We start from the raw sequence: 57,671 nt of genomic DNA, 5'->3' as shown, positions 1-57,671 counted from the left end.
CTCGCGGTGCGCGCGAAGATCGTGGCCAGTTCCGATTTCGCCAGCTCGGGCTGGCCGGCGCGTACGCGCGCGAGGTAGAGCCACAGGGCGCCGTGGCGTTCGGCCGGCAGCTTGTCGAGCGCGCTGCGCAGGCGGGTGGCGGCGGCGGCATAGTCGCGCTGCGCCAGCAGTTCGTGGCCGGTATACAGGTTGGCATGGCCACTGCCGCCCCTGGCCGCCTTTTCCAGCCATTCCTGCGCGCGCTCGCCGTCCTTGGCTACCAGCTTGCCGCTGCGGTAGGCGCGGGCCAGGGTGAACTGGGCGTCGGCGTTGCCGGCCTGCGCCTCGGCCAGCACCCACGGCTCCAGCGTGCGCCGCTGGCCGAAAGGCTCGCCGCCCACATAGGAAAAGTACAACTTGTTCTGGCTCAGCGCGAACAGCACGCGGTGGGCGCGCAGGAAATCGGCGCCCAGCACCACGTCGGCCATGTTCAGGCCGGAGTTTTCCACGCCCATCTCGGCGTTCTGGACCGTTTCCTCGCCAATCTGGAAGGTGGTCGTCACATGCCAGCGTTGGACCGCGTAGTTGCCGATGCCGCCGATGTCCGAGCCCTTCGTGACGCCGGGACCGTCCAGCGCGATCCCGGCGCGCTTGGCGGCGTCGGCGGTGATCATGGAGGCAAAGGCGCCGGTGTCGATCATCGCCTCCAGCTCCTTGCCGTTGATGCGGACGAAGAACTTCGGGTTCATGTGGTGTTCGTCGTGACGCCGCAGCGGGATCGCCTGCACGTCCTTGCCCCAGTAGCCGAGCCAGGTGCCGCCGCATTTCTCGGGGACGAAAAAGGTCAGCTGCTTGGTGGGGAGCGAAATCTCCACATCGGTCTGGAACAGGAAGGGTGCGCCCAGGATGCCATCGTAGGAGGGGGTGTCGCCGAAGCTGCCGATCACCGGCATGTTGCTGCGTCCGGCACGGACCGGCCCGACGATGAATTCGTTGACGATGGAAGCATAGATCGGCGAACTGCCGCCGAAACCCTGGGCATGCCTGCCGGTGGCGTACAGGCGGATGCCGCGCCGCTCGGTGCCGGTGCGCGTCAGCGCGGTGGCGTAAGCGCCGGTGTCGACCAGCAGTTCGGCCGGGGTGCCGTTGATGCTGCCCTCGGCCGTGATTTCCAGGCCCGTACCGCTATAGCGCAGCGGCAGCTTGCCGATCGGCGTGTAGGTGCAGGTCTGCGCGGCGGCATGGGCAAGGGGGAGGAGGGCGCAGGCCGCGCTCAGCAGGCGGAGGAAGGTTTTCATGCGTACATACTAGGAGGGGACTTATATTTCCGGCAATCCTGTATGCATAAACCCCGCATGCTGACGCTGAACTGTTGCGATTTGGAACATGATACAAAAAATGCGGCATGTGCCGCATTGTTGAATCATATTGCCGGGTTCCTCAGCGCGTGGCGCGCTGGCGTACGCACTCGATGTAGGCCTCGGTGTCGGGCGGCATGCCATTGCGTTGCGAGGTCCAGATCATCTCGCCCAGGCATTCCATGATTTCGTGATGCGCCTCGTGCTCGCCGATGCGGTTCACCAGCAGGTCGTGCGCCGCCTTGATGCCGCGCGGCTGGTCGATCGAGACCTGCTCGGCGATCGACAGGTGCATCGACAGGTGCAGGAAGGGATTCGGCTTGCCGCCTTCGACCGAGTAGTCGCGGGCGATCGCCGCTTCGACGTCGTCGAGTTCGGCATGGTATTCGGGATGCTGGACGATCCAGTCGGCCGCGATGGCGTCCATCGGGCTCAGGATCTCGCCGTTGCGCTGCTTGCGCAGGGCTTCGCAGAAAAAGCGGCGCACGTCGTGCGAGGACGGAGTAAACATGTGTCGGGGAGCTGGAAAAAGGCAGGAAGCCGGCATTCTAGCGCTTCTTGCCGATGCCTGCTCCGGTCAATGCGAAGGGATGAGACAGGGCGCCCGCCGCGAACGCGGCGGAAGAACGGCATGGGGAGCGCCGCTCCCCATGCCGCTTCGGCTTACTCGTCCGGCACCACCAGCGCCAGCGAATCCGGCGCCGCCGGCTTGGCCGTGGCGACAGGCGTTGGCGCATTGGCCGCGAGGACCTGCTGGCCCTTGCCGCCGCCCTGGGCGCGCCCGTGCGGCTGGCGCAGGTAGCGCGCGCTGTGGCGACGCTCGCCATGCTGGCCCTTGGACGGCCAGGTGATAAAGCGCGACAACTCCTGCAGCGCGCGCTGGTAGACATCGCGCTTGAACTCGATGACCACGTCCAGCGGCACCCAGTAGTCGTGCCAGCGCCAGGCGTCGAACTCGGGATGGTCGGTCAGGCGCAGGTTGACGTCGTTATCGCGCGCCATCATGCGCAGCAGGAACCAGATCTGCTTCTGGCCACGGTAGTGCCCGCGGATCTCGCGCTTGATGAAGTGGTCGGGCACTTCATAGCGCAGCCAGTCGCGGGTGCGGCCCACGATCTTGACGTGCTCCTGGCGCAAACCGATTTCTTCCTCGAGTTCGCGGTACATCGCCTGCTCCGGCGTCTCGCCGTATTTGATACCTCCTTGCGGAAATTGCCACGAGTGCTCGCGCACCCGCTTGCCCCACCACACCTCGTTATTGGCGTTCAGCAGGATGATGCCGACGTTGGGGCGGAACCCTTCACGATCGAGCATAAGTGCACCTCGAAACTTTCTGCCGGCCGTACGATCCTTATATTTTTATCCACAGTGCCTTGTTCGCCCACCCCTCCGGCGGATAGCCGATGGGACAGGTTCTGCTTGTTCCGGACCCTTTTGTAGAAAGATTGGACGCATCAGCCAGCTAATCCTTTAAAATTAGGTCGATTATAACCCTCTCTTTTTAAAAAGAATTCACGGATATGCGCGCCTCACGATTTTTTATTTCAACTCTTAAAGAAGCGCCTTCCGACGCGGAAATCGTCAGTCACCAGTTGATGATGCGCGCCGGGATGATCAAGCGCCTCGGCTCGGGCATCTACACCTACATGCCGACCGGCCTGCGCATCATCCGCAAGGTCGAGAACATCATCCGCGAAGAGATGAACAAGGCAGGCGCGATCGAACTCCTGATGCCGCTCGTGCAGCCGGCCGAACTGTGGCAGGAGACGGGCCGCTGGGACAAGATGGGCCCCGAGCTGATGCGCGTGAAAGACCGCCATGGCCGCGAGTTCGCCATCCAGCCGACCTCGGAAGAAGTCGTCACCGACGTCGTGCGCAGCGAGCTCAAGTCCTACCGCCAGCTGCCGATCAACTTCTATCACATCCAGACCAAGTTCCGCGACGAGCGCCGCCCGCGCTTCGGCCTGATGCGCGGGCGCGAGTTCACCATGAAGGATGCGTATTCCTTCGACCGCGACGTCGAAGGCATGCAGAAGTCCTACGAGAACATGTTCGAGGCGTACACGCGCATTTTCAATCGTTTTGGCCTGAAGTTCCGCGCGGTGGCCGCCGACAACGGCGCCATCGGCGGCACCGGCTCGCATGAATTCCACGTCATCGCCAGCACCGGCGAAGACGCGCTGGTGTACTGCCCGGATTCGGACTACGCCGCCAACATCGAAGCGGCCGAAGCGCTGGCCGGCGGCGAGCGCGGCGCGGCGACCCAGGAACTGGTCAAGACTTCGACCCCCGGTAAAACGAAGTGCGAAGCCGTGGCCGAACTCTTGAGCATCCCGCTGCAGCGCCACGTCAAGAGCATCGCCCTCACGGTCGAGAACGAAGGCAAGAAGAACTACTTCCTGCTGCTGCTGCGCGCCGACCACGAGCTCAACGAGATCAAGGTGAACAAGGTGCCGGGCCTGAAGGAATTCCGCTTCTCGACCGAAGCCGAGATCCAGGAAGTGTACGGCACCGTGCCGGGCTACCTCGGTCCGATCAACACGAAACTGCCGGTCACCGTCGTGGCCGACCGCAGCGTCGCCACCATGGCCGACTTCGTCTGCGGCGCCAACGAGGCCGACTACCACTACGTGGGCGCCAACTGGGGCCGCGACTGCGCCGAGCCGATCGTGGCCGACCTGCGCAACGTGGTCGAAGGCGACCCTTCGCCGGACGGTAAGGGCGTGCTGGCGATCGAGCGCGGCATCGAAGTGGGCCACGTGTTCCAGCTCGGCACCGCCTACTCGGAAGCGATGGAAGCCACCTTCCTCGACGAAGCCGGCAAGCCGGCCCCGCTGCAGATGGGCTGCTACGGCATCGGCGTGACCCGCATCCTGGGCGCGGCGATCGAGCAGAACTACGACGACAAGGGCATCATCTGGCCGGATGCGATCGCCCCCTTCGAGCTGGTGCTGTGCCCGATGGGCCTGGACCGCAGCGAGATGGTCAAGGAGCAGACCGAGAAGCTGTACGCCGAACTGCAGGCGGCTGGCATCGACGTGATCGTCGACGACCGCGGCCTGCGTCCGGGCGCGATGTTCGCCGACTGGGAACTGATCGGCGTGCCGCACCGCATCGTGATCGGCGAGCGCGGCCTCAAGGAAGGCAACCTGGAATACCAGGGCCGCCGCGACGCCGCCGCCACCGGCGTGCCGGTCGACGGCATGGTCGCCTTCATCAAGGGCAAGCTGGGCAAGTGAGCCTGGTAGCACTGTTTCCCTGGGCCGCGAGTGCGCTGCTCGCTGCCGGCTTGATGCTCGGCGGCGCGGCGCACGCCGGCAACCAGAAGGAAGAAGCGCTGGCCGACTCGGTTCGGCTGGCGCTCGCCAACGCCATCAAGGACAGCCGCCCGCCCAAGCCGGTGCTGCGCGACGCGCAAGCGCGGGCGCGTTACCAGGCCTGGTTCGACGAAATGTCGAAGCGCCTGGCCAAGCGCATCCCCGACCAGCTATCGCGCACCGAATTCCTGGAGACGGTCTGGTACGAGTCGACGCGCGCGGGACTCGACCCGGCCCTGGTGCTGGGCCTGATCCAGGTGGAGTCGGCCTACCGCAAGTACGCCATCTCGATCGCCGGCGCGCGCGGCTACATGCAGGTGATGCCCTTCTGGACCCGCGTGATCGGCGACAGCGACCGCCGCATGCTGTTCAACATGCAGACCAACCTGCGCTACGGCTGCTCGATCCTGCGCATGTACATCGACATGGAGAAGGGCAACCTCTATCTCGCGCTCGGCCGCTACAACGGCAGCCGCGGCAAGCCGCAGTATCCGAACGCGGTGCTGGCGGCATGGAAGAAGTGGGAATTCAAACCCGCAGCCTGATACCCTTGTAGGGTGGACGGCTTCGCCGTCCACGCGTTCAACCAGCAACGGGATGACCGCACAGGCAGCACACCCTACGGATCCCGTCACTCCAACAATTCCGCAACAATTCCAGCTGCCATAATGCATTAAACTCTGCGCTTTCCAGACGTAGAGGTCCTCATGCGATTGTCCACCCTTGCCGGCGCTGTCCTCATCGCCGCGCTGGCCGGCTGCGCGGCCGTGCCGCCAGCCTCCCAAGTCCCCGCCCGCGCCCAGGTCGAAGAGCGCGCCAGGAACGTGATCTTCTTCCTCGGCGACGGCATGGGCCTGAACACCCTCACCGCCGCGCGCATCTTCCACGCGGGCGAAGAGGGCGAGCTGACCATCGACCGCCTGCCCGAGTCGGCCTTCGTCAAGACCTTCTCGAACGACGCCATGGTCACCGACAGCGCCGCCGGCATGGCGGCCTACATGACCGGCGTGAAGCACAACAACGGCGTGGTCTCGATGTCCTTCGGCACCCGTTCGGTCGCGCCAGCCAAGGATGCCAACGGCAATGCCCTGGTCAGCAGGTGCGAGGGCGGATCGCCCGCCGTCACGCTGCTGGAACTGGCGCGCAAGCGCGGCATGGCGCTGGGCGTCGTCACCAACACCAGCGTCACCGACGCGACCCCCGCGTCCGCCTACGGCCACGCCTGCCACCGCAAGCTCGAAACCGATCTCGCGGCCATGCTGGTGCCGGGCGGCGCCGGCTACAATCCGGCGCTCGGAGCGCGCGGCCTGGACGTGATGTTCGGCGGCGGCGCCCAGTTCTTCACGCCCTTCGCGCGCGGCGGCAAGCGCGCCGACAACCGCGACCTGCTGGCCGAACTGGGGCAGCAGGGCTTCCGCGTCGCCACGGACACCGCAAGCTTCAAGGCGCTCGCGCTCGACGCGCAGCGGCCGGCGATCGGCCTGTTCGCGCCCAACCACATGGACTACGACGCCACCCGCGACCCGGCGAAGCAGCCGAGCCTGACCGAGATGACGCGCAAGGCCATCGACCTGCTGGCGCCGCACGCGACCCAGGGCGGCAAGGGCTTCTTCCTGGTGGTGGAGGGCGGCCTGATCGACCACGCGCTGCACGCCACGCTGGGCAAGCGCGCGCTGCAGGAAACCGTGTCCTACAACGAGGCCATGCAGGCCGCGCTGGACAAGATGGAGCTGCTCGACCCGGGCCTGAAGAACACCCTGATCGTCGCCACCGCCGACCACGACCACACGCTGCTCCTGAACGGTTACACGGTCCGCACCGGCAAGACCACGCCGACCAATCCGGGCGTGCTGGGCCTGGTGCGCAACCTGGACGGCAGCCCGAAGCTGGACAAGGAAGGCCGTCCCTTCACCATCATCGGCTTCGGCACCGGCGAGAACCGCACCAACGGTCCGCGCTCCAGCCAGCCCGTGCTCACCGACGAGATCGTGACGCGCGACGACTACCACCAGGAAGCGGTGGTGCGCACCCGCACCGGCGCCGAAACCCACGGCGGCACCGACGTCTACCTGGGCGCAGCCGGCGCTGGCGCGGAGCTGTTCCGCGGGACCATCGACAACACCCGCGTCTTCGGCCTGATCAAGACCGCCGCCGGCCTGTAAGCGGGACAAGGAACATATCATGAACAAACGACTCCATTTCCTGCTCGCCGCCAGCCTGGCAAGCAGCTGCGCGATTGCCGCGCCGCAGGCCAAGAACATCATCTTCTTCCTCGGCGACGGCATGGGCCCGACCACCATCAGCGCCGCCCGCATCTACAAGCACGGCGAGGACGGCCTGCTGAACTTCGAAAGGCTGGAGCGCACCGCGCGCATCAAGACCTATTCGAACGACTTCCAGACCACCGACAGCGCGCCCTCGATGGGCGCCTACATGACCGGCGTGAAGATCAACCAGGACGGCATCTCGATCAAGGACGCGCGCGCCATCGATCCGGAACGGGACGCCAACGGCAACCGCACGATCGACAAGTGCGCGCCGAACGACGGCGTGATCGTGCCGACCATCCTGGAACTGGCCAAGGCGCGTGGCAAGTCGGTGGGTGCGGTGACCACCACCGAGCTGACCCACGCCACGCCGGCGTCGACCTTCGCGCACGTGTGCCACCGCGACGCCGCCTACGCCATCGCGCGCCAGATCGTGCCGGGCGGCGAGGGCTACAACCGCGCGCTGGGCGACGGCGTGGACGTCCTGATGGGCGGCGGGCGCCATCACTTCACGCCCTTCGACAAGGCCGCCAACCCGAAGGGCCGCGCCGACGGACGCGACCTGATGGCGGAATTCGCGGCGCAGGGCTATGCCGTGGGCAAGACCCGCGCCGACATGATGTCGGCCCGCCCGGGCCGCAAGTTCGTCGGCATCTACAGCGCCGACGACCACCTGGATTATTCGCTGACGCGCCGCCCCGAGCAGCCCAGCTTGAGCGAGATGGCCCTGAAGGCGATCGAGCTGCTCTCGAAGGATCCGGACGGCTTCTTCCTGATGGTCGAAGGCGGCAAGATCGACCACGCGCTGCACGACACCAACGCCAAGAACGCGCTGGCCGACACGGTGGCCTTCGACGAGGCGATCCAGGCCGCGATCGAGCGCATGCGCCAAATCGATCCGGGGCTGGAGAACACGCTCATCGTGGTGACCGCCGACCATGACCACACGATGGTCCTGAACGGCTACCCGAAGCGCGGCAGCAAGGTGCTGGACATCGTGCACGACTACGCCAGCGGCGAGCCGAAGAAGGATGCCGACGGCAAGACCTTCACCGCGCTCGTGTTCGGCAACGGCAAGGTGCGCCCGGACGTGCGCGCGGACGTGGACAGCGCCACTGCCCTGGGCGACGGCTACCGGCAGGAGGCCGGCGTGCGCACCGTGTACGAGTCGCACGGAGGCGGGGACGTGAAGCTGTACGCCACCGGCGCCGGTTCGGCGCCGTTCAAGGGGACGATGGAGAACACGCAGGTGTTCCACCTGATGAAGGCGGCGGCAGGCCTTTAAGACACGGCGGCCTTAACGTAGGGTGGACGGCTTCGCCGTCCGCGCGTTCAACTGACCGGCGTTTATACGCGCCGCATCTATTCACATACTGTTTGAACGCGCGGCCGGCATGGCCGACCACCCTACGGTGAACATCCAAAACAAAAAGCCCCGGTCACCCGGGGCTTTTCATTTACAAGGCTACTGGACAGCCGGCCAGTGCTTACTTCAGGTGGTCCGAAATGAGCTTGGTCATTTCGAACATCGAGACCTGTGCCTTGCCGCCGAAGACAGCCTTCAGCTTGTCGTCGGCGTTGATCATGCGGCGGTTCGATTCGTCCTGCAGGTTCTGGGCCTTGATGTAGTCCCAGACCTTCTTGGTGACTTCGGTGCGTGGCAGCGGCTTGTTGCCGACCACTGCTGCCAGTTCGCCCGACGGCGTCATCTCTTTCATGAAAGCGGCGTTCGGCTTGCGTGCTGCGGCCGGCTTCGCTGCTGGTTTCGCTGCTGCTTTTGCTGGAGCTGCTTTTTTTGCTGCAGGCTTGGCCGCTGCTGCCGGCTTGGCGGCTTGCTTGGCTGGCGCTGCGGTGGATTTTTTGGCTGTTGCCATCTTCGAGCCTCCTAAAACGATCACAGGGAAAGTTGCGTTATTGACGCACCGGCTTATATTGGTGGCCTTTTACTGTTCATGCAAGTCTTTTTCGAAATTTTTTCATTCTTGTAAGCCCCATTATGCGAGCTATCTCACACTAGCGAGCACGCAAATGAAAAAATCGTGCGCCAGAATGTGAAAAACCGCGCAAAGCCCGTGCCTGCGCGGTTTTTCAGAAGACGCCGAGCGCTCAGCGCAGGCCCGGCATCATGCCTTTCATACCGCGCATCATCTTCATCAGACCGCCGCCTTTGAGCTTCTTCATCATGGTCTGCATCTGGTCGAACTGATTCAGCATGCGGTTCACTTCCTGCACCTGCACGCCGGCGCCGGCCGCGATGCGGCGCTTGCGGTTGGCCTTGATCAGCTCGGGCTTGGCGCGCTCGCCAGGCGTCATCGAATCGATGATGCCGACCATGCGGCGCACCTGCTTCTCGGCCTGGTCCATGTTGGCGCCGGCCGCGGCCTGCTGGAACTGGGCCGGGAGCTTGTCGAGCAGGCCGGACATGCCGCCCATCTTCTTCATCTGGGTCAGCTGGGCCTTGAAGTCGTTCATGTCGAACTTGCCGCCGCCCTTGATTTTGTTGGCCAGCTCGGTCGCGGCCTCGGCATCGACGCCCTTGCGCGCTTCTTCCACCAGCGCCAGGATGTCGCCCATGCCCAGCACGCGGTTGGCCATGCGGGTCGGATCGAAGGCTTCGAGGCCGTCCAGCTTTTCGGACACGCCGGCGAACTTGATCGGCTTGCCGGTCACGTGGCGCACCGACAGGGCCGCGCCGCCGCGCGAATCGCCATCGAGCTTGGTCAGCACCACGCCGGTGAGCGGCAGCGCATCGTTGAAGGCCTTGGCGGTGTTGATCGCGTCCTGGCCCAGCATGGCGTCGACCACGAACAGGGTCTCGACCGGATTGACGGCGGCGTGCACCGCGGCGATCTCCTGCATCATCGCTTCGTCGATGCCGAGGCGGCCGGCGGTGTCGATGATCAGGACGTCGTGGTAGTGCTTCTTGGCCCAATCCAGCGCGTTACGCGCGATGTCGACCGGCTTGTCGTTGGCGGTCGACGGGAAGAAGTCGGCGCCGACCTGCTTGGTGACCGACTCCAGCTGCGCGATCGCGGCAGGGCGGTAGACGTCGGCGGAAACCGTCAGGACCTTCTTTTTCTTTTGCTCTTTCAGGTACTTGGCGAGCTTGCCGGTGGTGGTGGTTTTACCCACGCCCTGCAGGCCGGCCATCAGGATGATCGCCGGCGGCTGCTGGGCGAAGGACAGCTGGGTGGCGTCGGGACCGAGGTCGGCGCCCATCAGGGCCGCCAGCTCGCGCTGCACCACGCCGACCAGGGCCTGGCCGGGGCTGAGCGAGCCGATGACTTCTTCGCCCAGCGCTTTCTCTTTGACCTTGGCGATGAATTCGCGCACCGCCGGCAGCGCCACGTCGGCTTCCAGCAGGGCCATGCGCACTTCGCGCAGCATCTCGGCGGTGTTCGCCTCGGTAAGGCGCGCCTCGCCGCGCATCGTCTTGACGACCTTGGCTAGGCGTTGGGTAAGGTTATCTAGCATGTTCTACCTGAATGTATATATGTGACGATGCTTTGGTAGGGGTGATCTTCGCCGTCCGCGCGTCCGGCAAGTGCCGGCGTAGTCGCAGCGCTGCCGTCGGTTGAACGCGCGGTCGGCAGAGCCGACCACCCTACGAATAAACCAGCATTCTACCTTGCACAAGCCGCCGAGTTCGACCGCCGCAGCGATATAACGCAGTTTTTCCTCAAGTGTGATGCGTTCGATCATATGGAAACCTTGTCATTCCTGATATAGCTCACGTACTCATAGGCCATTTCCCTGCAGCATCGATCTCTGTGCCTGCGCATGTTTCATCGCGCCGGGACACAGGCGACACCATTTGTCTTGCGCATTTGTATATACGGGAGAACAGGCATGATCAAGCTATTCAGCAGCATCCTCGCCGCAGCCGCCCTGCTGGCAGCAGGCGGCGCCGGCGCCCAGGAGGTGGTCCGGCTGGGGAACCTCAAGCTCGCCCATTTCGGCGCGGTCTCGTACATCAAGGAGATCGCGCCGAAGTGCGGCATCCGGGTCGAGGAAAAGGTGTTCGCCAAGGGCCTGGACGTGATGCAGGCGATCATCGCGGGCGAGCTGGACGTCGGCGCCACCGCCTCCGAGGCGGCGATCTCGGGCCGCGCCGGCGGCGCGCCGATCGTGGTGGTGGCCGGTTTCGCCAAGGGCGGCGCGCGCCTGGTGGCGCGGCCCGACCTCGGCATCCGCAGCGTCTCCCAGCTCAAGGGCAGGCGGGTCGGCGTGACCCGCGGCGCGATCCAGGAAGTGCTCCTGATGGCGCAGCTGGCCAAGCACGGCCTGAAGGCCGACGCGGCGCCCGGCAAGGACGTGCAGCTGGTGTTCCTGTCCTACGCCGACCTGAACCAGGCCCTGCTCGGCAGGCAGATCGACGCCATGATGCAGTCCGAGCCGCAGTCCTCGCAGGCGATCAACAAGGGCTTCGGGGTCGAGGTGATGAAACCCTACGACACCCAGATCGGCGAGCCGGTGCGCACCATGGTCATGACCGAGAAGTTCTACCGCGAACGGCGTCCGCTGGCGGAAAAATTCATGCGCTGCTTCGTCGAGGCCACCAGGACTTTCATCGACAGCCCGTCGGTGGCCGAGAAGTACGTGCGCGAGACGATCTTCAAGAACCAGATCACGAGCGAGGACTTCCAGGAAGCGATCCGCAACTCGCCGTACTCCTTCGACATCACGCCCGAACATATCCAGGTCACCACCGACATCATGGCCAGGACCGGGGTGGGGCGCATGGCGAAACCGCCGGTGGCCCGGGAGTGGGTGCGCACCGACCTGCTGGCGGCCGCCAAGAACAGCCTGGGCGTGAAGTGAGGAGCCGACCATGAGCACTCGGAACAGACGCAAGCATTCCCGTGAAGCTTGGCGCGAAATGGCGGTCGGCGCGGTGGTCCCGGTGGCCGCCGTCCTGCTGTGGCAGTGGGTCGCCATGAACGGCTGGGTCAACCCGCAGGTGCTGCCGGCCCCGCTCGACGTCTGGCGCAAGTGGGTGGCCTACCTGCTGCCGCTGGTGCCGTACGAGGCCTATACCGAGGGCGGTTGGTGGTCCTGGGCATTCTCGGGCGAGCTGCCGATCGACATCTGGACCAGCATGGTGCGGGTGGTGGTGGGCTTCGCCTTGGGGGCCGGACTCGCGTTGCCGCTCGGGCTGGCGATGGGCGCGAGCCGCGTCGTGTACGCGTGGATGAACCCCCTGGTGCAGCTGCTGCGCCCGATTCCGCCGATCGCCTACATCCCGCTGGCCATCCTGTGGTTCGGGCTGGGCAACCCGCCGGCCGTGTTCCTGATCGCGCTGGGGGCGTTCTTCCCGGTCCTGATGAACACCATCGCCGGGGTGCGCCACGTGGACGGCATCTACCTGCGCGCGGCGCGCAACCTGGGCGCGAGCGGCGCCACCATGTTCCTGCGCGTGATCCTGCCGGCCGCCGTGCCCTACATCCTGTCGGGGGTGCGGATCGGGATCGGCACCGCCTTCATCGTGGTGATCGTGTCGGAGATGATCGCCGTGAACAACGGGCTGGGTTTTCGCATCCTGGAAGCGCGCGAGTACTTCTGGTCCGACAAGATCATCGCCGGGATGATCACCATCGGCCTGCTCGGCCTGGCCATCGACATCGCCATGAACCGCCTGAACAACCACCTGCTGCGCTGGCACCGCGGCCTGGAGCACTGACATGAACGCACCGCATGGTATCCCGTCGCAGGTCATGGAGCCGCATATCCGCATCGACGGCGTCAACAAGGTCTTCGAGACCGGCGGCAGGACCGTCACGGCGCTGCAGGACATCCACCTCGACATCCCGCGCGGGCAGTTCACCTGCCTGCTGGGGCCGTCCGGCTGCGGCAAATCCACGCTGTTGGGCGCCGTGGCGGGCTTCTCGCTGCCCAGCAGCGGCACGATCACGGTCGACGGCCAGCCGGTTGCCGCGCCGGGGCCGGACCGCGGCATGGTGTTCCAGGAGTATGCGCTGTTCCCCTGGATGACGGTCGAGGACAACATCGCCTTCGGCCTGCACATCAAGGGCATGGGCAAAGCCGATATCCGCGCGCGCGTGGGCGAGCTGCTGGGCATGCTGTCCCTGGGCGACTTCCGCCAGCGCTTTCCCAAGGACCTGTCGGGCGGCATGCGCCAGCGGGTGGCGATCGCGCGCGTGCTGGCGCTGGATTCCCCGATCATGCTGATGGACGAGCCCTTCGGCGCCCTGGACGCGCTCACCCGCCGCAACCTGCAGGACGAGCTGCTGCGCATCTGGTCCGCGCTGAGGAAGACCATCCTGTTCGTCACCCACAGCATCGAGGAGGCGGTCTACCTGGCCGACCGGATCGTCGTGATGACCTACCGGCCGGGGACGGTCAAGCGCGATCTGCTGGTGGACATCCCGCGCATGCGCGATCCGGCGGCGCCGGAATTCAACGCGCTCAAGCGCGAGTTGGGCGTGATGGTGATGGAGGAGCAGCAGCGGCACCATACGGAGGAGTTGCGGATGGCGGCGGTGGATTGATGAGGTAGTGACGACGCTACCAAAATTGGATCCCGGCCTGCGCCGGGATGACGTGCTTGAGCTGACACTTATAAGTTTTGCACCACTAGCCCGAAGGCCGTCGTGCGCGCCACTGGCGCCCACGACTCCCGGCGCAGGCCGGGACCCAGTTTTTGCGTGAGCAGCCGATTCAGCAAGCTCTAGCCGCCGGAAGAGGGCCTGCCCCCGCCACCCCCGTTGGTGTAGACTCCTATTATGCAGAATTCCCTCTTTCTCGCCGCGGCCCTGCTGTACGCGGTGTGCGCCCTGCTGCCGTCGCGCCGGGGCGCCGTCATCTCAGGCGTCACCGCCGTGGCCTGGGCGGTGCATGGCGCCGCGCTCGGGCTCGACGTGGCCGAGCCGGGCCGGCTGCGCGTCGGCTTCGCCATCATGCTCTCGAGCGCGCTGTGGGTCTCGGTGGCCGCCTACTGGCTGGAAAACCGCAATTTCGCCCTGGACGGCATGCGCCGCCTGGTGATGCCTTTCGCAGTCGCGGCAAGCGTGCTGCCGGTGATCTTCCCCGGCAGCCTGCTGCCCCTGAACGCCCAGTCGCCGGCCTTCGGCTGGCACGTCGCGGTCGCGGTGCTGGCCTACAGCACGCTCACCATCGCCGCCTTCCACGCGGTGCTGATGGCGCTGCAGGAGGCGCGCCTGCACACGCGCGCCGCCGGCGGCGGCTGGCTCGGCAGCGCGCTGGACCAGTTGCCGGCGCTGCTGACCATGGAAAAGCTGCTGTTCCGCGTGATCTGGATCGGCTTCATCCTGCTCAGCCTCACCGTGCTGTCGGGCGTGGTGTTCTCCGAACAGCTGTTCGGCAGCGCCCTGCGCCTGGACCATAAAAGCGTGTTCGCGCTGCTGTCCTGGCTGCTGTTCGCGGCGCTGCTGGCCGGCCGCCGGTATCAGGGCTGGCGCGGCAAGACCGCGCTGCGCTTCACGCTGGCGGGCTTCGCGACGCTGGCGCTGGCCTACGTCGGCAGCCGCTTCGTGCTCGAAGTCGTCCTGCACCGGGGGCTGGCATGAGCCGCGTCATCTTCTGGATCCTCCTGATCGGGCTGGTCGTGCTGGCGATCCGCGCCAAGCTCAAGGGCCTGGGCGCGCGCCGGCAGCCGCCCCTCGATCGGCAAGATACGCGTGAGCCGCCGCGCCAGGCGCCGGTGGCCGAGATCGAAACCATGACCCAGTGCGCGCACTGCGGCATCCACTTCCCGGCCTCGGAGGCGGTCCACGCCGACGGCCACGACTACTGCTCGCCGGGCCACGTGCGCCTGCCGCCGCGGTAAGCCGGCCGATGTCGCCAGGAGCGGTGCTGTCCCGCGAAGCGCGCACGACCCTGTGGCGCTCGCTCCAGACCTTCACCATCACCCGCATCGTCATCGCGCTGGTGCTGCTGCTCTACCTCGGAGTGAGCATCACCGATGACGGCGTGCGCCTGGACGCGGCCAGCACGCCAGCCTGCCTGTTCTACCTGGCGGCGGCGCTGGTCTTCGGCGCGCTCGGGGCTTGGTGGCGGCGCCGTTTCGCCCTGCAACTGGGCGGCCAGATCGCGCTCGACCTGGCCGTGATCTCGCTGCTCTACCTGGAAGCCGGCGGCATGCGCAGCGGCCTGGCGATCCTGTACCTGTTCCCGCTGGCCGGCGCCGCGATCCTGGCGCCCCTGACGATGGCGCTGTTCTCGAGCGCCGTCGCCACCCTGTTCCTGCTGCTTGAAACCACCTGGCAGGTCTTCATGCGGGACGACGGGCGCTCGCCCATGCAGGCCGGCCTGTACGGGGCCGCCTTCTTCGCCGGCGTGCTGGTGGTGAACCGCATGGCCGCGCGCCTGATCAAGCAAGAGGAACTGGCGGCGCAGCGCGGCGCCGACCTGCGGGTCCAGCAGGCGATCAACGCGATCGTGATCGCCGACGTCGGCGACGGCATCCTGGTGGTGGGCGACGACAACGCGGTCTTCACCGGCAACCCGGCGGCGCGGCGCATGCTGGGCCTGGAAGGGGAGGAGGCGGCGTTCCGGCTCGGCGAAGCGCCGGGACTGGAGCCCCTGGCCCAGGCCTTCGGCGCCTGGCTGCGCGCGCCAGGCGAAGGCGCCTTCTTCGTCACCATCAAGCCCTACCACGAAGACGCCGGCCCCCTGCGCGGCCGGCGCGACCAGCCGGTGCACCTGAAGCTGCGCTTCGCCCGGGTCGACACGCTCGACGTCGCGCTGGGCCGCAGCGTGGTGTTCATGCAGGACGTGAGCGCCATCGAGAACCAGGCGCAGCAGCTCAAGCTGGCCTCGATGGGCCGCCTCACCGCCAGCATCGCGCACGAGGTGCGCAACCCGCTGTCGGCGATCGGCCACGCCACCGCGCTGCTGGCCGAAGACCTGCACGGCCCGGCCGAAGTGCGCCTGCTGAAGATCGTGGGCGACAACGTGACGCGCGTGAACCGCATGGTCGAGGACATCCTGCAGCTGTCGCGCAAGGTGCAGCCGAACGGCGAGCCGGTGCAGCTGGCAAGCTTTCTCGCCGAGCTGAAGGCCGAATTCTGCGAAACCCACGGGCTCGCGGATGATATAGTCTACCTGGGCGACCCGGGAAGCAGCGCGGTGCGCTTCGACCCGCTGCACCTGCACGAGGTGCTGCTCAACCTGCTGAACAATGCGGTGCGCTACGCCAGCAGGGAAGCGGGCAGCATCCGCATCTTCCCGGCCCTGGACGCCGCCGGCCGCATCGAACTGCACGTGCAGGACGACGGCCCCGGCATCACGCCCGAGGTGCGCGCCCACCTGTTCGAGCCCTTCTACACCACCTCGAGCAAGGGCACGGGCCTGGGCCTGTACCTGGCGCGCGAGCTGTGCCTGAACAACGACGCGAAGCTCGACTACGAATACCGCTTCGACCCCACCGCCGCCGGACCGCGCCGGGCGAGCGGGCGTTTCGTGATCAGCTTCGCGCAGCCGGCCTGACGTCCCGGCTGCCTGTATATATTAGAGGGAACCATGACCGCACCCCGCATCCTCGTGGTCGACGACGAAGCCGACCTGCGCGAACTGCTCGAGATCACCCTGCTCAAGATGGGGCTGGACGTCGACAGCGCCGCCACGCTGCGCCAGGCGCGCGGCCTGGTCGAGGAGCACGACTACGCGCTGATCCTGACCGACATGCGCCTGCCGGACGGCCTGGGGCTGGAACTGGTGCGCGAGGTGACGGCCTCGCACAAGGGCACGCCGATCGCCGTCATCACCGCCTACGGCAGCGCCGAGAACGCGGTGGTGGCGCTCAAGGCCGGCGCCTTCGACTACATCTCCAAGCCGGTGGCCCTGGACGCCCTGCGCGTGATGGTGCGCTCGGCCCTGAAATTGTCCGAAGCACCGGCGGCGCGGCCGGACGGCGCGGCGCCCGGCTCGCGCATGATCGGCGACTCCGCCGCGATGGAGGCGCTGCGCGCCCAGATCGGGCGGCTGGCGCGCTCCAACGCGCCAATCTCGATCACGGGCGAATCGGGCAGCGGCAAGGAACTGGCCGCGCGCGAGATCCACGCCCGGAGTTCGCGCGCCGGCAAGCCTTTTGTCGCGGTGAACTGCGGCGCCATTCCCGAAACCCTGATGGAGGCCGAGTTCTTCGGCTACCGCAAGGGCGCCTTCACCGGCGCGGCCGAGGAGCGCGACGGCTTCTTCCAGGCCGCCAACGGCGGCACCCTGATGCTGGACGAAGTGGCCGACCTGCCGCTACCGATGCAGGTCAAGCTGCTGCGCGCCATCCAGGAGCGGCGCGTGCGCAAGATCGGCGCCACGGTCGAGGAACCGGTGGACGTGCGCATCATCAGCGCCACCCACCAGGACCTGGCCAAATGCGTGGAACAGGGCAGGTTCAGGCAGGACCTGTTCTACCGCCTGAACGTGATCGAACTGGCGCTGCCGCCGCTGCGCGAACGCATCGACGACCTGCCCGCCCTGGTGGAGGCGATCCTGGCGCGCCTGGCCGGGCCGGCCAGAGCCGCGCTGGGGCCGGGCGTGCTGGAGAGGCTGCGCGCCTACTCCTTCCCGGGCAATATCCGCGAACTGGAGAATGTGCTGGAGCGGGCGCTGGCCTTCGCCAACGACGGCGTGATCGAGGTGGGCGATTTGTCGCTCAAGGCGGCGCGGCCGGGCGATACGGCGCGGCGCGAACCGGCCGCGAGCGCGCCGGCGCCGATGCCGGAGCCCGCGCCCATGCCGGAGCCGCTGCCGACCCCGTCGCCGGCGCCGGTGGAAGCGGCGCCCGCCGCCGCGATGCTCGGCCCGAACGGCCTGCCCGGCAACCTGCCCGAGTACCTGAGCCAGGTCGAGCGCGAGATCATCGGGCGCGCCCTGCAGCAGACCCAATTCAACCGCACCCAGGCGGCAAGCCTGCTCGGCATCAGCGTGCGCCAGCTGCGCTACCAGATGCAGAAGCTGGAGATCTGCGCGCCGGATGACCAGGCATGAGCATCTCTATAATGTAGGGTGGACGGCTTCGCCGTCCGCGCGTCCAGACAGTAGGTGAACAGCAAACATCATCTCTGCGCAGGCGAAATTTGAACGCGCGGTCGGACAAGCCGACCACCCTACAAAATCAAGACCGGCGTGTCATCTTGTTGTCTTTTCGCCAGTGCAAAATGCACAAGAACGATGCGCGGCGCATGGGCTTGATTAAGCCTTGTGCAGTGTGTCGGACCATGGTTAGTGCTCGCTCACCGCATACCGCCCGTCGTTCTGGCGATATGGGCTTGTCAAGCCTACGCACCAAAAAAAAGGAAAAAAATTAGGGGCTTCCTCACTTGCCGTGACCTAGGTCAGGCACTACAATTAGTCTCATATCAAGTTCGAACACTAGATATAGTGGTAGTGGATCAGAAGAAACTAGATTCACGTTCGACTTGAAGCTTGCTCTGCAAGCCACTGATTCAACAACGATTTCTACCCTGCCGCATCGATCTCTTGCTTGGTTGCCAGTAAGAATTTCCATCTGGCGGGGTATCGCTTTGCTTAAAATTTTGTCCGGGTGACAAGTCCGGCGCAAGACAAACGGCAGGTCCGCTGCTCACTGGAGGCTCAATGCAAACAGCACAAGACATTTCGATCAATCCCCACGTCACCCCAGGCGCGTCGGCCACCGCCACGCCCGCAGAGATCGTCGCCCGTGGTGACTACCGGGTTATCCGCCGCAACGGCGCCGTGGTCGCTTTCGAGCCGCACAAGATCTCGGTCGCGATGACCAAGGCTTTCCTCGCCGTCGCCGGCGGGCAGGGCGCCGCATCGGCCCGCATCCGCGAACTGGTCGAGCAGCTGACGGGCAACGTGGTGGCCGCGCTGGTGCGCCGCCAGCCGAACGGCGGCACCTTCCACATCGAAGACGTGCAGGACCAGGTCGAACTGTCGCTGATGCGCTCGGGCGAGCATGACGTCGCGCGCGAATACGTGCTGTACCGCGCCAAGCGCATGGAAGAGCGCAAGGCGGCCAAGGCAGCCGCTGGCGGCACCCAGGTCGCCGCGCCGCAGATCCACGTGGTCGACGGCGGCGAGCGCCGTCCGCTCGACATGAACGACGTCCACGCCCTCGTGAACGCCGCCTGCTCGGGCCTGGAAAAGCACGTCGACGCCGACGCCATCGTCGCCGAGACCCTGAAGAACCTGTACGACGGCGTGCCGGTCGAGGAGCTGCACAAGTCGGCCATCCTGGCCGCCCGCGCCCTGATGGAAACCGACCCGGCCTACAGCCAGGTCACCGCGCGCATCCTGCTGCACACCATCCGCAAGGAAGTCTTCGGCCATGAAGTGCCGCAAGCCGGCGCCGCCGCTGAATACATCACCTACTTCCCGCAGTACATCGCCAAGGGCATCCAGAACGAACTGCTGGACGAAGAGCTGGGCAAGTTCGACCTCGAGCGCCTGGCCAAGGCCATCGTCGCCGACCGCGACCTGCAGTTCGGCTACATCGGCCTGCAGACCCTGTACGACCGCTACTTCCTGCACGTGCGCGAAACCCGCATCGAGATGCCGCAGGCCTTCTACATGCGCGTCGCGATGGGCCTGGCCCTGCGCGAAGCCGACCGCGAAGCGCGCGCCATCGAGTTCTACAACCTGCTGTCGTCATTCGACTTCATGAGCTCGACCCCGACCCTGTTCAACTCGGGCACCCGCCGCTCGCAGCTGTCCTCGTGCTACCTGACCACCGTCGGCGACGACCTCGAAGGCATCTACGACGCCATTAAAGAAAACGCGCTGCTGTCGAAGTTCGCTGGCGGCCTGGGCAACGACTGGACCCCGGTGCGCGCGCTGGGCTCGCGCATCAAGGGCACCAACGGCAAGTCGCAGGGCGTGGTCCCGTTCCTGAAAGTGGTCAACGACACCGCCGTGGCGGTGAACCAGGGCGGCAAGCGCAAGGGCGCGGTCTGCGCCTACCTGGAAACCTGGCACATGGACATCGAGGAATTCCTCGACCTGCGCAAGAATACCGGCGACGACCGCCGCCGCACGCACGACATGAACACCGCGAACTGGATTCCGGACCTGTTCATGAAGCGCGTGATGGAGAAGGGCCACTGGAGCCTGTTCTCGCCGAGCGAAACGCCTGACCTGCACGACAAGGTCGGCAAGGCCTTCGAAGAAGCCTACGTCGCCTATGAAGCCAAGGCCGCGCGCGGCGAAATGACCGTGTACAAGAAGGTCGAAGCGCTCGACCTGTGGCGCAAGATGCTGTCGATGCTGTTCGAGACCGGCCACCCGTGGATCACCTTCAAGGATCCGTGCAACATCCGCTCGCCGCAGCAGCACGTCGGTGTGGTGCACTCGTCCAACCTGTGCACCGAGATCACGCTGAACACCAGCGCCGACGAGATCGCCGTCTGCAACCTGGGCTCGGTGAACCTGCCGCAGCACATGAAGGGCGAGGGCCTGGACCACGCCAAGCTGCAGAAGACCATCCGCACCGCGATGCGCATGCTGGACAACGTCATCGACATCAACTACTACGCCGTGGACAAGGCGCGCAATTCGAACATGCGCCACCGCCCGGTGGGCATGGGCATCATGGGTCACCAGGATTGCCTGCACATGATGCGCGTGCCGTTCGCTTCGGAGAAAGCAGTCGAATTCGCCGACAAGTCGATGGAAGCGGTCTGCTACTACGCCTACCTGGCCTCGACCGAGCTGGCCGAGGAGCGCGGCCGCTACGAGACCTATGAAGGTTCGCTGTGGGACCGCGGCATCCTGCCGCAGGACTCGATCAAGCTGCTGGCGGAAGAGCGTGGCGGCTACCTGGAGCAGGACACCAGCGAATCGATGGACTGGAGCGTGGTGCGCGAGCGCATCAAGCAGTTCGGCATGCGTAACTCGAACTGCGTGGCGATCGCCCCGACCGCGACCATCTCGAACATCATCGGCGTGTCGGCCTGCATCGAGCCGACCTTCCAGAACCTGTACGTGAAATCGAACCTGTCGGGCGAATTCACCGAGATCAATTCGTACCTGGTGCGCGACCTGAAGGCACGCGACCTGTGGGACGAGGTCATGATCGCCGACCTGAAGTACTTCGACGGTTCGCTCTCCAAGATCGACCGCGTGCCGCAAGACCTGCGCGACATCTACGCCACGGCGTTCGAAGTCGAGCCGAAGTGGCTGGTGGAACAGGCTTCGCGCCGCCAGAAGTGGATCGACCAGGCCCAGTCGCTGAACATCTACATGGCTGGCGCCTCGGGCAAGAAGCTGGACGAGACGTATAAACTGGCCTGGCTGCGCGGCCTGAAGACCACCTACTACCTGCGCACCATCGCGGCGACGCACATGGAGAAGTCGACCACCCGCACCGGCGCCCTGAACGCGGTGCCGGTCTCGGGCGGCCTGGCGGCCGGCCATGCGGCGCCGGCGGCGACGGCCCCGGCGGCAGCTCCCGCCGCGGCAGCGGACGTGGTGGAAGGCGCCGCCTGCTACCTGCGTCCGGGCGACGCCGGCTTCGACGAGTGCGAAGCCTGCCAGTAATCAAACAAGGTGTAGGCCAGCATGAACGCTGGCTTACACCGTTAACTTATAGACCGTCATTCCCGCGCAGGCGGGAATTCAAGTTCGCAGCCTTGCTCCAGCGCTTGGGTCCTTCCGGACAGCGGTCATCGAATCAATGAATTTGGCCGTCCGCCCCGTGCGGACGCAGTCACGAAAAGAAGGAACGAACATGCTCTCCTGGGACGACGAACCAAGCACCGCACCAGCCCCGCGCGCACCACAAGCCGGCGAAGCAGCAGTACCCGCCGCCGAAGTCGCCAAGCGCGTCAACGCCGACGACAAGCGCATCATCAACGGCCAGACCGACGTGAACCAGCTGGTGCCGTTCAAGTACAAGTGGGCGTGGGACAAGTACCTGGCCGGCTGCGCCAACCACTGGATGCCGCAGGAAGTGAACATGCAGCGCGACATCGAGCTGTGGAAGAGCCCGAACGGCCTGACCGAGGACGAGCGCCGCATCGTCAAGCGCAACCTCGGCTTCTTCGTCACCGCCGACTCGCTGGCCGCCAACAACATCGTGCTGGGCACCTACCGCCACATCACCGCGCCGGAATGCCGCCAGTACCTGCTGCGCCAGGCCTTCGAGGAAGCGATCCACACCCACGCCTACCAGTACATCGTCGAGTCGCTGGGCCTGGACGAGCGCGAGATCTTCAACGCCTACAACGAGATCGCGTCGATCCACGACAAGGACCAGTTCCTGATCCCGTTCATCAACGTGCTGACCGACCCGGAATTCAAGACCGGCACCCTGGAAAACGACCAGAAGCTGCTGAAGTCGATCATCGTGTTCGCCTGCCTGATGGAAGGCCTGTTCTTCTACGTCGGCTTCACCCAGATCCTGGCGCTCGGTCGTCAGAATAAAATGACCGGCGCCGCCGAGCAGTACCAGTACATCCTGCGCGACGAGTCGATGCACGTGAACTTCGGCATCGACCTGATCAACACGATCAAGATGGAAAACCCGCAGCTGTGGACCCCCGCCTTCCGCGAAGAACTCAAGACCCTGTTCATGCAGGCCGTCGACCTCGAGTACCGCTACGCCGAAGACACCATGCCGCGCGGCGTGCTGGGCCTGAACGCCCCGATGTTCAAGGGCTACCTGCGCTTCATCGCCAACCGCCGCGCCGTGCAGATCGGCCTGGATCCGCTGTTCCCGAACGAGGAGAACCCGTTCCCGTGGATGAGCGAGATGATCGACCTGAAGAAGGAGCGTAACTTCTTCGAGACGCGCGTGACCGAGTACCAGACCGGTGGTGCATTGAGCTGGGACTGATCTCCCGCATCGGACTCACGAAACCCGGCTGCCGGCAACGGCAGCCGGGTTTTTTCATGCCCGAATCCGGAGCTATGCTAAGTTTGCGTTCCTGATCGCAGTCATCACCTGAGAGGACAAGACCAGCCATGCCCCCGGAACAAGCCAAGGAACTGCTGCAGACATTGAAGGCACGCTTCGACAAGAACATGCACCGCCACGCGGGAGCTGACTGGTCCGAGGTAGCGGCAAGACTCGCAGACCATCCCGCCGCGCTCGCTTCGCTGGCACAGATGGAGGCCACCGGCGGCGAGCCGGACGTCGTCGGCATGGACAAAGCCACTGGCAGCATCGTCTTCTGCGACTGCTCCCCCGAGTCCCCCGTTGGCCGCCGCAGCCTCTGCTACGACCGCGCCGCTCTAGATGCGCGCAAGGAAAACAAGCCGCGCGGCAGCGCCGAAGACATGGCCGCCGGCATGGGCATCGCACTGCTGACCGAAGAACAGTACCGCCACCTGCAAACGCTCGGCGAATTCGACCGCAAGACCTCCAGCTGGATCGCCACCCCGCCAGACGTGCGCAAGCTGGGCGGCGCGCTGTTCGGCGACCGCCGCTACGGCCGGGTGTTCGTGTACCACAACGGCGCCGAGTCCTATTACGCGGCGCGCGGCTTTCGCGGCCTGCTGACCGTGTAAGCCAGGCGCTAGCGCCGCTTCTGCGCCACCAGCGCCAGCAGCTCCGGCGCCGCCACCGGTTTCACCAAATGATGGTCGAACCCTGCCGCCATGGCGTTCTGCCGGTCCTGCTCCTGCCCGTAGCCCGTCAAGGCGATCAGCATGGCCCCGGCCGTCTCGGGCTGCGCCCGTAGGCGGCGTGCCAGTTCGTTCCCATCCATCCCCGGCAAGCCGATATCGAGGATGCACACTTCCGGCAGCCCGATCCTGGCCCGCTCCAGCGCCTCCTGCGAGCCATGTTCGATCATGACGGCGTGGCCGGCCGCCTCCAGGCACATGCCCAGCATCTGGGCCGCATCGACGTTGTCGTCGACCACCATCACGCGCCGCGCGGCAGTCGGCGCCGGCGCCAGCGCATCGCCCTGCGTGTCGAACTGCGCATCCTGCCCGGCCGCGCGCGGCAGGGTGACGAGGAAACGGCTGCCCCTGCCCAGGCCTTCGCTGTGGCAGGCGACGCTGCCGCCGTGCAGCTCCACCAGGCTCTTCACCAGCGCCAGGCCGATGCCGAGGCCGCCCTGCGAGCGGTCGGGACTGCGGTCGGCCTGGGCGAACAGGTCGAAGATGCGCACCTGCAGTTCTTGGGCGATGCCGATGCCGTTGTCCGCCACCTCCAGGATCACTTGCGATCCGGTGGCTCCCATCGTCACCTCGATGCGGCCTTCCGCCGGCGTGTACTTGGCCGCGTTGCCCAGCAGGTTGCTCAGCACCTGCACCAGGCGCTTGTGGTCGCCCAGCACCTGGGCGGCATCGAAAGCCAGTTCCACCACCAGCCGGTGGCGCTTCGCTTCCATCAGGGGACGGGCCTGTTCGATCGCATCCGCGATGACCTGTTTCACGTCGAGGCGCGCCTGCTGCAGCTCCACCAGGCCGCGCGTGACGCGCGAGACGTCGAGCAGGTCGTCCACCAGGCCGGTCATGTGCCGGACCTGGCGCGAGATGATCTGGCTGGTGCGGCGGCGCTGCTCGGGCGCCAGGTCGCGCGACTCCAGCAGGTCGGCGGCGGCGCGGATCGGGGCCATGGGATTGCGCAGTTCGTGCGCCAGCATCGCCAGGAATTCGTCCTTGCGGCGGTCGGCCTCGTGCAAGGCTTCCTCGGCGCGCTTGCGCTTGGTGACGTCGATGCAGACCGCGAGGATGCTGTCGGCGCCCTGTCCGTCCGGGGCGCGGATCAGGCTGACGGTATTGTTGACCCAGACGCTGCTGCCGTCCGGACGCAGGTAGCGCTTTTCGATCTCGAACGGCTCGCCGGTCGCGACGGTGTGCTTGAACAGCGGCAGGTTCAGCACCAGGTCGTCCGGATGCGTGATTTCCTGCATCGCGGTCCCGAGCAGCGCTTCGCGCGTGCGTCCCACGATGTCGCAGAAACGCTCGTTGATCTTCACGATCCGGCCTTGCAGGTCGGTTTCGCAGATGCCGGCGGCGGTCTGCCCGAACACCGACTGCAGATGGGCCTCGCTCTTGCGCAGCGCATCTTCGGTGCGGCGGCGCTTGGTCAGGTCGACGAAGGTGCAGACCGCGCCCTGCAGCTGGCCGTCGCGCCAGACCGGGCGGGCGCGGTACTCGACCGGAAAGGCGCTGCCGTCCACCCGGAAGAACATCTCGTCGTCCACCAGCGCCGGCACGCCGTCGCGCGCGGCGCGGTAGATCGGGCAATCCTCCACGCAGTAATGCGCGCCGTCCGAGTGCGCGTGGTGGATCACGCCATGCAGCTTCCTGCCGATCACTTCGTCTTCGCTGCGGAATCCCAGTATCTTCAGGAAGGCGGCATTGCACATGATGGTGACGCCTTCGCGGTCCACCGAATAGAAACCTTCCTCGGTGCAGTCGAGCAGCAGGCGCAGGTAGTCGTGGCTGCCGCGTACCCGCTCCTCGGCCTCACGCAGTTCGATCGCGATGCGGCTGCGCTCGATCGATTCCCAGCAGCGGTTGGCGACCGCCTCCAGCAGGCGCACCTCATGCGCCTGCCACTGGCGCGGCGCCGACTGGTGCAGGGCCATGCCGGCCACCCACTGGTCGCCCTTGATGACGGGGACCGAGATCACGGCGCGGATGCCGGTGTCGCGGTAGGCCTGCAGCACGTCGCCGGCACTGGCGTCCAGCTCGCTGTCTTCCACGACATAGGGCTGGCCCAGGCGGTTCAGGCGCACGAACTCGGCGCCGAAGGCGGCCAACTGGTAGCGCCCGACGATGCTGGGAACGCCATTGGTATAGTTGCCGGTGAGGGTGAAGCTGCCCTGGTCTTCGCTCACGTAGGCATAGGCGCAGCGGTCCGCCCCCAGGTACTCGCCCAGCAGGCGCGCGGCGGTATGGGCGATCTGTTCGGGATCGGTGAGCAGGCGGATGGCGTCGTCGAGCCCTGCGATGAAGCGGTAGCGGGCCAGTTCGGCATGCAAGGCGGATTCCTCGTCGGTCCGAGGCATCGGCATGGGTTGGGCGTTCATTGACTGCGTATCTGCGGCTGCTCGGGCCGGTAGCGGGGGAGGGTAGGCGATTATAGCCCCGCGATCCATTGCGTAGCGCTCGTCACGGCGCCAGGGCTGCAAGGAGCAGCGCAAGCGGCCGAGTTGCCATATGATGTCGGACTGTCCAGTTCGCATTCCCAAAAAAACAGGAGAACTCCCTTGCAAGCCAAGACCCTGACGCTGCATGCGGCGCTGCTCGCCAGCCTGGCAGCCGCGTCCAACGCACTCGCCGCGCCGGCAACCAGCGCCGGCCTGACCACCTTCCAGAACAACTGCGCCAGCTGCCACAGCGTGGATACGAACCTGTCCTCGCGCGCAGGTCCCGGCCTGTTCGGCGTCCTCGGACGCAAGGCGGCCGGCGTTCCCGGCTTCAACTACTCGGCCGCCCTGGTGAAAGCCGGCGCCGCCGGCAAGACCTGGACCCGCGAGGAACTGGATGTTTTCCTGGCTGACCCCGCGAAGAACGTGCCGGGCACCACGATGCCGGTCGGCGTGCCCGACACGGCGGCCCGCGCGGCACTGGTCGACTACCTGGCCGGCCTGCAGGGCGCCGTCACGGCGGCGGCGCCTGCGAAGGCGGCGACGGCGGCCGAGCGCCAGGGCTCCTGGGACGACAACCAGCCCGGCCGCATCCACCACATCAAGCTCACCGACATGCCGCCGCCCTTCGCCACGAGCAGCGCCGGCAACGGCCCGCGCGTCGAGGCGCGCCCGAACGGCAGCATGCCGACCGTGCCGCAGGGCTTCGCGGTCAGCGTGTTCGCCCTCGATGCCGACAAGCCGCGGGTAGCGCTGCGCGCACCGAACGGCGACATCTTCCTGGCCGCCACCGCCAAGGGCGAGATCAAGGTGGCGCGCTCGAAGAACGGCCAGGCGGCCGACAAGGTCGAGGTCTTCGCCAGCGGCTTGAGCCGCCCCTACGGCATGGCCTTCTGGCCCTCCGGCGCGAACCCGCAGTACCTGTACGTGGCCAACGTCAACTCGATCGTGCGCATCCCCTACCGCAACGGCGACCTGAAGGCGCGCGGCGCGACCGAGACCGTGGTGGCGCAGCTGTCCGACACCAGCGGCGGCCACACCACCCGCACCCTGGCATTCTCGAAGGACGGCAAGACCATGCTGCTGTCGATCGGCTCGGCCACCAACGTGGCCACCGAGATCGGCCCGCAGCCGCCGGAGCCGATCGCGCAGTGGGAAGCCAAGCATGGCCTGGGCGCCAGCTGGGGCGTGGAGACCGACCGCGCCACCGTCATGGCCTTCGACGTGGACGGCAAGAACCGCCGCACCTATGCCACCGGCCTGCGCAACTGCGTCGGCATGCTGGTCTACCCGGCTACCGGCGACGTGATGTGCACCGTGAACGAGCGCGACGCGCTGGGCGACAACCTGCCGCCTGATTACCTGACGCGCGTGAAGCAGGGTGGTTTCTACGGCTGGCCGTGGTACTACATCGGCGACAATGAAGACCCGCGCCTGCAGGGCCAGCGCCCCGACCTGAAAGGGAAAAGCATCGTGCCGGACGTGCTGATCCAGTCGCACTCGGCGCCGCTCGGCATGGCGGTGTACCACGCGCCGAAGGGCGCCAAGCACGCCTTCCCCAAGGAGTACGAGGGTGACGTGTTCGTGGCCCTGCACGGTTCCTGGAACCGCGGCGTGCGCACCGGCTACAAGGTGGTGCGCGTGTTCATGAAGAATGGCGTGCCGACCGGCCAGTACCAGGACTTCATGAGCGGCATGGTGCTGAGCGACCGCGACGTTTGGGGCCGTCCGGCCGCCGTCGAGGTGGCGGCGGACGGCGCCCTGCTGGTGGTCGACGATGCCGGCGGCGCGGTGTGGCGGATCGCCCCGCAACGCTGAAGCTTCTCCTGAAAACCCGTCGCGAGACGGGTTTTTTCATTGTTGAGCTCGCTCATCATCGGCCGCCTGTCCCTGCACTAAGGTGAGGAGGATCGACAAGGGAGGAAGCGATGAACGTCAGGGAAACTCCGCGCGCGGTGGCGCGCACGGTGGAATGGGAATTCGCCCAGTCGACCTATGCAGGCGTGCTGGCCGACGTGCCCGCCGCCTTGTTCCCTTGCTGGGCCAGGGGCGCACACGAGGAGTTCCCCGGCATTCCCCGCGACGCTTCCTTCTATGCCCAGGCCGCCGAAGGGCTGATGATGTTCTTCGATTGCGCGGCGGCCGCGGGCAAGACCTGCGCCTTGCCTTCGCGTGCGGCCGATTCGGTGTGGCATGCGTGGACGCGCCTGGATGCGGCGGGGCTCGAGCGCTTCTGCATCCGCCATTTCGGCCGCAGCATCCCGCATGTCGAGCGGGGCCACATGCAGAAAGGGGAGATGGGCAAGGCGCTCGCGGCATGCCTGGTGCAGGCGCGGCGCCGGGCGTCGCAGCCGGCCGCCGGCAGCCACCTGCCGCGGCTGTTCTCGCTGGACAGCCAGCTGGGGATGCCGCGCGGCTTCGGCTACCGGATCATCGGCGGCCTGGTCGCCTGTTCGACCCTGGACGATTTCGGCGATCCCGAGGGGAGGGTGAGTTATCCGAAGGAGCTGACGCCCTATGGTCTCTACCTCGAGGGCCTGGTCAGCGAAACCGAGTACCAGCAAGCCGTACGCCTTGCACGCATCCCCGACCTGCGTTCCACGACTGCGGACAGCTCGAACGGCGGTGCCGTCCTCGGCACAGGGCTGCTCGGCGACCGCGTTTGCGATGATGGCGACGGCGTCTGCGGGGACGGCGACAGTGCGGGAGGCGACAGCGGAGGCGGCGGCGCGTGCGGCGGTGGCTGCGGCGGCAGTTAAATGGACTTCATCGCCCTCATGCACACGGGCGACCGGGTCGTGAATGTCCGCGTGCCGTAGCGCGTGGACAATCGACGAGGTGGGGCGGCGGGCGCCCCGTCCGGGTCAGAACTGGCGGGAATAGCCCAGCGTGACGGCGCCGAAGCGCTGGCGATCATAGAGGATGCCCGGCGGACCTTCCGCTTCCGGACGCGGCAGGCTGAGCCAGGTGTACTGCAGCGATACGCTTGCCTGCTCCGACACGCGGTAGCCCAGGCCGGCACGCAACTGCCAGGCGAAGCCGCTCTTGGCGGCCGGGCCGAAGCAGTTGCAGTTCGCCCCCAGGCCCAGCAGGGGCAGCTTGACACGGCCCCAGCCGATGCCGCCGCCGACGAAGGAGTCGATCCGCTCGCTCAGCCGGTCGGTGCGGTAAGCGTTCGCGAACAGGGCCTGGTAGCGGCCCTTGCCGTTCACCGCCTGGCTCAGCGGGGCGAGCGTGAGCCGCTCGACCTCGATGCGTCCGGCCTCGTACTCCAGTTCGTAGCGCAGGTGTTCCGACTGGCGCCCCACCATCAGGCCGCCGTGCACGCCGCGATCGAGGTCGGCGCGGCCGCTGCGCGGCGTGCCGAAGCCGAAGTCGACCTGGGCGTCCCAGTCCTTCAGCGTGTTCACGCCCGCATGGGCGCCCCAGTAGCGCACCGGGTCGGCGGAGCGGGCCTGGGTGGCCTGCGCCGACGCCTGCGCCGCCGCCAGCGCGGCAGCAAGGGCCACGCAGCACTGCATCAATCCGTTCATACCTTCTCCTTAGCTTCCGAAGCCGGTGCCGAACACCGCATTCAGGTCCGCAGCACCCGCGGCCGCGCCATGGGCGACGCCGACCAGCTTGATCTGCTCGAAATAATTCTGCTCGACCGCTTCGATGAAGCCGGCCGCGCTGGTGGACGTGTACATGCCCGCCAGCTGCTTCACCAGCGCCTGGACCGAGGCATTGTCCTGGTTGGCGATCAGGTAGCCTTCGGCGTCGAATCTGAAGGCATTATCCATGCTCACGCTGAACTGGGCGCCACGGTCGGCATAGCCCTTGGCCGCCAGGCCGAGCTCGCGGGCCTGGGCGGCCGAGACCAGTTCGGTCAGGCCGCCGGCGTTCTGCCAGAGGTGGATGTTGACCGCCGCCTTGCCCGCGGCGGCCGCGAAGAAGCCGGCCGAGCCCTGGACCAGCTCGTAGCAGGCATAGGGCAGGGCCTGGCCGTCGACGGCGAAGCTCAGGTCCTGCGTGAACGGCTGGTAGAACGCCGACACGTGCTCCGCGTCCAGCCTGTCCACCATCGAGTCGAAGGCCACGCCCTGGAACACGTTGCCGGTGCCGCTGCTCTTGGCCTGGGCATCCGCGATATCGGCGGTGTAGTAGGTCTCGCCCGAGTTCAGGCGCACGCTGTAGACCTTGTCCGGCGTGGTGTCGAAGACCAGCAGGCCGGGGTCGACGATGCTGCCGTTGACCACGCCGTCATAGTCGCCCTTGCCGCCGTCGGTCAGCGTGATCACGATGCGGTCGATCCGTCCGTCCTGGTTCAGGTCGATCAGCGTGGCGCCGTCGTCGAAGGTCGACAGGTCCTGGTCGTCGAGGAAGCTGAACCAGCTCTGGCTGGCGCGGTCGAACTTCATGAAGCCGTTCGACACCACGCCGTTCAGGCCAAGCTCGATCACGACGCGGGTCTGCAGGCCCGGGCGCGACGGATCCAGGTCCGGCAGGCTCGCGACCCCGGCTTCCGCTTCGACGGTGAACTTGAACACCGGCGAGGCTGCGCGCAGCTCCTCGGGCAAGGTCGCCGGCAAGGGGCTCAAGCCGAGGTCCTTGAGCTGGCCGCCCGCGGTCAGTTGCACGCTCGCGGTCTCGGCGCCGATGTTCCCCGCCAGGATGGCGCCGAAGGCCGCGACCGGGGCGTCCTTGCCGAGGGCGACGTCGGCGAGCGAGCGCAGGGGCAGGAGGGCAACCGTGTTCTGTTGCCAGTCGAGGATGCCGTCGCGGTTGTAGTCGCCGCCATAGGCTGCCAGCTCGACCGAAGGCATCACGCCGTCGAGGTCGGTGACCACCGTGACGCTGACCGGCGCCGAGGCGATCACCCTGCCGCCGGCGTCCATCACCTGGGCGGTGTAGGTATACACGCTGTCGTCGAGCGGACCCGGACCCACGTTGACCCGGCCCGCCAGGGCGTCGGCCTCGGTGATGAGGGTCGTGCCGAGCACCCTGCCTTCCGGCGACAGCAGGCGCACGCTGCCGCCCGCGGCGACCACGTCGCCGCGCAGCGTGAATTCCGGCGTGCGTACGCTGGTCACGGTATCGGTGTTGCTGGCGCCGTCGTCGCTGGCCGGATCGAGGCCGGTCTCGAGCACGGGCGCGGGGACCACCACCGGCGGCTCGGGCTGGACCGGCGGCAGCGGCTGCGGTTGCGGTTGCGGCTGGGGTTCCGGTTGCGGCGCCGGCGTCACGACCGGCGCCGGCGGCACCAAATCGTTGTCCAGCAGGGTGCCGGTCGCATGGACGCCGTTCACCACCAGCACCGCGCTTTCGGACGATTCGACGCTGTCGTCGTCCACGGTCGGCAGGGTCACGCCGAAGCTGGCCACGCCGGCCGGGACGACGACGATGCCCGATGCCGGATCGCCGTTCTTCCAGGCCACGCCATGGCTGAAGGAAAGGGCGCCGAGGTCGGCGCCGGAAGCGGTGCCGTCCAGCGCCAGCGTGAATTCGGTCGGCGCCGGCGCGACGCCGTTCAGGGTCACGGTGTAGTGCAGCGTGCCGCCTTCGGTGACGACCGAATCGCGCGGGTCCTGGCCCAGGTTGGCCGCATCCTCGGCCAGCACGGCGCGCACCGCCAGGCTATCGTTGTCGGTCAGGGTGCCGGTGGCGCTGATGCCGCCGATGGTCAGCACGACCGATTCCGCGGTTTCCACCACCTTGTCGTCCGCGGTCTGGAGCGTGACGGTGAAGGCCGTCACGCCGGCCGGGACCACGATGGCGCCGCTGGCCGGATCCTGGTTCTTCCAGCTCACGCCCTGACCGAAGGAGATCGCGCCCAGGTCGGCGGCGCCGGCGCTGCCGCTCAAGGAGAGCGCGTATTCGGTGGCGACCGGGCTGGGGCCGTTCAGCGTCGCGCTGAACAGCAGGGCGCCGCCTTCCACCACGCTGCTGTCGACCGGCAGCGCGCCCGGGTTGGCCGCGTCCTCTGCCCTCAGGGCGGACATGCTCTGGCTGTCGTTGTCGGTGATGGTGCCGGTGGCGGCGACGCCGCCCACGGTGGCGACCAGCGATTCCGCCAGTTCGATGATGTCGTCGTCGGCGGTGCCGACCGTGATCTTGAAACTGCCGACGCCGGCCGGCACGACGAGGATGCCGGTGGAGGCATTGCCGTTCTTCCAGTCGACACCGTCGCTGAACACGACGCCCTCGACGTCGGCTGCGCTGGCGGTGCCGCTGAAGGCAAGCAGGAACTCGGTGTCGGCCACGTCCGCGCTGCTCAGCTGGACGGTGTAGCGCAGGATCCGGCCTTCGGCGACCACGCTGTCGACCGGGCTCAGGCCGACCTGGCCCGCGTCTTCCGCGATCACGCTCGCCACGCTCACGCTGTCGTTGTCGGTGATGGTGCCGGTGCCGGTCACGCCGCCCACGGTGATGGCGAGCGACTCTGCCAGCTCGACGGCGCTGTCGTCGGTGGTGGCGACGCTGATGCGGAAGCTTCCCAGGCCTGCCGGAACCACCACGATGCCGGTGGCCGGATCGCCGTTCTTCCAGGCGACGCCGTCGCTGAACGCCAGCGCCCCGTGATCGAGGCTGCCCGCCGTGCCGCCAAGGGCGAGCACGAATTCCTCTTGCGTGGCGCCGGCTGCGCTCAGCACCACCGTGTACTGCAGCGTGCCGCCTTCGACGACTGCGCTGTCGACCGGCAGCGTGCCGGCCCGGGCGGCGTCTTGGGCCAGCACCGAGACGATGGCGGGGCGGTCGTTGTCGGTAATGGTGCCGGTGGCGGCAATTCCACCCACGGTGAGCACCAGGCTTTCGGCGCTTTCGACGGCGTCGTCGTCGAGCGTCGCGACGCGGATCGTGAACGAACCCACGCCGGCCGGCACCACGATGATGCCGGTTTGCGCATCGCCGTTCTTCCAGGCCACTCCTGCGCTGAACACCAGGGCTGCGCGGTCGGCGCTGTCCGCCGTGCCCGATACCGCCAGCGTGTGCTCGACGGCCACCGGGCTGGCGCCGTTCAGCGTCACCGTGTAGAGCAGGGCCGCGCCTTCCACCACGGCGGAATCGACCGGCGCGGCGCCGGTATGGGCGGCATCCTCGGCCAGTACGCTTGAAACCGACTGGCCGTCGTTATCGAGGAGGGTGCCGGTGGCAGTGACGCCGCCGACCGTCAGGGCGAGCGTTTCCGGTTCCTCGATCAGCGTATCGTCGAGCGTCGCCAGGGTCGCGTGGAAAACGTTCATGCCGGCCGGCACCACGATGATGCCGCTCGCCGCATCGGCATTCTTCCAGGCCACGTCAGCGCTGAACGAGAGCGCGCCGCGGTCGCCGGCCGAGGCGGTGCCGCCGATGGCGACGGCGTATTCGGTCGGTGTCGGGCTGGCGCCGCTGAGCGTGATCGTATAGCGCAAGGCGGCGCCCTCGGTGACGCTGGCGTCCTGCAGCGCGACCGCCGACACCTTCTGGACGTCGTTGTCGAGGATCGTCGCGGTGGCCGACTTGCCGCCCACCCCGAGCACCACCGATTCCGCGCCCTCGATGAGGACATCGTCGACGGTCGCTACCGTCACGGTGAAACGGGCGACGCCGGCCGGGACGACGAGCTTGCCGTCCACCAGGGTGACGCCATCGGTGAAGACGAATTTGCCGAGGTCGAAGCCATCGGCCTGGCCGCCGAGCGTGAACGCATGGCTGTTGACGATGCCGGATGCGGCGCTGAGGGTGACGACGAATTTCAGCGCTGCGCCTTCGACCACGCTGCTCGCGCCCTGGTCGGCCACGACGCCGGCCACGCTCTGGACCGGACTGGCGGTGTCGTTGTCGTTGATCGTGACGACGCCGGTGTTGTCGACGATCGCGGCAAAGGTGCTGTCGCTGAGGATCACTTCCAGGCTGCGCGTGCCGTCGGCCGCGGCGTTGCCGATCAGCGGCACCTGGAAGGTCGCCGTCGTCTGCTGGGCGGCGAAGCTCAGCGTACCTTCGGTCTGGACATAGTCCTTTCCGGCGCCGGCCGTGCCGTCCACGGTCGCGTACTTGACCGTGACCTTGTCGCTGGTGGCCTTGCTCAGCTTGACGGTCACGATCGCCACGCCCGCGTCCTCGTCCACGACGACGTCGGCCACCGTCAGCTGCGGCTGCATGGCCAGATAGCCGTTCAGTTCGTTGACCACGTCCTTGGTCGCCGCATTGCCGGTCGCCTCGCCGTTCTTCTGGGTGAGCGTCATGCCGTTGAAGGTCAGGCCGAGGAAGTCGTACCCGGTGCTCTTGCCGTCCACCAGCGGAACGATCGAGGTGGTGCCGGTCTTGGTCGTCAGCACGTGCGTCGCGGGGCCGGTCGCGTAGGCCACGAGCGTGTTGGTCTTGCCGTTGGCCGAGACACGCCAGTTGATCACGACGTCGATCTCATGCTTGATGTTGTTTGCGTCGGTGAGCACGATCGTGCCCGTCAGGTCATTGCCCTGCAGGGTGAACTGGCCGGTATCGCTCACCTGCCGGAACTGGAGATTGGACCAGCCCAGCTCCGTCATCAGCTGGACGTTGATGGCGGTGTTCGGGGTGGAAGCGGCGTCGCCCAGGAAGCCATTGGTGAACGAAACGGAAACGATAGTCTTGGCCAAAACAGCCTCTGCGGGAAAGTGGATGGCGTCCTGAGACGGACCGGAATCTTGGAAACAGGAGGGAAATGTCGAACGGCAGGGGCCGGAAACCAAGAGTGTAGCGAGTGCGATTTCTGTTCGGCAATGAGAAAGCTGCGTAGGACTAGTCTTACATGTATTTATGCCAATGAATCGTTGTGGGCAGGAGACAAAGCGACATAAAACCTTGTCAGTCCTAGCGCGAGCAGGCTTGCGCCATGTCCGCAAAGCGGCCGTTATCATGGCCGTGACCGGTCAGCCATTTGCGCGCTTGGCCACAGGAGAGCGCATGCCCGACAGCTTCGCAGTGCATTACATCCCCGAATCCTTTTCCGTGGCCGGCCAGAAGCTGATGGGACGGCAGTCGGCCGGCGTTGGCCTGCTGGGGGCGATCGCGCGCGACGCCGGCCTGCGCGAAGTCGGCTGCCTTGCGTCCGACCGCAGCCATGCCGATGCGTTCGCAGCCACCCTGCGCGGCGAGGGGTTCGGCGGCGAGGTGGCATGGATACCGCCGGCGGCGCCGCAGGGGCTCGAGCGTTTCGGCTGCCTGTACCACCCGGGCCCCGGCATCGAGCGCCTGGCCTGGCGCAGGCTGGCCGCGGGCGAGCACCGTTACAGCCTGTGCGGCATCACCCACGCCACCGCCTCGCACGAGATGATGAGCATGGTGACCAGCCTGCTGGTGGCGCCGGTGCGCGGCTGGGACGCCATCGTGTGCACCTCGCGCGCGGTGCGCGACAGCCTGCGCGTGCTGGTCGAGGAGCAGGCCGACTACCTGCGCACGCGGCTCGCGGCGCAGCGCTTCGAACTGCCGCAGCTGCCGCTGATCCCGCTCGGCGTGCACTGCGCCGGCCTGGCGCCGGAGCCAAGGCGCCGCCAGGACGCGCGCGCACGGCTCGGCATCGAAGCGGAGGACGTCGCCTTCCTGTACCTGGGGAGGCTGTCGGTGCACGCCAAGTCGCACCCGCAGCAGATGTTCAGCGCCCTGGAGCGCGCGGAGAAGGGCGGGCGGCGCGTGCACCTGGTCATCGCCGGCTGGTATGGCGGCGAAGCGATCGAAGCCGCCTTCCGCGAAGCGGCCGCGATCCTGTGTCCGTCGGTGCGCCTGGTCGAACTCGACGGCCGCGTGCCCGGCAACCAGCTCGACGCCTGGGCCGCCGCCGACGTGTTCACCTCGCTGGCCGACAACGTGCAGGAGACCTTCGGCCTGACGCCGGTGGAGGCGATGGCGGCCGGGCTGCCCTGCGTGGTGTCGGACTGGAACGGCTACCGCGACACCGTGCGCGACGGCGTCGACGGCTACCGCATCCCGACCGTGATGCCGGGACCGGGTGCGGGACTCGACCTGGCGCTGCGCTACGACGACGGGGTGGACAGTTTCGACATGTACTGCGGCCACGCCAGCCAGGCGGTGGCGGTGGACGGCGCGCTGCTGGCGCAGGCCTACGGCCGCCTGGTGGTCGACACCGAGTTGCGCCGCAGGCTGGGAGAGCAGGCGCGGCGCAGGGCGCAGACGGCATTCGACTGGACCGTCATCCTGGGGCGCTATCGGGCCTTGTGGGAAGAGCTCGCCGAACGCCGGCGCGCCGATCCGGTGCTGGCGCCGCCGCTGCCCGCACGCGCCCCGGACCGTCCCGATCCGTTCCGGCTGTTCGCGAGCTACGCCACGCGCCCGCTGACGGCGGCCTCGCTGGTGGAGCTGGCGCCGGATGCCTCGCTGGCGCTGGTGAACGGCTACCGCGATCTGGCGATCAACCGCTTCGCCTCAAGCTCGCTGCCGACGCTCGAGGACTTCGGCCGCCTGTTCGGCGCCATCGGCCCGCGACCGGTGGAGGTGGAAGAACTGATCGACACCCTGGGCCCGTGCGACCGGCCGACGCTGCTGCGCGGGCTGGCCTGGCTGTGCAAGATGGATTTGCTCAGGGTCGTCGAGTAGATGGACAAGTCGGGTTGTCCGCCCGGCCTGTCGACGTTCCGCCTATCGCCACGCCGGAACACCCGCTCGCAAAAATCAAAGGCACTGTTTCGCGCGTCGCGATGTCCAAGCTTGTGCAACTGGTGCTCACCGATCGTTCGCAACTCACCGCGGGCCGCGAGTTCGGCGTGATGTCGCCGCTGGTCCGGCGGCTCGCCGATCTCGGCGCCAGGCACGCCTTTGCGCATGCGGGACTCGGGTGGGGCAGCATGCCGCGACATATGGTGCAACAGGATCCCGCCGATGGATCGCTGGTGCAGCTTCGATTGAAAGCGCATCCATTGCCGGGTACGGCATTTTCGATGCGCGGCCTGGCTGAAAGAGCAGCCGCCACGACCTGCGGGAAGATGGTTTGTCGATCAGTTGAAATGCGGTTTCAGTGAAGGCGGTGTAGTAGATAACTGACGAATGCGCAATCGCATGTTTAAGTACGAAAATCGTGATTCACTTTGAGGTGTTCGGGTTGCGCGCTCACAAAGTTTTCGTGTACTTTACGTGTTTGAATTTGTCAAAACGTGAACATGTGATATTGTCGCGTCCATCCGGGCAGTAATCGATCGAATAATAGGACACTGATTCAATCAGTATGCACGTAAGCGAAGCGAAAAGAACAAGCCGCACTGCCTGACCGTGTTCAGGCAAGGCGGCTTTTTCTTTTCGCGCCCGCAAGGGTAGCGATGTGAAAACGCATTGAATCGGTTTCCTGGCGACGTTGGCTGAAGCGCTGCAATCGTGAGGAGTTGCAGCAGTTCAGCCGGTGCCGGATTCATTGGCCCAAATCGCCCGGCGGTGTGGTCCGATGAATAATTCGCCCGCCACGCTGAGGGTGGGCGGGTTTTAAACCTTGAGCGTATTTCTCATCGCAGATGAAGGAGAATCAAATGGCAACCGCTAAGAAACCAGCAGCAAAGGCTGCAACCGAGAAACCGGCAGCAAAGAAAGCTGCCGCCGCTACCAAGCCGGCAGCCAAGGCCGCTCCGGCCAAAGCAGCTGCCAAGCCGGCAGCAAAAGCCGCTACCAAGCCGGCAGCGAAGCCTGCTGCAAAGAAAGCAGCTGCCACCAAGACTGCTGCGAGCAAGACCGCCGCCAAGACCAGCGCCGCCAAGACCACTGCTACCAAGGCAGCAGCCAAGCCCGCAGCTAAGCCTGCTGCAAAGAAAACCGCAGCGACCAAGACCGCCGCAACCAAGACCACCGCGACCAAAACCGCAGCGAAGCCTGCTGCAAAGAAAGCCGCAGCTAAACCTGCAGCCAAGGTTGCGACCAAATCGGCAGCCAAGCCGGCAGCAAAGAAAGCCGCTGCCAAGCCAGCCGCAAAGCCTGCTGCAAAGAAAGCTGTAGCCAAGCCAGCAGCCAAGGCCGCTGCAAGCAAATCGGCAGCCAAGCCGGCAGCAAAGAAAGCCACTGCCAAGCCGGCAGCCAAGAAAGCCGCCGCTAAACCGGCAGCCAAGGCCGCCGCCACCAAATCGGCAGCCAAGCCGGCAGCAAAGAAAGCAGCAGCAAAGCCTGCAGCCAAGAAAGCTGCCGCTAAACCAGCAGCCAAGAAAGCTGCCGCTAAACCAGCAGCCAAAGCCGCAAGCAAATCGGCAGCCAAGCCGGCAGCCAAGAAAGCCGCCGCTAAACCAGCAGCCAAGAAAGCCGCCGCTGCCAAACCAGCCGCCAAAAGCACCGCTGCAAAACCGGCAGCAAAGAAAGCCGCCGCCAAGCCGGTAGCAAAGACTGCCGCCAAACCGGCAGCAAAGAAAGCAGCCGCGACCAAAACCGCCGCTACCAAGTCGACTGCAAGCAAATCGGCCGCCAAGCCGGCAGCGAAAGCGACCGCGACCAAAGCCTCCGCTAAACCTGCTGCAAAGAAATCGGCTGCACCGGCTAAATCGGCTGCGCCGGCTAAATCGGCTGCCACCAAAGCCGCCGCTCCGGCTAAAGCCGCAGCGCCGGCAAAATCGGCCGAAAAAAAAGTCGCTACTCCGGCAAAAGCAGCCGCTCCAGCTAAATCCGCTGCCAAATCGGCTGCTACCAAATCGGCTGCCGCCAAGCCTGCTGCAAAGCCGGCCGCAAAAGCCGAAGCCAAGCCGGAAATGAAAGCCGAAGCGAAACCGGAAGCCAAAGCCGAAGCAAAACCGGAAGTGAAAGCCGATAGCAAGGCCGACACCAAATCGGATTCCAAAGCCGATACCAAATCGGAATCGAAAGCCGAAGCAAAACCGGAAGCAAAAACCGATTCGAAATCGGACGGCAAGGCAGCCGCACCTGCTCCGGCAGCGAAAACCACGCTGTCGCCGGCAGCCGCATGGCCGTTCCCGACCAGCAGCCGCCCGTGATTCCGGCTCGATAGCGAGTCTTGCCTGGATCAGGCAAAATACCGCTGTGTGATCGTTCACACGGCGGTTTTTTTTTGAGGAGCCTACGTGCTGTCTATTCTCCAGTTTATCGTCGATACCGCTGCTGCCTTGCTGGGAGGGCTGCTCCTGCTGCGCTTCTGGATGCAGGCCACGCGCGTGCGCCCGCCGCAGCAGATCGGGCAATTCACCTTTACCCTGACCGACTGGCTGGTGCTGCCGCTGCGGCGTCTGGTGCCGGGCATGGGCGGCTATGACTGGGCAAGCCTGATCGGCGCCTTCCTGGTGGTGCTGCTGGCCAGCTCGCTGTTGCTGCTGGCGGGGGCGGATGCGCAGATGGTGCTGCTGCACGCGCTGTACCGGTTCCTGACCTGGATCCTGTACGGCTTCATGGCGCTCCTGATCATCGACGCCATCTTCAGCTGGGTGAATCCGCATGCGCCGCTGGCGCCCTTCGTGCATGCGCTCAATACGCCGATCCTGCGGCCGATCCGGCGCGTGGTGCCGCCGATCGGCGGGATCGATTTATCGGTGCTGGTGGCGCTGGTGCTGATCCAGATTATTCAGTTCGTGTTGAGGCAGGTTTTTTACGGGTGATGGTGTAAGCGTGCTGCAAAGGTACGCTAAGTAAATTGGGTCCCCGCCTACGCGGGGACGACGGATCAAGCGTTAAGGTACAAATGACAGTACCTCTAGCTTTAAAACCGTCGTCCCCGCGAAGGCGGGGACCCAATTTTTATATGCGCAGTGTTAGCGCGTAATTTCAGCGGAACTTGTATCCAAACGCCACCTCAAACTTCTGCTCGATCTCTTCCGGCGTGAACGTGTGGTTCTGGCCCCCGGTGCTGCCGATCTTGATCGCGCCCAGCAGGCTGGCGATGCGGCCGGTGGTCGGCCAGTCCAGGCCATTCGTGATCCCGTACAGCAGGCCGGCGCGGTAGGCGTCGCCGCAGCCGGTCGGGTCGACGATCTCGTCGGCCTTCACGGCCGGAATGCGATAGTGCTCGCCGCCGGCGTAGATGTCCGAGCCCTCGCCGCCGCGCGTGACGATCAGTGCGTCCAGGCGGCCGGCGATGTCGGCCAGGCTCAGGCCGGTGCGGTCCATCACCACTTCGAATTCATAGTCGTTGCAGGCCAGGTAGCTGGCCTGCTCGATAAAGCGGATCAGCTCTTCGCCCGAGAACATCGGCAGCTGCTGGCCCGGGTCGAACATGAAGGGGATGCCCTGGGCGGCGCAGTCGGCGGCGTGCTTGAGCATGCCGTCGCGGCCGTCCGGCGAGATGATCGCCACCCGCAGGGCGCCCTGGTCGGCCACGTTGTTCTCGTGCGAGTACTGCATCGCGCCCGGGTGGAAGGCATTGATCTGGTTGTTGTCCTGGTCGGCGGTGACGAAGCACTGCGCAGTATAGGCGTCGGGAATGGTGCGGATGGCGCGGGTCTCGATGCCCTGTTTCTTCATGCGCTCGAGGTAGTCGCCGCCGTCCTGGCCGATGGTGCCCATGACCAGCGGCTCGCCGCCGAGCAGCTTGAGGTTGTAGGCGATGTTCACCGCGCAGCCGCCGTACTCCAGGCGCATGGTCGGCACCAGGAAGGAGACGTTCACGCGGTGCAGCTGGTCGGCCAGCAGGGTCTCGGCGAAGCGGCCGTGGTACTGCATGATCTTGTCGAATGCGATCGAGCCGCAGATCAGGGCGGTCTTGGTCATGGAGATGCCTTCAAGAGATTAGGGATAAAAGACGGCGACATGGTAGCCGGACGGCTGCGCTTGCGCGACACGGAAGTGCAGCTTCACGGGCTGTTCGGCGTGCGCGGCGAACCCAAGGCCCAGCAGCGGGCCGGCCGGCAGGTAGTCGCGCGGGCCGAACACGCGCTGCACCAGCGGCTTGTCGTCGGCATCGCTCAGGGTCAGTTCGATGCTGGGCCAGGCCTGCACGGAATCGCCCTGGTTGCGCAGCTGGGTGCTGAAGGTGTAGGCGTCGCCGCCGAGCGTGGTCAGTTCGCCGGTGTCGATCACCAGCTGGTCGACCCTGGCCGGCAGCTCGACGCGGCAGCCCACTACCTCGCACAGCGAGACCAGGGCCGGCTTCAGGGCGGGATAGCGCGCGGCCAGTGCGGTGGAGAAGTGCATGACGACCTGCGCCGCCAGGGCCAGCAGCAGCAGCACGCTACCGAGCAGCATCGCGATGCGCATGGCCTTGCCCGAGCGTTCGCGCTGGCGGCCGCGCCGCACGAATTCCGGCTCGTCCGGTTCGGGCACGCGCAGCTTGGGCGCTTCGATTTTCGTCGGCGTCAGCTTGGACTTGCGCGCGGCGCGTGCTTCCGCGGCCCGGGTGCGCGGCGTGCGTGGCGCCACCGGGGGCGCGCTCGGCGGCGCCCGCATGGTGACCGTGGCGGGGCCGGATTCGCGCAGCAGCAGCGGCGGCATGGCGGGCCCGGCCTTCGCGCTGGCAGGGCCGCTTGCGCCGGCAACTGCCGGCGCAAGCGGGCGCTCGGGCGCAGGCGCCGGCGCTTCCGGATGCTCGGCATGGTCCGGCGCCGGCGCGGCCACCAGTTCTTCGTCGACCTGCACGTCCGCCGCAAGCGCCACCGGTGCGTCGGCGGGTGCTTGCGCAATGGACGCAGGCTCGGACGCGTGGACGGGTTCCGCAGCGGCTGCGGGGATGGTGTCAGGGACAGGCTCCGGAACGGCTTCGGGCGCCGGCTCCGGCTGCGGCTCGTCCGCCGGGGCTTGCGTCGGGGCCGGTGCCGGGTCGGGTTCGGCCGCCAAGGCCTCGTGTTCCCGGCGCGCTTGCGGGGCGCCGCCGGCGTCGTCGCCGCTGCTTGCCTTGGGCAGGATGCCGTAAGGCGAGAAGGTGCGGTCGAATTCGAGGGTGTAGATCGGATCGTCGTCCGCTTCCGGTGGGGGAGCGGCAAGCGCGGCAGGCGCGGCGGCTGCTTCGGATGGGGGAGTTGCGGCTGGCGCCGGGGTGGCGGGCATGCCCTCGGCGGCAGCGTCCGACGCCCGCCGGCGCCGCGGAGAAGGGCGTGGCGCCGCGTTGGCCAGGTCGACCAGCGCGGCGTTGCCGTCAAAGATTTCGGTGCAGGCGCCGCAGCGGACGATGCCCCCACGCAGCTTGAGCTGGTCCGCGGCGACGCGGAACATGGTGCCGCAGTGGGGGCATTGGGTGGCGAGCGCCATGCCTGGGTTGCCCTTAGCCGCCGGTGGCGGAGCGCGGCGCGGGTGCGGTGTCCTGGCCGAGCGTCCCGTGAAGGGCGACCCAGCCGTCCTGCTCGGCCCAGACGCCCAGCTTGATGAAAGGTGCGTAGGCGGCGGCCACTTCTTCCGCCTGGCGTGCCAGCACGCCCGACAGGATCAGGGAGCCGCCCGGCGCCACGCGGCCGGACAGCATCGGCGCCATCAGCTTCAATGGGCTCGACAGGATGTTGGCCACGACAATGTCGAACTGGCCCTTCGCATGGCGCTCGTTGGGGGCGCTGGCGAAGTCGTCCGGCAGATAGAAGTCGATGCTGACACCGTTGCGTTCGGCATTGCTGCGCGCCGATTCGATCGCCTGCGGGTCGATGTCGACGCCGGCGACATCGAGAGCGCCGAGCTTCTTGGCGACCATCGCCAGGATGCCCGAGCCGCAGCCGTAGTCCAGCACCGACTTGCCGGGCGCAGGGTGCGCTTCCAGCCACTCCATGCACAGGCGGGTGGTCGGATGGCTGCCGGTGCCGAAGGCCAGGCCCGGATCCAGCTCGAGGATGAGCCCATTCGGGTCCGGCGCCTCGTGCCAGCTCGGCACGACCCAGATGTTCTTGCCGATGTGGATGGGCTCGAACTGCGACTGCGTCAGGCGCACCCAGTCGGCGTCCGCCACCGCGCGGGTGGTGAAGGAGGGCACGACGGGCAGCTTGATGGCGTTGGCGGCTTCCCGCACGATCGCGAACTGGTCGGCGTCGGTATCGGTCAGCGCAACGACGCGACTGTGGTCCCACGCCGTTTCGGTGGGTTCCATGCCCGGCTCGCCGAACAGCGGTTTTTCCGCGTCCGTGCCTTCGTCCGCGTCTTCCACCGAGACCGACAGGGCGCCCGCTTCCATCAGGGCGTCCGACAGAGCCTCCGCGTGGTCCCGCGCTACTTCGATGACGACTTCCGTCCAGCTCATGCTTTGGTTTCCGATTTGGCGCCGAGGCTCGTTTCCTTCGGCAGGTCCGGCTTCGAGGCCAGCTTGTGCTCCAGGTAGTGGATGTTGGTGCCGCCCTCGATAAAGCGGGCGTCGACCATCAGCTCGCGGTGCAGCGGGATATTGGTGAGAATACCTTCAACGACCATTTCCGAGAGCGCGATCTGCATGCGGCGAATTGCCTGCTCACGCGTCGCACCATAGGAAATTACCTTGCCGATCATCGAGTCGTAATGAGGTGGAACATAATATCCTGCATACGAGTGCGAATCGACACGGATGCCGGGACCGCCCGGTGGGTGCCAGCCGGTGATGCGGCCCGGCGACGGGGTGAACTTGAACGGGTCTTCGGCATTGATGCGGCACTCGATCGCGTGGCCCGACAGCATGATGTCGCGCTGGCGGAAGCGCAGCTTCTCGCCGCAGGCGATGCGAATCTGTTCCTGCACGATGTCGATCCCGGTGATCATCTCGGTGACCGGGTGTTCCACCTGCACGCGGGTGTTCATCTCGATGAAGTAGAACTCGCCGTTCTCGTACAGGAATTCGAAGGTGCCGGCGCCGCGGTAGCCGATCTTGCGGCAGGCTTCGGCGCAGCGGTCGCCGATCTTCTCGATCAGTTTGCGGGGGATGCCCGGCGCCGGCGCTTCCTCGATGACCTTCTGGTGGCGGCGCTGCATCGAGCAGTCGCGCTCGCCCAGCCAGACGGCGTTCTTGTGCTCGTCGGCGAGGATCTGGATCTCCACGTGGCGCGGATTTTCCAGGAACTTCTCCATATAGACTTCCGGATTGCCGAAGGCGGTGCCGGCTTCGGTCTTGGTCATCTGCACGGCGCCCAGCAGCGCGGCTTCGGTATGCACCACGCGCATGCCGCGTCCGCCGCCGCCGCCGGCGGCCTTGATGATGACCGGGTAGCCAATGCGGCGCGCGGTCGTGATGATTTCCTTGGGATCGTCCGGCAGGGCGCCGTCCGAACCCGGCACGCAGGGCACGCCGGCCTTGATCATCGCCTGCTTGGCCGAGACCTTGTCGCCCATCAGGCGGATCGAGTCGGAACGCGGGCCGATGAAGACGAAGCCCGATTTCTCGACGCGCTCGGCAAAATCGGCGTTCTCCGACAGGAAACCGTAGCCCGGGTGGATAGCCTCGGCGTCCGTCACTTCGGCGGCGCTGATAATCGCCGGCATGTTCAGGTAGCTGAGCGCCGACTGGGCCGGGCCGATGCAGACGGATTCGTCCGCCAGTTTCACGTACTTGGCGTCCTTGTCCGCCTCGGAGTGAACGACGACCGTCTTGATGCCCAGTTCGCGGCAGGCGCGCTGGATACGCAGCGCGATTTCACCACGGTTGGCGATGAGGATTTTTTCAAACATGGTAGGTTCGGTGTTTCAGTGAAAACCGGCGCAACAGTCTGGATCAGAAAGCGCGCCGGACACGACATGAATGGGCTGGCGGCAGGACGCCGCCCGGCCGGAGGGTTCTTAACCGATGACGAACAGCGGCTGGCCGAATTCGACCGGTTGGCCGTTTTCCACGAGAATCTTGGTGACCGTGCCGGCGACGTCGGCATCGATCTCGTTCAGGAGCTTCATCGCTTCGATGATGCACAGGGTATCGCCCGCCTTGATGCTCTGGCCGACTTCGACGAAAGCCGCGGCGCCTGGGGCCGAGGAACGGTAGAAGGTGCCGACCATCGGCGACTTGACGACGTGGCCGGTCTGCTCGGCGGCGGCCGGCGCTGCTGCCGGAGCGGCGGCGCTCGGGGCCGGTGCTGCGGCCTGCACGGCAGGCGCCGCGTAGTGCTGCACCGCCTGCTGCGGCATCATCATCATCTGGCCTTGCGGGTTTGCGGACGACTTGACGATGCGGACCTTGCTTTCGCCTTCGGTCACTTCGAGTTCAGCGATGTCCGATTCGGCGACCAGGTCGATCAAGGTCTTGAGTTTTCTGAGATCCATGTGAAACCCCTTGGTGTTTTATTCGTTTTAGAGAGCGGGCGTCGCGTTGCTGGGTGGCCGCGTCGCCGCTGATACATGAAGTTGACGTAGATTAACGCGATTTAAGTGCGAAGTCGATGGCAAACCGGTATCCGTCCGGACCCAGGCCGCAGATTACGCCTTGCGCAATTGCGGACAAGTACGAGTGGTGCCGGAAGGGCTCGCGGGCATGGACATTCGAGATGTGTACCTCCACGAACGGGATTGCCACCGCGGCAAGCGCATCGCGCAGGGCCACGCTGGTATGGGTCAGGCCACCCGGATTGATGACGATCGCCTCCACGCCTTCGCCGCGCGCGGCATGGATGCGGTCGATCAGGGCTCCTTCATGGTTGCTCTGGAAGCAGTCGAGGCTTGCGCCCGCGCTTGCCGCCTGTGCCATGGCTGCCTGTTCGATGTCGGCCAGCGTCGTCGCGCCGTACACCGCAGGCTCCCGCGTCCCCAATAAATTGAGGTTGGGGCCATTAAGCAGCAGTAGCTTTTTCGCCATGTTTAGAGTCTGAACGCCCGAAAGGAAGGCATTGTGCCGCCAAGCTCGGCTATTGGCAAGCAGTAAAATTGCCAGTCGATGAACGCATATTCAAAGAAATTCGGAAAAGAACGGTCGTTCGCTGAGCCGGATTTCCGTAGGGTGGGCGGGTCTCCCGCCCACGCGTTCAAATTCGGGTGATGCTGCCTGAGCGACTATTCATATCCCAACTATCACCGCGTGGGGTGTTCTGGTCCAGTGGACCAGAACACGAGCCGCCCACCCTACAACTTCGCCAAATCTGCTTGCAATTCGTCGAACTTCAGCTTGCCCAGGTAAGTCTTGCGCACCTGCCCATCGGCGCCGATCAATACTGTATACGGCAAGCCCCCGGCAGTATTGCCGAACTCCCGCGACAACTCGGTTCCGCCCATCCCGGCCACGTACAGCGGGTAGGCAATCTTCAGCTTGGCCGCGAATTCGCGCATGTTCGAGGGCGAATCGATGCCGATGCCGATCACGTTGAAGGTCTTGCCGCCGTCCTTGCCCGCCAGTTCGGACAGTTCCGGCATCTCCTGCACGCAAGGCGCGCACCAGGTTGCCCAGAAATTGACCAGCAGCGGCTTGCCGCGCCACTTGGCCAGCGACTGCGGCGCGCCCTCCAGGTCGTCGAGCGACTGGGCGAACAGATTGTCGACGGCCGTGTGCGGCTTGCCGCCGGTCGGGGCGATGGCGGTTGTAATCGGGGGAGGGTCTTTCTTGTTGATCGCCACCAGGGCGCCCATGATGCCGAACATGGCGGCAACGGCCGCGTAGATTGCCACGTGTTTCTTGTTCATTCGTCCTGTTCCAGTGTTTCGGGCCGCTCGTCAAACCTACTCCGCGTTGCAGTTCGGCCCTGCGATGCTCACCGTACCAAAGTACGGCTGCGCTTCTCGAGCCGAACTGCCGCCGCTCGCTACGGTTTTACGAGCAGCCCTTGGTCATTCGCCATCAGCGCACGCAGTCCCGCTGCGTCGACCCGCTGCAGGCGGCCGTCGGCGCGCGGCTTCAAGGCCCCGCGCAAGTCATGAAAGTCGTACAACTCGGCATGAATAGTTTCCTTATGCCACAGGAAGCTGACCGTTTCAACCGGATCGTGCCGGCCGCCCTTGAAATGGGGCGTTTCCGAGATCTCTATATTGACGTTGCGGTTGAGCAGGTAGATCTCGACTTCCTTGGCGCTGTCGGCGAACAGCTGCAGGTGGATGTCGTCGTGCTCGCCCGCCGTGCCGTTCAGGACGGCGCCGGTGAGGTAGGGGCGGAAGTCGGCGAGCTGGTCCATGACCTGCAGGGCGGTCTCGCGCATGGCAAGCAGGCGCGCGGCCTGGCCGGGACCGCCGAACAGGGCCTGGTATTGACGGACCTGCTCCTCGATCTGCAGATTGTCGGGCATCAAGTTGGGGCTGGGGCGGTCCACACCGAGCACCTGGCGGGCCGCCTTGCGGCGTGCGGTGTCGTAGTCGGCGCCGTCCTGGGCGATCATGCGCGCAGCAAGGGCTGCAATTTCGGCGCGCAACTGGAGCACATCATTATTTGGTGTCGGCATGATATCCCAATCATACTCTTAAGCGGAAAATCAGAGCCGGTCAGGTAAAATCGCGCTTTCCGACTCATTTAGCCCAGCTATTTCTTCCTCGACCATGCACATTCACATTCTCGGTATTTGCGGCACCTTCATGGGTGGCCTGGCCGTTCTGGCCAAGGAAGCCGGCCACCGCGTCACCGGATGCGACGCCAACGTCTATCCGCCGATGAGCACCCAGCTGGAAGCCCAGGGCATCGAGCTGATCCAGGGCTATGGCCCGGAACAGGTGTCGCTGAATCCCGACCTGTATGTGATCGGTAACGTCATGACGCGCGGTAATCCGCTGATCGAGGAAATCCTGAACCGCGGCCTGCCGTATGTGTCCGGCCCGCAATGGATCGGCGAGCACATCCTGCGCGAGAAATGGGTGCTGGCCGTGGCCGGTACGCACGGCAAGACCACGACCACCTCGATGCTGGCCTGGATCCTGGAAGACGCGGGTTATGCGCCGGGCTTCCTGATCGGCGGCGTGCCGATGAACTTCGGCGTCTCGGCGCGCCTGCATGGAGACAAGCCGTCCGACTTCTTCGTGATCGAGGCCGACGAGTACGACACCGCCTTTTTCGACAAGCGCAGCAAGTTCGTGCACTACCATGCCAAGACCGCGGTGCTGAACAACCTGGAATACGACCACGCCGACATCTTCCCGGACATCGGCGCCATCGAAACCCAGTTCCACCACCTGGTGCGCACCGTGCCGGGCGTGGGCCGCCTGGTCGTGAACGGCGACGAAGCCTCGCTGGCGCGCGTGCTCAAGCGCGGCTGCTGGAGCGAGAAGGAAAGCTTCGGCTTGTCCGAAGGCGCGAACTGGAGCCTGGTCGAGCACCAGGGCGGCAGCTTCGACGTGCTGTTCAATGGCGACGTCCAGGGCACCGTGCACTGGGAACTGACCGGTCACCACAACCGCTCGAACGCGCTGGCCGCGATCGCCGCCGCGCGCCACGTCGGCGTGCCGACCTCGCAGGCGATCGCTTCCCTGGCCCGCTTCCAGAGCGTCAAGCGGCGCATGGAAGTGCGCGGCGTCGTGGGTGGCGTGACCGTGTACGACGACTTCGCCCACCACCCGACCGCGATCGCCACCACCGTGGGCGGCCTGCGCCAGAAGATCGGCAATAAGGGAGCAAACCCGGGAAGGATCCTGGCCGTGCTCGAGCCGCGCTCGAACACCATGAAGCTGGGCGCCATGAAGGATGCGCTGCCGGGCAGCCTGAAGGACGCCGACCTGGTGTTCGGCTTCGGCAGCCAGCAGGCGCTGGGCTGGTCGCTGGCCGACGCCCTGAAGCCCTTGGGCGGCATCGCCCACAGTTTCGACCAGATCGACTACATGGTGCAGGCCATCGTGCAGGCGGCCCAGCCGGGCGACCATATCCTGGTGATGAGCAACGGCGGCTTCGGCGGCGTGCACCAGAAACTGCTGGACGCGCTGGCTCCATGACCGCGAACGCGTACGTCCTATACCTCCACGGATTCCGTTCCTCGCCCAAGTCCTTCAAGGCGCGGGTGGTGCACAAGGCGCTCGAAGAGGCCGGCCGCGCGCACGAGCTGATCTGCCCGCAGCTGCCTGCCTCGCCGAAGGAGGCGATGGCGCTCTGCCTGCTGCTGGCCGAGCGCCATGCGCCCGGCAACCTGTCCATCGTCGGCTCCTCGCTGGGCGGCTTCTACGCCACCTGGCTGGCCGAGCGCCTGGACGTGCGCGCGGCGCTGCTCAACCCGTCGGTCGATCCCCTGAAGAACCTGCAGCACCACGTGGGCGTGACCACGGCCTGGCATTCGGATGAACCCTTCGAGTTCCGCCGCGAATACATCGACGAGCTGGCGGCGCTGCGCATCGAGAAGATCACGAAGCCGGAACGTTACTTCCTGCTGGCCGCGACCGGCGACGAGGTGCTGGACTACCGCGACATGGTGGCGCACTACGCCGGGGCGAAGCAGCACGTGATCGAGGGCAGCGACCATGCGATCTCGGAATTCCCGCAGTATGTCGACGAGGTGCTGGCCTTCTGCAGCGGCGCGGGCGCGGCCCGGTGACGATGCGGATGAGAAGTGCTTCGCTGAGGCTGGCGGCATGGCAGCCGCATGCCGGCGCCGTGCGCGCGCCGGCCGCCATGCGCGACTGGCTGACCACCGAAGGCTCGCTGACGGCGCGCCTGATGGCGCACAGCGAAGTGTTTCGCGTGCGCCGGCTGCACCAGAACGCCGCTTTGTGCCTGGCGGACGAGGCGCGGGCGATCGGCCTGCCGCGTCCGGGCCGGGTGTGGGAGCGCGAGGTGCTGCTCGAATGCGATGGGCGCCCCAGGGTGTTCGGCCACACGGTGGTCCCGACCGGCTGCACGGCCAGCGACTGGCCGCTGTTTTCGGCGCTGGGCGAGCGATCGCTCGGCACCACGCTGTTCTACGATCCGCTGGTGCGCCGTGGCCGGCTGGAATACGCGCGCATCCGCGCGGGCCATCCGCTGATGGCGCGCGTGCGCGCGGCCGTCGGCGGTAGCGATGACACACTTTATTATGCGCGGCGCTGCGTCTACCGCCGCCATCAAGGCCTGCTGCTGGTCACCGAGGTATTCTTGCCCTCGGTACTGGACCTGAAGCCGACCAGAACACAACAGAACACGAAATAACATGAACGTATTTTTTGAAGAGTCGGGCGACTTCAAGGTCGGCACGGTACTGTCGCAGGCCGGCGAGGCCTACCAGGTGGAGCTGCCCAGCGGCAAGCGCAGCAAGGTCAAGGGCAAGGACGTGCTGATCCAGTTCGACAAGCCCGAGCCGGAAGCCTTGCTTGGCGCCGCCAAGGGCATCGCCGCCGAGGTGGACCTGGACTTCCTGTGGGAGGTCGCGGGCCAGGAGGAATTCGGTTTCATGGAGCTCGGCGCCGAATACTTCGGCCATGCGCCGCTGCCGAGCGAAGCCGCCGGCCTGGTGCTGGCGCTGCACGCCGCGCCGATCTACTTCCATAAAAAGGGGCGCGGGCGCTACAAGGCCGCTCCCGAGCAGACCCTGAAGGCGGCGCTGGCCGGCATCGAAAAGAAGAAGCAGCAGGCCATCGTGCAGGCCGCCTACGTCGACGAGCTCAAGGCCGGCAAGCTGCCGCAGGCCATGCAGCCGATCGTGCACCAGTTGCTGTTCAAGCCGGACAAGAACACCATCGAGTACAAGGCGCTGGAAGCGGCCGCCTCCGAACTGCAGACCACGGCGCCGCGCCTGATGCTGCGCACGGGCGGCCTGGCGTCGCCGAAGGAACTGCACATGTCGCGCTTCCTGTTCGAGCACTTCCCGCGCGGCGCCGGTTTCCCCCAGCTCGAGGTGCCGCAGGCGCCAGGCGACCTGCCGCTGGCGGACGTCACCGCCTTCTCGATCGACGACGTCACCACCACCGAGATCGACGATGCCATGTCGGTGGTCTGGCTGGACGACGGCACGGTGCAGGTGGGTATCCACATCGCGGCGCCGGGCCTGGCCATCCGCCCGGACGATGCGATCGACAAGGTCGCGCGCGCGCGCATGTCCACCGTCTATATGCCGGGCGATAAGATCACCATGCTGCCGGACGAGGTGGTGGACGCCTTTACCCTGGCCGAGGGCAAGGACTGCCCGGCGCTGTCGCTGTACGCGGTACTGAATCCCGCCGACTGGAGCGTGCTCTCGACCGCCACCCGCGCCGAGCGCGTGCCGATCAAGCGCAACCTGCGCCTCAACGAGATCGACGCCGTCGTCACCGAAGAAGCGCTGAACGCGGGCAGCGGCGAGTACGAGCACAAGAAAGAGCTGGGCCTGCTGTGGCAGTGGGCGCTGCACCTGGAAGCGGGCCGCATGAAGAAGCGCGAAGCCTTCGGCCTGAAACCCGAGCAGGCCAACCGCGTGGACTTCAACTTCTACGTCGAAGACGACGTGGTGAGCATCGTGCGCCGCAAGCGCGGCGCGCCGCTCGACAAGATCGTGGCCGAGCTGATGATCTTCGCGAACAGCACCTGGGGCAAGCTGCTGCACGACTCGGGCGTGCCGGGCATCTACCGCTCGCAGGGGCCGGGCGCGGGCGGCTGGAACGCCAAGATCCAGGTGCGCATGGTCACGCACGCGGCCCCGCACCAGGGCCTGGGCGTCGACCAGTACGCGTGGAGCACCTCGCCGCTGCGCCGCTACACCGACCTGGTGAACCAGTGGCAGATCCTGGCCTGCGCCTCGCATGGCGTGACCGCGCCGCTGGTGGCGCCGTTCAAGCACCGCGACGCGACCCTGTTCTCGATCGTCTCGGCGTTTGATGCGGCCTACGCGGCCTACAACGACTTCCAGCAGAACATGGAGCGCTACTGGTGCCTGCGCTGGCTGGGTCAGGAACATGCCAAGCAGGTCGACGCCGTGGTGCTCAAGGACGAAGTGGTGCGCCTGGTCGAGATCCCGTTGGTGGCGCGCCTGGCCGGCATGCCGCAACTGGCGCGCGGCGCCCAGGTCAGGCTCGATATCGTGCGCTGGGACGAAGTCGACCTGTCGCTCGAGGCGCGCCTGCTCGAGGTGGCGGCGCAGGCGCCGGATGCTTCGCTGGAGCTGGAAGAAGAGGAAGAGGGCGATACGGGCGAGGCGGCGCTTGCCGAGGTCGTGGAAGCCGAGGGTGTGGTGGCCGCGGTCACGACCGAAGACGGCGTGGAAGTTCCCGCGAACGCCGGCACAGCCTGATACTGTAGGGTGGGCGGGGGAAAACAGTCCAGTGGACTGTTTTCCCGCCCACGCGGTGATAGTTGGCAGGTGAATAATCTTGCGCGATGATCTCGCCGCTAGTTGACCGCGTGGGCGCAGTACAGGCCACTGGCCTGTACTGCCCTGCCCACCCTACGTGTCGCGGCCACGCCCGCAATCTCCCCACGCCCGCAGTTGCAGGTTAGAATGCCCCATCCCTGACCCAACCGCCCGTCCGGGCACGCGCAGTGAAGTATTTGCAAGATAACCGCCCCCTGATGATCGCCCTCGGCGTCTCCGTGCTCGCGCACGCGGCGCTGCTGGCGGTGCGTTTCGCCGCACCGGATGCCTTCCGCCAGCAGCCGGCCGATCCGGGGCTCGAAGTCATCCTCGTCAACGCCAAGCATGCCAAGGCTCCGGTGAAGGCCGATGCGCTGGCCCAGGCCAACCTGGAAGGCGGCGGCACGGCGGACGCTGGCCGCGCCCGTTCCCCGCTGCCCGACCTGCGCAGGATCGAGAACGGCGAAAGCATCAAGGCCCTGCAGCGCCGCATCGCCGAACTGGAACAGCAACAGCAGAACGTCCTGACCCGGGTGCGCTCATCAAGCTTCCACGCGCCGCCGAAGACCGAGCAGGACAAGCCCGACCCCACCCGCACTGGTAGCGATGCCCTCGACACCAGCCGCGCCATCTCGCGCGCCGCGGCCGAAGTCATCGAGCGCATCGAAGACCAGAACAAGCGCCCCAAGCGCACCCAGATCACGCCCAGCACGCGCCAGGTCGGCTATGCGCTCTACTATAAAGAGATGCAGAAGCGGATCGAGGAAGTCGGCACGCTCAACTTCCCGCAGCAGAACGGCAAGAAGCTGTACGGCGAACTGGTGGTCTATATCCCGGTGTTCCAGGACGGGAGCATCTATACGAAGGATGGCGGACCGCGCGTCGAGCGCAGTTCGGGCAACCCCGCCCTGGATGCGGCCGCATTGAGGATCGTGCGCCAGTCCGCGCCTTTCGGGCGCTTCCCGGCCAATATGCGCACCCAGGGCAAGGACGACCTGTGGGAAGTGATCACGCGCTTTCGCTTCACGCGCGAAGAAAAAATGCAGGCCGAACTGCGCGGCGATGCAGGATGAACGCACATGACTGACAAGTACTGCGTGATCGGCAACCCGATCGCCCACAGCAAATCCCCCGAGATCCACCCCATCTTCGCGCGCCAGACCGGGCAGGACCTGGTCTATGAGCGCTGCCTTGCGCCGCTCGACGCGTTTGCCGCGACCGTGCAGCGCCTGGTGGCCGAAGGATACAAGGGCGCCAACGTCACCCTGCCGTTCAAGATCGAGGCCGTCGCGGCCTGCACCCGACTGGAAGAGCGGGCCCGCGCCGCCGGCGCCGTCAATACCCTGGTGTTCGCAGGGGGCGAGATCGTCGGCGACAACACCGACGGTCCGGGCCTGGTGGCCGACATCACCCGCAACGCGGGCGTCGCGATGCGCGACAAGCGCATCCTGCTGCTGGGCGCCGGCGGCGCCGCGCGCGGCGCGCTGCTGCCTTTCATCCAGCAGGGCCCGCGTGAGATCGTCATCGCCAACCGCACCGTGGCGACCGCCGAGAAGCTGGCCCGGGACTTCGCTCCCTACGGCGTCCCGGTGCACGGCACCGGCTTCGATGCGGTGGCGGGCAGCTTCGACATCGTCGTCAATGCCACCTCCGGCAGCCTGGCCGGCGAGGTGCCGCCGGTCGCGGCGACGGTGTTCGGCCCGGGCACGCTGGCACTGGACATGATGTACGGGAACCAGCCTACCGTGTTCATGGAATTCGCGGCCGGCCGCGGCGCCGCCACCCGCGACGGCCTGGGCATGCTGGTGGAGCAGGCCGCCGAAGCCTTCGCCATCTGGCGCGGCGTGCGGCCCGGTACGGCGGAAGTATTCAAGAAGATGCGCCCCTGAGAACAACAAGCATGAGCACAACGATAACGATGGGTAAAACCCGCAAGGTGGCTGCGAAATCCTCGCGCCGCTGGCTCAAATGGCTGATCCTCGGGCCGATCCTGCTGGTGCTGCTGGTTCAGCTCTACTTCTTCGTCATGGTCTGCTGGTATGCGATGTTCAATCCGTCCTCGACCAGCTTCATGCGCCAGCAACTGGCGGCGCTGCAGGAAAAGAACCCGGAGGCGAAGCTCAAGCACCAGTGGGTGCCCTACGAGCGCATCTCGGACAACCTGAAGCGCGCCGTGGTGGTGTCGGAAGACTCGGGTTTCATCGAGCATGGTGGCGTGGACTGGGAAGCCCTCGAGAAAGCCTATGACAAGAACAAGCGGCGCAGCAAGGTGGTCGGCGGCGGCTCGACCATCACCCAGCAGCTGGCCAAGAACCTGTTCCTGAGCGGTTCGCGCAGCTACCTGCGCAAGGGCCAGGAGATGATCATCGCCTTCATGCTCGAGACCGTGATGCCCAAGCGCCGCATTCTCGAGATCTACCTGAACGTGGTCGAGTTCGGCCGCGGCGTGTTCGGCGCCGAAGCCGCCGCCCGCCATTACTACCGCAGCTCGGCGGCCAAGCTAAGCCCGGCCCAGGCGGCGCGCCTGGCGGTGATGCTGCCCAACCCGCGCTACTACGACAAGCGCGGCGTGACCAATTACCTGGCGCGCCGCGCCAACGCCATCCAGCGCCAGATGCGCTTCGCCGAGCTGCCTTGAGGCGCGATTCGCCGCACCCGTGACGAAAATGTCGTTACGGGGTGGCCGGGTCGGGGGCTGTCGGTTACACTTGCCGCAGTTTTCGAATCCCGGCCCGAGAGAAGCGCATGATCAACGTATTTGTCCTACAAAATGGCCGCCTGAACCAGGTCAGCGTCGACTCGCGCGAGGACCTGGAGAACGTGACGCCGGTCTGGGTCGACCTGAACGAGCCCACCGACGAGGAGCGCATCCTGGTCAAGACGACCTATGGGGTGACGCTGCCGGGCGAGGACGAGGTGTCGGACATCGAGGCCTCGGCCCGCTACTACGAAGCCGAGAACGGCGACCTGCACCTGCGCACCGACTTCCTGGTCGAGGAAGACGCCGGCCCGTCGCGCGTGATCACGGTCGCCTTCATCCTGTCCGGGAAAATCCTGTTCTCGGTGCACAACGATGACCTGCCGGTGTTCCGCCTGGTGCGCCTGCGCGCGCGCTCGCGTCCCGGCTCGATCGAAGACTACATGGACGTGCTGCTCGACCTGTACGCGACCGACGCCGAGTACTCGGCGGACGCGCTCGAGGGCATCTACGAGGCGCTGGAGGAAGTCTCCACGCGCGTGCTGCAGAAGGAATTCACCGACCAGGACGCGGCCGCCGCGCTGAACGCGATCGCCCACGAGGAAGACTTGAACGGCCGGATTCGCCGCAACATGATGGACACGCGCCGCGCGGTCAGCTTCCTGATGCGCGGCCGGTTGCTGAACGCCGACCAGTTCGAGGAAGCGCGCCAGATCCTGCGCGACATCGAATCGCTGGACGGCCACACGTCCTTCCTGTTCGACAAGGTGAACTTCCTGATGGATGCCACCGTCGGTTTCATCAACATCAACCAGAACAAGATCATCAAGATCTTCTCGGTGGCCTCGGTGGCCTTCCTGCCGCCGACCCTGATCGCGAGCATCTACGGCATGAACTTCGAAGTGTTCCCCGAGTTGAAGTGGGATTTCGGCTATCCGTTCGCGCTGGGCTTGATGGTTGCAGCCATTGCAGCCCCGCTGCTGTATTTCCACCGCCGCGGCTGGTTGCGATGAAGTAAAATTTCAAAATAATGCCGGCGATGAAATAAGATTTCATCGCCGTTTTTTTAACCGATCTTCTTGAACACCCGGCGCGCCGCCTCGATGGTCTCGTCAATGACAGCGTCGGTATGCTGCGCCGAGACGAAGCCCGCCTCGAACATCGCCGGCGCAAAATACACGCCCTCGTCCAGCATGCCGTGGAAGAAGCGGTTGAAGCGCTCCTTGTCTCCGGCCATCATCTGGCCGTAGGTCGACGGAATGCTGTTGCTGAAGTAGAAGCCGAACATGCCGCCCACCGCGTCGCCGCAGAAGGGGATGCCGCTTTCCCGGGCCGCTTCGGTGAGGCCCTGCACCAGGCGCGCGCTGGCCGCGCCCAGCTTCTCGTAGAAGCCCGGCTCCTGGATCAGCTTCAGGGTAGTCATGCCGGCCGCCACCGCCACCGGGTTGCCCGACAGGGTGCCGGCCTGGTAGACCGGGCCGAGCGGCGCCATCTTCTGCATCAGCTCCGCGCGGCCCCCAAAGGCCGCCACCGGCAGGCCGCCGCCGATCACCTTGCCCAGCGCGGTCAGGTCCGGCGTGATGTTGTACATCTCCTGGGCGCCGCCCAGGCCGACGCGGAAGCCGCACATCACTTCGTCGAAGATCAGGACGGTGCCGTGCTCGCTGCACAGTTCGCGCATGCGCTGCAGGAATTCCGGGGTGGCGCGGATCAGGTTCATGTTGCCGGCCACCGGCTCCACGATCACGCAGGCGATGGTGTCGCCCATCGAGGCGAAGGCGTCTTCCAGCTGCGGGATGTTGTTGTAGTCGAGGACCAGGGTGTGCTTCACAAAATCTTCCGGCACGCCGGCGCTGGTCGGGTTGCCGAAGGTGAGCAGGCCGGAACCGGCCTTGACCAGCAGCGAATCGGCGTGGCCGTGGTAGCAGCCTTCGAACTTGACGATCTTGTCGCGCCCGGTGGCGCCGCGCGCCAGGCGCAGCGCGCTCATGGTCGCTTCGGTGCCCGACGAGACCAGGCGCACCTGCTCGATCGAGGGCACCAGGCGGCAGATCTCTTCGGCGATCTCGATCTCGCCCTCGGTCGGCGCGCCGAAGGACAGGCCCCGGCTTGCTGCTTCCTGCACCGCCTTGATCACCTGCGGGTGGGCGTGGCCGACGATGGCCGGGCCCCAGGAGCCGATGTAGTCGATGTAGCGCTTGCCGTCGGCATCCCAGAAATACGGGCCTTCGGCGCGGGTGATGAAGCGCGGCGTGCCGCCCACCGAGCGGAAGGCGCGCACCGGCGAATTCACGCCGCCCGGCGTGCTTTGTTGGGCGCGGGCGAACAGTTGGTCGTTCTTCGAGGTGTTCTGGGTCATGGTAGCGAAAGGGGCCTGCTCAGCCCCGGTAGAATTTGTTGGGAATGAACTTGCCCATGCCGAAGCGCTGGGCGTGTTCGAGCGCGCCGGTGGTGTACTCCTGGGCCGCGAACAGGGCCTGCGGCGCTTCCATGCCGCAGGCCATCAGGGCGGTGAAGGCCGCCGAATAGGTATTGCCGGCGCCCACGAAAGGCCCCGGCAGGTGCTGGTATTCGACCTTGGCGACCACGCCGCCGGCATCGAACAGGGTGTTGGAGCAGGTGCCGTTCGCGTCGCGGGTGCCGGTCACGAGCACGTACTGGCAGCCGGCATTGGTCAGTTCGGCGACGTCCGCCAGCAGGGCGTCCTCGCTCTCCTCGCCCTCGTCGGGCACCTCGCGCCAGGTTTCGGCCATGCGCCCCAGTTCCGACTGCGACAGCATCAGGACGGTGGTCTGCGGCGCCAGGATCGCGCGGATCGCGGACAGCATCTCCTCGTCGGCCAGGCCGGAGTCGGGCAGGGCCGAGAGAAAGGGATCGAGGACCAGGGGCGCGTCCGGATAGTCGGACACGATCTCGGCGATCGCCGCCAGCTGCAGCACGGTGGCGACGGCGCCGACCTTGAAGGCGGCCACGGGCATGTCTTCGAGCAGGACCCTGGCCTGGTCGGCCATCCAGTCGCTGTCGACTTCATGCAGGTTTTCCACCTTGGCGCTGTCGGCCACCAGCAGTCCGGCGACCACCGACAGGCCGTGGCATCCATGCGCGGCGAAGGCGGCCAGGTCG

Annotated in this window: 45 protein-coding genes and 2 pseudogenes (1 of these 47 running past the window's edge); 28 read left to right on the top strand and 19 right to left on the bottom strand. The window is 66.3% G+C overall.

The features are described 5' to 3' along the window. From ACK4S9_RS02725 to ACK4S9_RS02715, 3 genes are all read right to left on the bottom strand, one after another. Positions 1–1,277: the 5' portion of an aspartyl protease family protein gene (locus ACK4S9_RS02725; RefSeq protein ID WP_409721088.1), read on the bottom strand. Its footprint begins 238 nt before the window's first position; the window shows 1,277 of its 1,515 coding nt (coding positions 1–1,277); its start codon is at positions 1,275–1,277; its stop codon lies off the left edge, out of view. Positions 1,278–1,419: 142 nt separating this feature from the next. After that, positions 1,420–1,848, bottom strand: coding sequence for a DUF1841 family protein (locus tag ACK4S9_RS02720; RefSeq protein ID WP_409721085.1), 429 nt, complete (start codon positions 1,846–1,848; stop codon positions 1,420–1,422). A 152-nt stretch (positions 1,849–2,000) separates the two neighbouring features. Further along, a complete protein-coding gene (locus tag ACK4S9_RS02715; RefSeq protein ID WP_409721083.1) occupies positions 2,001–2,651 on the bottom strand; it encodes an RNA pyrophosphohydrolase in 651 nt (216 codons plus the stop codon). 206 nt (positions 2,652–2,857) lie between these two features. On the opposite strand from ACK4S9_RS02715, the gene ACK4S9_RS02710 reads away from it, so the two are divergent. The 4 genes from ACK4S9_RS02710 (at position 2,858) to ACK4S9_RS02695 (ending at position 8,206) form a co-directional block, all read left to right on the top strand. Further along, on the top strand, positions 2,858–4,576 hold the full coding sequence (locus tag ACK4S9_RS02710) for a proline--tRNA ligase (RefSeq protein WP_409721080.1): 1,719 nt from the start codon (positions 2,858–2,860) through the stop codon (positions 4,574–4,576). 53 nt (positions 4,577–4,629) lie between these two features. Then, on the top strand, positions 4,630–5,199 hold the full coding sequence (locus ACK4S9_RS02705) for a lytic transglycosylase domain-containing protein (protein ID WP_409721424.1): 570 nt from the start codon (positions 4,630–4,632) through the stop codon (positions 5,197–5,199). Between the two features lie 162 nt (positions 5,200–5,361). Beyond that, positions 5,362–6,816 carry an alkaline phosphatase gene (locus ACK4S9_RS02700; protein ID WP_409721077.1) on the top strand — a complete coding sequence of 485 codons (1,455 nt, stop codon included), beginning with the start codon at positions 5,362–5,364 and terminating at the stop codon, positions 6,814–6,816. Positions 6,817–6,835: 19 nt separating this feature from the next. Next, positions 6,836–8,206, top strand: a complete 1,371-nt coding sequence (locus tag ACK4S9_RS02695) for an alkaline phosphatase (protein WP_409721074.1) — start codon at positions 6,836–6,838, stop codon at positions 8,204–8,206. A gap of 202 nt (positions 8,207–8,408) precedes the next feature. Here the strand turns inward: ACK4S9_RS02695 and ACK4S9_RS02690 are convergent, their stop codons facing one another. Together ACK4S9_RS02690 and ffh are read right to left on the bottom strand one after the other, a co-directional pair. Next, on the bottom strand, positions 8,409–8,795 hold the full coding sequence (locus tag ACK4S9_RS02690; protein WP_409721071.1) for an SWIB/MDM2 domain-containing protein: 387 nt from the start codon (positions 8,793–8,795) through the stop codon (positions 8,409–8,411). Positions 8,796–9,027: 232 nt separating this feature from the next. Further along, entirely contained in the window at positions 9,028–10,395 is a 1,368-nt protein-coding gene (gene ffh / locus ACK4S9_RS02685; protein WP_409721068.1) for a signal recognition particle protein, read from the bottom strand. 375 nt (positions 10,396–10,770) lie between these two features. Here ffh and ACK4S9_RS02680 point away from each other — a divergent pair, with 375 nt between their 5' ends. The 10 genes from ACK4S9_RS02680 (at position 10,771) to ACK4S9_RS02635 (ending at position 23,391) form a co-directional block, all read left to right on the top strand. Continuing rightward, positions 10,771–11,742, top strand: coding sequence for an ABC transporter substrate-binding protein (locus tag ACK4S9_RS02680; protein ID WP_409721065.1), 972 nt, complete (start codon positions 10,771–10,773; stop codon positions 11,740–11,742). 10 nt (positions 11,743–11,752) lie between these two features. Continuing rightward, complete coding sequence (locus tag ACK4S9_RS02675; protein ID WP_409721062.1) at positions 11,753–12,601, top strand: ABC transporter permease; 849 nt, start codon at positions 11,753–11,755, stop codon at positions 12,599–12,601. Positions 12,602–12,635: 34 nt separating this feature from the next. Then, entirely contained in the window at positions 12,636–13,430 is a 795-nt protein-coding gene (locus ACK4S9_RS02670; RefSeq protein ID WP_409721422.1) for an ABC transporter ATP-binding protein, read from the top strand. Positions 13,431–13,664: 234 nt separating this feature from the next. Then, positions 13,665–14,468, top strand: coding sequence for an inner membrane protein YpjD (locus tag ACK4S9_RS02665; RefSeq protein WP_409721060.1), 804 nt, complete (start codon positions 13,665–13,667; stop codon positions 14,466–14,468). Further along, on the top strand, positions 14,465–14,728 hold the full coding sequence (locus ACK4S9_RS02660; protein WP_409721058.1) for a PP0621 family protein: 264 nt from the start codon (positions 14,465–14,467) through the stop codon (positions 14,726–14,728). The genes ACK4S9_RS02665 and ACK4S9_RS02660 overlap by 4 nt, the downstream gene beginning before the upstream one ends. Before the next feature lie 8 nt (positions 14,729–14,736). Continuing rightward, complete coding sequence (locus tag ACK4S9_RS02655; protein WP_409721055.1) at positions 14,737–16,389, top strand: two-component system sensor histidine kinase NtrB; 1,653 nt, start codon at positions 14,737–14,739, stop codon at positions 16,387–16,389. Between the two features lie 33 nt (positions 16,390–16,422). Beyond that, positions 16,423–17,889: a sigma-54-dependent transcriptional regulator gene (locus ACK4S9_RS02650; RefSeq protein ID WP_409721052.1), complete on the top strand. Its 1,467-nt coding sequence runs from the start codon at positions 16,423–16,425 to the stop codon at positions 17,887–17,889. A 609-nt stretch (positions 17,890–18,498) separates the two neighbouring features. Next, entirely contained in the window at positions 18,499–21,420 is a 2,922-nt protein-coding gene (locus tag ACK4S9_RS02645) for a ribonucleoside-diphosphate reductase subunit alpha (protein WP_409721049.1), read from the top strand. Between the two features lie 190 nt (positions 21,421–21,610). Next, on the top strand, positions 21,611–22,717 hold the full coding sequence (locus ACK4S9_RS02640; RefSeq protein ID WP_409721046.1) for a ribonucleotide-diphosphate reductase subunit beta: 1,107 nt from the start codon (positions 21,611–21,613) through the stop codon (positions 22,715–22,717). Between the two features lie 128 nt (positions 22,718–22,845). Beyond that, on the top strand, positions 22,846–23,391 hold the full coding sequence (locus tag ACK4S9_RS02635) for a DUF4256 domain-containing protein (RefSeq protein WP_409721044.1): 546 nt from the start codon (positions 22,846–22,848) through the stop codon (positions 23,389–23,391). Positions 23,392–23,399: 8 nt separating this feature from the next. Here the strand turns inward: ACK4S9_RS02635 and ACK4S9_RS02630 are convergent, their stop codons facing one another. Continuing rightward, the gene (locus tag ACK4S9_RS02630) at positions 23,400–25,871 is read right to left on the bottom strand and encodes a PAS domain S-box protein (protein ID WP_409721041.1); all 2,472 of its coding nucleotides are present in this window, start codon (positions 25,869–25,871) and stop codon (positions 23,400–23,402) included. A gap of 180 nt (positions 25,872–26,051) precedes the next feature. On the opposite strand from ACK4S9_RS02630, the gene ACK4S9_RS02625 reads away from it, so the two are divergent. Together ACK4S9_RS02625 and ACK4S9_RS02620 are read left to right on the top strand one after the other, a co-directional pair. Beyond that, on the top strand, positions 26,052–27,749 hold the full coding sequence (locus ACK4S9_RS02625; RefSeq protein WP_409721038.1) for a PQQ-dependent sugar dehydrogenase: 1,698 nt from the start codon (positions 26,052–26,054) through the stop codon (positions 27,747–27,749). Between the two features lie 110 nt (positions 27,750–27,859). Further along, a complete protein-coding gene (locus tag ACK4S9_RS02620) occupies positions 27,860–28,690 on the top strand; it encodes a hypothetical protein (protein ID WP_409721035.1) in 831 nt (276 codons plus the stop codon). Positions 28,691–28,795: 105 nt separating this feature from the next. Here ACK4S9_RS02620 and ACK4S9_RS02615 read toward each other — a convergent pair whose 3' ends face one another. The 3 genes and pseudogenes from ACK4S9_RS02615 to ACK4S9_RS02605 all read right to left on the bottom strand — a co-directional run. Next, positions 28,796–29,464: an outer membrane protein gene (locus tag ACK4S9_RS02615; RefSeq protein WP_409721032.1), complete on the bottom strand. Its 669-nt coding sequence runs from the start codon at positions 29,462–29,464 to the stop codon at positions 28,796–28,798. A gap of 9 nt (positions 29,465–29,473) precedes the next feature. After that, positions 29,474–30,379: pseudogene (locus ACK4S9_RS02610) on the bottom strand (choice-of-anchor U domain-containing protein); the annotation flags it as partial. 438 nt (positions 30,380–30,817) lie between these two features. Beyond that, a pseudogene (locus tag ACK4S9_RS02605) lies at positions 30,818–34,051 on the bottom strand (Calx-beta domain-containing protein); the annotation flags it as partial. Positions 34,052–34,835: 784 nt separating this feature from the next. Here ACK4S9_RS02605 and ACK4S9_RS02600 point away from each other — a divergent pair. From ACK4S9_RS02600 to ACK4S9_RS02585, 4 genes are all read left to right on the top strand, one after another. After that, positions 34,836–36,482 carry a glycosyltransferase family 4 protein gene (locus ACK4S9_RS02600; RefSeq protein ID WP_409721029.1) on the top strand — a complete coding sequence of 549 codons (1,647 nt, stop codon included), beginning with the start codon at positions 34,836–34,838 and terminating at the stop codon, positions 36,480–36,482. A 101-nt stretch (positions 36,483–36,583) separates the two neighbouring features. Continuing rightward, positions 36,584–36,904, top strand: coding sequence for a hypothetical protein (locus ACK4S9_RS02595; protein ID WP_409721026.1), 321 nt, complete (start codon positions 36,584–36,586; stop codon positions 36,902–36,904). Between the two features lie 498 nt (positions 36,905–37,402). Next, on the top strand, positions 37,403–38,842 hold the full coding sequence (locus ACK4S9_RS02590) for a transcriptional regulator (RefSeq protein ID WP_409721023.1): 1,440 nt from the start codon (positions 37,403–37,405) through the stop codon (positions 38,840–38,842). Positions 38,843–38,929: 87 nt separating this feature from the next. Next, on the top strand, positions 38,930–39,457 hold the full coding sequence (locus ACK4S9_RS02585; RefSeq protein ID WP_409721020.1) for a YggT family protein: 528 nt from the start codon (positions 38,930–38,932) through the stop codon (positions 39,455–39,457). A 166-nt stretch (positions 39,458–39,623) separates the two neighbouring features. Here the strand turns inward: ACK4S9_RS02585 and ACK4S9_RS02580 are convergent, their stop codons facing one another. From ACK4S9_RS02580 to ACK4S9_RS02545, 8 genes are all read right to left on the bottom strand, one after another. Beyond that, positions 39,624–40,565, bottom strand: a complete 942-nt coding sequence (locus ACK4S9_RS02580) for a carbohydrate kinase family protein (RefSeq protein WP_409721017.1) — start codon at positions 40,563–40,565, stop codon at positions 39,624–39,626. A gap of 18 nt (positions 40,566–40,583) precedes the next feature. After that, positions 40,584–42,038 carry a DUF3426 domain-containing protein gene (locus tag ACK4S9_RS02575; protein ID WP_409721014.1) on the bottom strand — a complete coding sequence of 485 codons (1,455 nt, stop codon included), beginning with the start codon at positions 42,036–42,038 and terminating at the stop codon, positions 40,584–40,586. A 13-nt stretch (positions 42,039–42,051) separates the two neighbouring features. Continuing rightward, positions 42,052–43,008 (bottom strand): 50S ribosomal protein L11 methyltransferase, encoded by a 957-nt coding sequence (gene prmA / locus ACK4S9_RS02570; RefSeq protein ID WP_409721011.1) that lies wholly within the window; start codon positions 43,006–43,008, stop codon positions 42,052–42,054. Next, positions 43,005–44,399 (bottom strand): acetyl-CoA carboxylase biotin carboxylase subunit, encoded by a 1,395-nt coding sequence (gene accC / locus ACK4S9_RS02565; protein ID WP_409721008.1) that lies wholly within the window; start codon positions 44,397–44,399, stop codon positions 43,005–43,007. The genes prmA and accC overlap by 4 nt, the downstream gene beginning before the upstream one ends. Before the next feature lie 108 nt (positions 44,400–44,507). Further along, entirely contained in the window at positions 44,508–44,984 is a 477-nt protein-coding gene (gene accB, locus ACK4S9_RS02560) for an acetyl-CoA carboxylase biotin carboxyl carrier protein (protein WP_409721005.1), read from the bottom strand. A gap of 91 nt (positions 44,985–45,075) precedes the next feature. Continuing rightward, positions 45,076–45,513 (bottom strand): type II 3-dehydroquinate dehydratase, encoded by a 438-nt coding sequence (gene aroQ, locus ACK4S9_RS02555; protein WP_409721002.1) that lies wholly within the window; start codon positions 45,511–45,513, stop codon positions 45,076–45,078. 263 nt (positions 45,514–45,776) lie between these two features. After that, entirely contained in the window at positions 45,777–46,331 is a 555-nt protein-coding gene (locus ACK4S9_RS02550; protein ID WP_409720999.1) for a redoxin family protein, read from the bottom strand. Positions 46,332–46,450: 119 nt separating this feature from the next. Next, a complete protein-coding gene (locus tag ACK4S9_RS02545) occupies positions 46,451–47,080 on the bottom strand; it encodes a hypothetical protein (protein WP_409720997.1) in 630 nt (209 codons plus the stop codon). 94 nt (positions 47,081–47,174) lie between these two features. Here ACK4S9_RS02545 and mpl point away from each other — a divergent pair, with 94 nt between their 5' ends. The 8 genes from mpl (at position 47,175) to corA (ending at position 55,561) form a co-directional block, all read left to right on the top strand. Next, a complete protein-coding gene (gene mpl / locus ACK4S9_RS02540) occupies positions 47,175–48,554 on the top strand; it encodes a UDP-N-acetylmuramate:L-alanyl-gamma-D-glutamyl-meso-diaminopimelate ligase (protein ID WP_409720994.1) in 1,380 nt (459 codons plus the stop codon). Beyond that, on the top strand, positions 48,551–49,147 hold the full coding sequence (locus ACK4S9_RS02535; RefSeq protein WP_409720991.1) for a YqiA/YcfP family alpha/beta fold hydrolase: 597 nt from the start codon (positions 48,551–48,553) through the stop codon (positions 49,145–49,147). Before mpl ends, ACK4S9_RS02535 begins: the two co-directional genes overlap by 4 nt. Before the next feature lie 8 nt (positions 49,148–49,155). After that, a complete protein-coding gene (locus ACK4S9_RS02530; RefSeq protein ID WP_409720988.1) occupies positions 49,156–49,737 on the top strand; it encodes a chorismate--pyruvate lyase family protein in 582 nt (193 codons plus the stop codon). A 1-nt stretch (position 49,738) separates the two neighbouring features. Next, positions 49,739–51,790: a ribonuclease catalytic domain-containing protein gene (locus ACK4S9_RS02525; protein ID WP_409720985.1), complete on the top strand. Its 2,052-nt coding sequence runs from the start codon at positions 49,739–49,741 to the stop codon at positions 51,788–51,790. Between the two features lie 278 nt (positions 51,791–52,068). After that, on the top strand, positions 52,069–52,923 hold the full coding sequence (locus ACK4S9_RS02520; protein WP_409721419.1) for a TonB C-terminal domain-containing protein: 855 nt from the start codon (positions 52,069–52,071) through the stop codon (positions 52,921–52,923). 6 nt (positions 52,924–52,929) lie between these two features. Then, positions 52,930–53,739: a shikimate dehydrogenase gene (gene aroE / locus ACK4S9_RS02515; protein WP_409720982.1), complete on the top strand. Its 810-nt coding sequence runs from the start codon at positions 52,930–52,932 to the stop codon at positions 53,737–53,739. A gap of 29 nt (positions 53,740–53,768) precedes the next feature. Next, complete coding sequence (mtgA, locus tag ACK4S9_RS02510; protein ID WP_409721416.1) at positions 53,769–54,488, top strand: monofunctional biosynthetic peptidoglycan transglycosylase; 720 nt, start codon at positions 53,769–53,771, stop codon at positions 54,486–54,488. Positions 54,489–54,595: 107 nt separating this feature from the next. Then, positions 54,596–55,561, top strand: a complete 966-nt coding sequence (corA, locus tag ACK4S9_RS02505; RefSeq protein WP_409720980.1) for a magnesium/cobalt transporter CorA — start codon at positions 54,596–54,598, stop codon at positions 55,559–55,561. A gap of 53 nt (positions 55,562–55,614) precedes the next feature. Here the strand turns inward: corA and hemL are convergent, their stop codons facing one another. Both hemL and ACK4S9_RS02495 read right to left on the bottom strand, forming a co-directional pair. Then, positions 55,615–56,907: a glutamate-1-semialdehyde 2,1-aminomutase gene (hemL, locus tag ACK4S9_RS02500; protein WP_409720977.1), complete on the bottom strand. Its 1,293-nt coding sequence runs from the start codon at positions 56,905–56,907 to the stop codon at positions 55,615–55,617. 19 nt (positions 56,908–56,926) lie between these two features. After that, a partial coding sequence (locus tag ACK4S9_RS02495) for a hydroxymethylpyrimidine/phosphomethylpyrimidine kinase (protein ID WP_409720974.1) occupies positions 56,927–57,671 on the bottom strand: 745 nt, incomplete at its 5' end.

Source organism: Massilia sp. (assembly GCF_046293535.1).
Lineage (GTDB): Bacteria > Pseudomonadota > Gammaproteobacteria > Burkholderiales > Burkholderiaceae_D > Telluria.
Note: the sequence above shows the minus strand (reverse complement) of the source record. Positions and strands in the feature narration are given on the sequence as shown.

Coding starts and splice junctions, on each gene's coding strand:
- ACK4S9_RS02720 (WP_409721085.1), bottom strand. CDS start 1,848: ATGTTTACTCCGTCCTCGCACGACGTGCGCCGCTTTTTCTGCGAAGCC.
- ACK4S9_RS02715 (WP_409721083.1), bottom strand. CDS start 2,651: ATGCTCGATCGTGAAGGGTTCCGCCCCAACGTCGGCATCATCCTGCTG.
- ACK4S9_RS02710 (WP_409721080.1), top strand. CDS start 2,858: ATGCGCGCCTCACGATTTTTTATTTCAACTCTTAAAGAAGCGCCTTCC.
- ACK4S9_RS02705 (WP_409721424.1), top strand. CDS start 4,630: ATGCTCGGCGGCGCGGCGCACGCCGGCAACCAGAAGGAAGAAGCGCTG.
- ACK4S9_RS02700 (WP_409721077.1), top strand. CDS start 5,362: ATGCGATTGTCCACCCTTGCCGGCGCTGTCCTCATCGCCGCGCTGGCC.
- ACK4S9_RS02695 (WP_409721074.1), top strand. CDS start 6,836: ATGAACAAACGACTCCATTTCCTGCTCGCCGCCAGCCTGGCAAGCAGC.
- ACK4S9_RS02690 (WP_409721071.1), bottom strand. CDS start 8,795: ATGGCAACAGCCAAAAAATCCACCGCAGCGCCAGCCAAGCAAGCCGCC.
- ffh (WP_409721068.1), bottom strand. CDS start 10,395: ATGCTAGATAACCTTACCCAACGCCTAGCCAAGGTCGTCAAGACGATG.
- ACK4S9_RS02680 (WP_409721065.1), top strand. CDS start 10,771: ATGATCAAGCTATTCAGCAGCATCCTCGCCGCAGCCGCCCTGCTGGCA.
- ACK4S9_RS02675 (WP_409721062.1), top strand. CDS start 11,753: ATGAGCACTCGGAACAGACGCAAGCATTCCCGTGAAGCTTGGCGCGAA.
- ACK4S9_RS02670 (WP_409721422.1), top strand. CDS start 12,636: ATGGAGCCGCATATCCGCATCGACGGCGTCAACAAGGTCTTCGAGACC.
- ACK4S9_RS02665 (WP_409721060.1), top strand. CDS start 13,665: ATGCAGAATTCCCTCTTTCTCGCCGCGGCCCTGCTGTACGCGGTGTGC.
- ACK4S9_RS02660 (WP_409721058.1), top strand. CDS start 14,465: ATGAGCCGCGTCATCTTCTGGATCCTCCTGATCGGGCTGGTCGTGCTG.
- ACK4S9_RS02655 (WP_409721055.1), top strand. CDS start 14,737: ATGTCGCCAGGAGCGGTGCTGTCCCGCGAAGCGCGCACGACCCTGTGG.
- ACK4S9_RS02650 (WP_409721052.1), top strand. CDS start 16,423: ATGACCGCACCCCGCATCCTCGTGGTCGACGACGAAGCCGACCTGCGC.
- ACK4S9_RS02645 (WP_409721049.1), top strand. CDS start 18,499: ATGCAAACAGCACAAGACATTTCGATCAATCCCCACGTCACCCCAGGC.
- ACK4S9_RS02640 (WP_409721046.1), top strand. CDS start 21,611: ATGCTCTCCTGGGACGACGAACCAAGCACCGCACCAGCCCCGCGCGCA.
- ACK4S9_RS02635 (WP_409721044.1), top strand. CDS start 22,846: ATGCCCCCGGAACAAGCCAAGGAACTGCTGCAGACATTGAAGGCACGC.
- ACK4S9_RS02630 (WP_409721041.1), bottom strand. CDS start 25,871: ATGAACGCCCAACCCATGCCGATGCCTCGGACCGACGAGGAATCCGCC.
- ACK4S9_RS02620 (WP_409721035.1), top strand. CDS start 27,860: ATGAACGTCAGGGAAACTCCGCGCGCGGTGGCGCGCACGGTGGAATGG.
- ACK4S9_RS02615 (WP_409721032.1), bottom strand. CDS start 29,464: ATGAACGGATTGATGCAGTGCTGCGTGGCCCTTGCTGCCGCGCTGGCG.
- ACK4S9_RS02600 (WP_409721029.1), top strand. CDS start 34,836: ATGCCCGACAGCTTCGCAGTGCATTACATCCCCGAATCCTTTTCCGTG.
- ACK4S9_RS02595 (WP_409721026.1), top strand. CDS start 36,584: ATGTCCAAGCTTGTGCAACTGGTGCTCACCGATCGTTCGCAACTCACC.
- ACK4S9_RS02590 (WP_409721023.1), top strand. CDS start 37,403: ATGGCAACCGCTAAGAAACCAGCAGCAAAGGCTGCAACCGAGAAACCG.
- ACK4S9_RS02580 (WP_409721017.1), bottom strand. CDS start 40,565: ATGACCAAGACCGCCCTGATCTGCGGCTCGATCGCATTCGACAAGATC.
- ACK4S9_RS02575 (WP_409721014.1), bottom strand. CDS start 42,038: ATGGCGCTCGCCACCCAATGCCCCCACTGCGGCACCATGTTCCGCGTC.
- prmA (WP_409721011.1), bottom strand. CDS start 43,008: ATGAGCTGGACGGAAGTCGTCATCGAAGTAGCGCGGGACCACGCGGAG.
- accC (WP_409721008.1), bottom strand. CDS start 44,399: ATGTTTGAAAAAATCCTCATCGCCAACCGTGGTGAAATCGCGCTGCGT.
- accB (WP_409721005.1), bottom strand. CDS start 44,984: ATGGATCTCAGAAAACTCAAGACCTTGATCGACCTGGTCGCCGAATCG.
- aroQ (WP_409721002.1), bottom strand. CDS start 45,513: ATGGCGAAAAAGCTACTGCTGCTTAATGGCCCCAACCTCAATTTATTG.
- ACK4S9_RS02550 (WP_409720999.1), bottom strand. CDS start 46,331: ATGAACAAGAAACACGTGGCAATCTACGCGGCCGTTGCCGCCATGTTC.
- ACK4S9_RS02545 (WP_409720997.1), bottom strand. CDS start 47,080: ATGCCGACACCAAATAATGATGTGCTCCAGTTGCGCGCCGAAATTGCA.
- mpl (WP_409720994.1), top strand. CDS start 47,175: ATGCACATTCACATTCTCGGTATTTGCGGCACCTTCATGGGTGGCCTG.
- ACK4S9_RS02535 (WP_409720991.1), top strand. CDS start 48,551: ATGACCGCGAACGCGTACGTCCTATACCTCCACGGATTCCGTTCCTCG.
- ACK4S9_RS02530 (WP_409720988.1), top strand. CDS start 49,156: ATGAGAAGTGCTTCGCTGAGGCTGGCGGCATGGCAGCCGCATGCCGGC.
- ACK4S9_RS02525 (WP_409720985.1), top strand. CDS start 49,739: ATGAACGTATTTTTTGAAGAGTCGGGCGACTTCAAGGTCGGCACGGTA.
- ACK4S9_RS02520 (WP_409721419.1), top strand. CDS start 52,069: ATGATCGCCCTCGGCGTCTCCGTGCTCGCGCACGCGGCGCTGCTGGCG.
- aroE (WP_409720982.1), top strand. CDS start 52,930: ATGACTGACAAGTACTGCGTGATCGGCAACCCGATCGCCCACAGCAAA.
- mtgA (WP_409721416.1), top strand. CDS start 53,769: ATGGGTAAAACCCGCAAGGTGGCTGCGAAATCCTCGCGCCGCTGGCTC.
- corA (WP_409720980.1), top strand. CDS start 54,596: ATGATCAACGTATTTGTCCTACAAAATGGCCGCCTGAACCAGGTCAGC.
- hemL (WP_409720977.1), bottom strand. CDS start 56,907: ATGACCCAGAACACCTCGAAGAACGACCAACTGTTCGCCCGCGCCCAA.